The organism is Dryocola sp. LX212 (genome assembly GCA_041504365.1).
Lineage (GTDB): Bacteria > Pseudomonadota > Gammaproteobacteria > Enterobacterales > Enterobacteriaceae > Dryocola.
This window is the reverse complement of sequence record CP167917.1, coordinates 806,020-863,690: the sequence shown is the minus strand read 5'-3', so window position 1 is coordinate 863,690 and position 57,671 is coordinate 806,020. Positions and strand designations below refer to the sequence as shown.

The window sequence follows — 57,671 nt, the reverse complement described above, 5'->3', positions numbered from 1 at the left end:
GAGATCCCGATCTGGCGGGTTAGCCCTTCTTTTTTTGCTTCCAGTAAAGCCTGCATGAATTCTGCTACCGGCACGGCATTTTCGGGTGAAGGCCAATGGATTAAAGTCAGGTCGACGTAATCAGTGCGCAGCTTGCTAAGACTCTCTTTCAGGCTCGCTATCAGATTTTCTTTGCCCAGGTTTGCCATCCAGATCTTCGTGGTGATAAACAGATCGCTGCGCGCTACACCGCTTTCTTCAATAGCCTTTCCTACAGCCGCTTCGTTATCATAAATCTGAGCGGTGTCGATCGTGCGATAGCCAAGTTCCAGCGCCGTTTTAACCGATGCGATTACCACGTCGTCTTTTAAGCGAAACGTACCTAAACCAAATGCAGGGATGGTCATGACTTACCTCGTTAATATGTGTTTGTAATACGAGGATTATGCAGGCAGAAATTATGCTGAAAAAGAGAGGTAAATGCAGAAGATATTTGCTTGAAAAGCAACAATCTCTGAATTTCAGACAAGAAAAAAGCCCTGAGTCTAAGACTCAGGGCTTAATAAGTGGCGGAACGGACGGGACTCGAACCCGCGACCCCCTGCGTGACAGGCAGGTATTCTAACCGACTGAACTACCGCTCCACCGAATTTCTTACAACCACCAGGTGTCACTCTGGCTTTTACTGCTTTGAATTTGGAGCCTGGCAGTTGATGAACTTCGTTCACCCTACGGGCTGTTGCTTTGCAACGTTCAGGCTGCGCCTGTCCTACTCTCTGAGAGTAGAGAACTGCCTCGTACTACCAAGTTACAACTTTAAATAAGAGCCTGGCAGTTCCCTACTCTCGCATGGGGAGACCCCACACTACCATCGGCGCTACGGCGTTTCACTTCTGAGTTCGGCATGGGGTCAGGTGGGACCACCGCACTAGTGCCGCCAGGCATATTCTGTATGCTGACCGTTATACTTCCGTATAACCATCAACTTAAATCTGGAACATTCAGCTGAAAATCAAATCTCTCTCACCAAAACACCTTCGGTGTTGTAAGGTTAAGCCTCACGGATCATTAGTACTGGTTAGCTCAACGTATCGCTACGCTTACACACCCAGCCTATCAACGTCGTAGTCTTCAACGTTCCTTCAGGACTCTCAAGGAGTCAGGGAGAATTCATCTCGGGGCAAGTTTCGCGCTTAGATGCTTTCAGCGCTTATCTTTTCCGCATTTAGCTACCGGGCAATGCCATTGGCATGACAACCCGAACACCAGTGATGCGTCCACTCCGGTCCTCTCGTACTAGGAGCAGCCCCCTCAATTCTCCAGCGCCCACGGCAGATAGGGACCGAACTGTCTCACGACGTTCTAAACCCAGCTCGCGTACCACTTTAAATGGCGAACAGCCATACCCTTGGGACCTACTTCAGCCCCAGGATGTGATGAGCCGACATCGAGGTGCCAAACACCGCCGTCGATATGAACTCTTGGGCGGTATCAGCCTGTTATCCCCGGAGTACCTTTTATCCGTTGAGCGATGGCCCTTCCATTCAGAACCACCGGATCACTAAGACCTGCTTTCGCACCTGCTCGAGCCGTCACTCTCGCAGTCAAGCTAGCTTATGCCTTTGCACTAACCTCACGATGTCCGACCGTGATTAGCTAACCTTCGTGCTCCTCCGTTACGCTTTAGGAGGAGACCGCCCCAGTCAAACTACCCACCAGACACTGTCCGCAACCCGGATTACGGGTCTACGTTAGAACACCAGCCATTAAAGGGTGGTATTTCAAGGTTGGCTCCACAAGAACTGGCGTCCTCGCTTCAAAGCCTCCCACCTATCCTACACATCAAGGACCAGTGTTCAGTGTCAAGCTATAGTAAAGGTTCACGGGGTCTTTCCGTCTTGCCGCGGGTACACTGCATCTTCACAGCGAGTTCAATTTCACTGAGTCTCGGGTGGAGACAGCCTGGCCATCATTACGCCATTCGTGCAGGTCGGAACTTACCCGACAAGGAATTTCGCTACCTTAGGACCGTTATAGTTACGGCCGCCGTTTACCGGGGCTTCGATCAAGAGCTTCAGCTTGCGCTTAACCCCATCAATTAACCTTCCGGCACCGGGCAGGCGTCACACCGTATACGTCCACTTTCGTGTTTGCACAGTGCTGTGTTTTTAATAAACAGTTGCAGCCAGCTGGTATCTTCGACTGCCTTCAGCTCCAGGAGCAAGTCCCTTCACCTACCAGCAGCGTGCCTTCTCCCGAAGTTACGGCACCATTTTGCCTAGTTCCTTCACCCGAGTTCTCTCAAGCGCCTTGGTATTCTCTACCTGACCACCTGTGTCGGTTTGGGGTACGATTTGATGTTACCTGATGCTTAGAGGCTTTTCCTGGAAGTGCGGCATTTGTTACTTCAGCACCGTAGTGCCTCGTCATCACACCTCAGCGTTAGATAAGAGTCCGGATTTACCTAAACTCTCCGCCTACATGCTTAAACCGGGACAACCGTCGCCCGGCTAACATAGCCCTCTCCGTCCCCCTTCGCAGTAACACCGAGTACAGGAATATTAACCTGTTTCCCATCGACTACGCCTTTCGGCCTCGCCTTAGGGGTCGACTCACCCTGCCCCGATTAACGTTGGACAGGAACCCTTGGTCTTCCGGCGAGCGGGTTTTTCACCCGCTTTATCGTTACTTATGTCAGCATTCGCACTTCTGATACCTCCAGCAGACCTCACAGTCCACCTTCGACGGCTTACAGAACGCTCCCCTACCCAACAACGCATAAGCGTCGCTGCCGCAGCTTCGGTGCATGGTTTAGCCCCGTTACATCTTCCGCGCAGGCCGACTCGACCAGTGAGCTATTACGCTTTCTTTAAATGATGGCTGCTTCTAAGCCAACATCCTGGCTGTCTGTGCCTTCCCACATCGTTTCCCACTTAACCATGACTTTGGGACCTTAGCTGGCGGTCTGGGTTGTTTCCCTCTTCACGACGGACGTTAGCACCCGCCGTGTGTCTCCCGTGATAACATTCTTCGGTATTCGTAGTTTGCATCGGGTTGGTAAGCCGGGATGGCCCCCTAGCCGAAACAGTGCTCTACCCCCGAAGATGAGTTCACGAGGCGCTACCTAAATAGCTTTCGGGGAGAACCAGCTATCTCCCGGTTTGATTGGCCTTTCACCCCCAGCCACAAGTCATCCGCTAATTTTTCAACATTAGTCGGTTCGGTCCTCCAGTTAGTGTTACCCAACCTTCAACCTGCCCATGGCTAGATCACCGGGTTTCGGGTCTATACCCTGCAACTTAACGCCCAGTTAAGACTCGGTTTCCCTGCGGCTCCCCTATACGGTTAACCTTGCTACAGAATATAAGTCGCTGACCCATTATACAAAAGGTACGCAGTCACCCCATCCCAAAACGCTTCACTGCTTGATTTTTGAGTTGAACGTCGCTTTCGCTCCGTTAACCGTCCATCAGTGCTGATGTGAAGCTTTTGTGCATCACACAAAGCGAAACGCTTTGGTGATGGGGCTCCCACTGCTTGTACGTACACGGTTTCAGGTTCTGTTTCACTCCCCTCGCCGGGGTTCTTTTCGCCTTTCCCTCACGGTACTGGTTCACTATCGGTCAGTCAGGAGTATTTAGCCTTGGAGGATGGTCCCCCCATATTCAGACAGGATACCACGTGTCCCGCCCTACTCTTCGAACTCACAGTATGTGCATTTTAGTGTACGGGAGTATCACCCTGTACCCTGCGACTTTCCAGACGCTTCCACTAACACACAAACTGATTCAGGTTCTGGGCTGTTCCCCGTTCGCTCGCCGCTACTGGGGGAATCTCGGTTGATTTCTTTTCCTCGGGGTACTTAGATGTTTCAGTTCCCCCGGTTCGCTTCGTTAAGCTATGTATTCACTTAACGATAGTGTGTCGAAACACACTGGGTTTCCCCATTCGGAAATCGCCGGTTATAACGGTTCATATCACCTTACCGACGCTTATCGCAGATTAGCACGTCCTTCATCGCCTCTGACTGCCAGGGCATCCACCGTGTACGCTTAGTCGCTTAACCTCACAACCCGAAGGTGTCTCGTAAGACACAATCGTATGTTGTGAAAATTTGAGAGACTCGAACATATCGTATTCCCATTCCTTATTACGGAGGAATGAGACGACATGTCGTTTCAATTTTCAGCTTGTTCCGGATTATTAAAGAGCAAATACTTCGCAGTACACTGTTAAACAGAGCACTTGGAAGTATTGTATGAGCGTGAAATGATGGTGGAGCTAAGCGGGATCGAACCGCTGACCTCCTGCGTGCAAGGCAGGCGCTCTCCCAGCTGAGCTATAGCCCCATCGATTTCGTAAAACCTTTGATTTACCGAAAATTATTCGCTAGTCAAGGCGCAGCGTCACGAAGCATATTTAAATATGCGAGTGATGCTGTAACGCAGGATAGCGGAGAATTTGGTAGGCCTGAGTGGACTTGAACCACCGACCTCACCCTTATCAGGGGTGCGCTCTAACCACCTGAGCTACAAGCCTATAAGGTTTTACTGCTCGTTTTCTATCAGACAATCTGTGTGAGCACTACGCAAGTTCGTATCTTTCAGGTAAGGAGGTGATCCAACCGCAGGTTCCCCTACGGTTACCTTGTTACGACTTCACCCCAGTCATGAATCACAAAGTGGTAAGCGCCCTCCCGAAGGTTAAGCTACCTACTTCTTTTGCAACCCACTCCCATGGTGTGACGGGCGGTGTGTACAAGGCCCGGGAACGTATTCACCGTAGCATTCTGATCTACGATTACTAGCGATTCCGACTTCACGGAGTCGAGTTGCAGACTCCGATCCGGACTACGACGCACTTTATGAGGTCCGCTTGCTCTCGCGAGGTCGCTTCTCTTTGTATGCGCCATTGTAGCACGTGTGTAGCCCTACTCGTAAGGGCCATGATGACTTGACGTCATCCCCACCTTCCTCCAGTTTATCACTGGCAGTCTCCTTTGAGTTCCCGGCCTAACCGCTGGCAACAAAGGATAAGGGTTGCGCTCGTTGCGGGACTTAACCCAACATTTCACAACACGAGCTGACGACAGCCATGCAGCACCTGTCTCAGAGTTCCCGAAGGCACCAATCCATCTCTGGAAAGTTCTCTGGATGTCAAGAGTAGGTAAGGTTCTTCGCGTTGCATCGAATTAAACCACATGCTCCACCGCTTGTGCGGGCCCCCGTCAATTCATTTGAGTTTTAACCTTGCGGCCGTACTCCCCAGGCGGTCGACTTAACGCGTTAGCTCCGGAAGCCACTCCTCAAGGGAACAACCTCCAAGTCGACATCGTTTACGGCGTGGACTACCAGGGTATCTAATCCTGTTTGCTCCCCACGCTTTCGCACCTGAGCGTCAGTCTTTGTCCAGGGGGCCGCCTTCGCCACCGGTATTCCTCCAGATCTCTACGCATTTCACCGCTACACCTGGAATTCTACCCCCTCTACAAGACTCAAGCTTGCCAGTTTCAAATGCAGTTCCCAGGTTGAGCCCGGGGATTTCACATCTGACTTAGCAAACCGCCTGCGTGCGCTTTACGCCCAGTAATTCCGATTAACGCTTGCACCCTCCGTATTACCGCGGCTGCTGGCACGGAGTTAGCCGGTGCTTCTTCTGCGAGTAACGTCAATCACAAAGCGTATTAAGCTTTATGCCTTCCTCCTCGCTGAAAGTACTTTACAACCCGAAGGCCTTCTTCATACACGCGGCATGGCTGCATCAGGCTTGCGCCCATTGTGCAATATTCCCCACTGCTGCCTCCCGTAGGAGTCTGGACCGTGTCTCAGTTCCAGTGTGGCTGGTCATCCTCTCAGACCAGCTAGGGATCGTCGCCTAGGTGAGCCATTACCCCACCTACTAGCTAATCCCATCTGGGCACATCTGATGGCAAGAGGCCCGAAGGTCCCCCTCTTTGGTCTTGCGACGTTATGCGGTATTAGCTACCGTTTCCAGTAGTTATCCCCCTCCATCAGGCAGTTTCCCAGACATTACTCACCCGTCCGCCGCTCGTCACCCAGGAGCAAGCTCCCTGTGCTACCGCTCGACTTGCATGTGTTAGGCCTGCCGCCAGCGTTCAATCTGAGCCATGATCAAACTCTTCAATTAAAAGCTTGATTTGCTTCAACTCGTGAAGCGGTGCTCAAAAATTAACTTTCGTAATAATTCAACTAAATGAATTACTGCTTGGTCACTCTTCAAGACTTGATATTTTTTTGCATCCGAAGATGCTGAGATATCAATCCTGCGAGTGCCCACACAGATTGTCTGATAAATTGTTAAAGAGCAGTGAGTTACGCGCTTTCGCTTGCTAACTCGAGGTGGCGTATATTACGCCTTCCTCTTTCAGAGTCAAGCGTTTATTTTCGCTTTCGTCTGACTGACGGGCCGGTTTGTAAGCCGTTGTGCCGTGTCAGTGGAGGCGCAGTATAGGGATTTTTCGGAGGCTGACAACCCCTATTTTCAAAATAATATTCAACCGGGTGTTTTTTAATCGTAACGTTGATTTTTAGCGCGATTTGATGGCTTTTGGCAGGTCAGCAAGGCTATTAATAATTAAATCCGCTGCTGCTTCACCTTCTTCTGTGACGGGTTTACCGGTACGCACCAGCACTTTAGTGCCTACCAGGGCTGCTGCGGCCGCCTGCATATCTTCCAGTTTGTCGCCAACCATATAAGAAGAAGCCATATCGATGTTCAGGTACTCGCTTGCGGTCAGTAACATGCCCGGCTGCGGCTTGCGGCAGTCACAGCTCTGACGGAACTCTTCAACTACGGCTTCCGGATGGTGGGGACAATAGTAGATGCCATCGAGATCAACACCTCGATCGGCCAGAGACCAGTCCATCCACTCGGTCAGGTTTTCGAAATCATCTTCTGTGAACATACCGCGTGCGATGCCGGACTGGTTAGTAACCAGCACCAGCGCGTAGCCCATCTCTTTTAATTCACGCATCGCATCAATGACGCCATCGATGAATTCAAACTGGTCAACTTCATGCACGTAGCCGTGATCGACATTAATAGTGCCATCACGGTCGAGAAAAATAGCGGGAACGGACTGTGCCACGGGGTAACTCCTGAAACTGAATAATTGCACCTAGTATCGCATGATTTCGGTATCCGGGAACAAGAGAGCATCACGCCCCGATTGATTTAGACGTCTGGATGCCTTAACATCCATATCGATGACGGTCATCGCCCGCCATCGGCAGAAGAAAATGCCACGGCTAACTCATATACGATAATAAATAACCTAATGATTAAACTTTCAAACATCACCAAAGTGTTCCAGCAGGGAAATCGCAGCATACAGGCGTTGAACAACGTCAGCCTGCACGTCCCTGCCGGGCAAATTTATGGCGTGATCGGCGCATCCGGCGCAGGTAAAAGTACCCTGATCCGTTGTGTGAACCTGCTTGAACGTCCAACCGAAGGTTCCGTTCTTGTTGATGGTCAGGAGTTGACCGCGCTGTCTGAAGGTCAATTGACCAAAGCGCGTCGCCAGATTGGCATGATTTTCCAGCACTTTAATTTACTGTCATCACGCACCGTGTTCGGCAACGTGGCTTTGCCGCTGGAGCTGGACAATATGCCGCGTGAAGAGATTAAGCGTCGCGTCAGCGAACTGCTGGATCTTGTCGGCTTAAGTGAAAAGCATGACGTTTACCCCGCCAATCTTTCTGGTGGCCAGAAGCAGCGAGTTGCCATCGCCCGTGCGCTGGCGAGCAATCCTAAGGTTTTGCTGTGTGATGAAGCCACCAGCGCGCTGGATCCGGCAACCACCCGCTCCATTCTTGAATTACTGAAAGATATTAATCGTCGTCTTGGATTAACGATTCTGTTAATCACACATGAAATGGACGTCGTGAAGCGCATCTGTGACTGCGTGGCGGTCATCAGCGACGGCGAACTGATTGAGCAGGATACGGTGAGCGAAGTCTTCTCTCATCCAAAGACTCCGCTTGCCCAACAGTTTATCCAGTCCACGTTGCATCTGGATATCCCGGAAGACTACGCCAAACGTCTAAGCGCAGAAAAGCGCGATGACGTTGTGCCTTTACTGCGTATGGAGTTTACAGGTCAGTCAGTAGATGCTCCTCTGCTTTCAGAGACAGCCCGCACTTTTAATGTAAACAGCAACATCATCAGCGCGCAGATGGATTACGCTGGCGGCGTGAAGTTCGGCATCATGCTTTGCGAAATGCACGGTGCGCAAAATGACACGGAAGCCGCTATTGCCTGGCTGAAAGAACAACATGTAAAAGTAGAGGTGCTGGGTTATGTCTGAGCCAATGATGTGGTTGCTGCTTAAGGGCGTTTATGAAACGCTGGCGATGACGTTTGTATCCGGTTTCTTCGGCTTTGTGATTGGTCTGCCGGTTGGCGTACTGCTGTATATCACTCGCCCGGGCCAGATTAGCGCGAATGCGAAACTGTATCGCAGCATGTCGGCGCTGGTGAACATCTTCCGTTCGATCCCTTTCATTATCTTACTGGTATGGATGATTCCGTTTACCCGCGCTATCGTCGGAACCTCCATCGGACTACAGGCAGCTATCGTACCTTTAACTGTAGGTGCAGCTCCGTTCATTGCTCGTATGGTGGAAAACGCGCTGCTGGAGATCCCATCAGGCCTGATCGAAGCCTCCCGCGCAATGGGTGCTACGCCAATGCAGATCATCCGTAAGGTTCTGCTGCCTGAAGCAATGCCGGGACTGGTGAACGCCGCTACTATTACGCTGATCACGCTGGTTGGCTATTCCGCAATGGGCGGTGCCGTTGGCGCAGGCGGTTTGGGTCAGATTGGTTATCAGTACGGTTATATCGGTTATAACGCCACCGTAATGAATACGGTATTAGTGTTATTGGTTGTATTGGTGTATTTAATTCAGCTATCTGGCGATCGTATCGTCCGGGTCGTAACTCATAAATAAGACGTTCAACACAACATCGTTTTTTACTCAAGTAAGGAAGGGATATGTCTTTTAAACTTAAAACCTTTGCAGCTGTTGGTGCTTTGATTGGTTCGTTGGCTCTGGTGGGTTGTGGTCAGGACGAAAAAGATCCGAACCATATTAAAGTGGGCGTTATCGTAGGTGCAGAACAACAGGTTGCTGAAGTTGCGCAGAAGGTCGCTAAAGAGAAGTATGGCCTGGACGTTGAGCTGGTCACCTTTAACGACTACGTGCTGCCAAACGAAGCGCTGAGCAAAGGCGATATCGACGCGAATGCCTTCCAGCACAAACCTTATCTGGATCAACAGATTAAAGATCGCGGCTATAAGCTGGTTTCCGTTGGCAGCACCTTCGTTTACCCAATTGCTGGCTATTCCAAGAAAATCAAATCTCTGGATGAGCTGCAGCCTGGTGCGCAGATTGCCCTGCCAAACGATCCAACTAACCTTGGCCGTTCTCTGCTGCTGCTGCAAAAACAAGGTCTGATCAAGCTGAAGGATGGTGTTGGTCTGCTGCCAACCGTTCTGGATGTGACCGAGAACCCTAAAAATCTGAAGCTGGTTGAGCTGGAAGCACCGCAGCTGCCACGTTCACTGGATGATGCGCAGATTGCATTGGCCGTTATCAATACCACCTATGCAAGCCAGATTGGCCTGACGCCTGCGAAAGACGGCATCTTCGTAGAAGACAAAGACTCTCCGTACGTTAACCTGATCGTTGCTCGCGAAGACAATAAAGACGCGGAAAACGTGAAGAAGTTCGTGCAGGCATACCAGTCTGACGAAGTGTACGAAGCGGCAAACAAAGTCTTCAACGGCGGCGCGGTGAAAGGCTGGTAAGTTTCCTTTCTGCCCTTTTTGCGTAAATAATCTAAGACGGGCTCATGCCCGTCTTGTTATTTGTGCAAGAGATTGCTTCAATAATCCCGGTTTTTATTCATTGAGGAAAAATTATGCGTGCTTTACCGATCTGTTTAGTAGCAGTGCTGCTGAGCGGCTGTTCTGTGTTAGACAGATCCCCCGTTGACCCCGTCCAAAGCACTGCAACCCCAGCCAAAGCAGAACCTGCTAAACCTAAGGCCACGCGCCCGGCTCCGGTAAAAATCTATACCAATGCAGAAGACCTGGTCGGCAAACCATTCCGTGACCTGGGTGAAGTAAGCGGTGACTCCTGTCAGGCAACCAACCAAGACTCACCACCGAATATGCCAACTGCGCGTAAACGCCTGCAGATTAACGCCTCTAAAATGAAGGCTAACGCAGTTCTGCTACACAGCTGTGAAGTGACCAGCGGCACCCCAGGCTGCTACCGCCAGGCCGTTTGCGTCGGCTCTGCCCTGAACGTTTCGGCTAAATGACAGCATTTAGCTTTGAGCAAATTGGCGTCATCCGCTCGCCTTATAAAGAGAAGTTTGCCGTTCCGCGCCAGCCCGGTCTGGTAGCGGATGGCGGCGGCGAGCTGCATCTCCTGCCGCCGTACAACCAGGCAGATGCCGTGCGCGGTCTGGAAGGTTTTAGCCACCTGTGGCTGCTGTTCGTTTTCCACCAGACGATGGAAGGCAGCTGGCGTCCTACCGTGCGCCCTCCCCGTCTGGGCGGCAACGCGCGCATGGGCGTATTTGCCACCCGCTCCACCTTCCGTCCAAACCCAATCGGCATGTCGCTGGTCGAGTTAAAGGGCGTTCGCTGCCATAAAGATCAGGTTATCCTGCAGCTTGGCAGCCTGGATTTAGTCGACGGTACGCCGGTTGTCGACATCAAGCCTTATCTTCCCTTCGCAGAAGCGCTACCGGATGCCGTTGCGGGCTATGCTCAAAGCGCCCCGGACGCAGATATGCCGGTTTATTTCACGGCTGAAGTCGAACACCTGCTGGCTAAGCACAATCAACGCTATCCCAATATTGCGCGTTTTATCTCCCAGGTACTGGCGCAGGACCCACGCCCGGCTTATCGTAAAGGTGAGGAAGTGGGGAAAACTTATGCCGTTGCGCTGCTGGACTTCAACGTTCGCTGGCGCATCACGGAGCAGGGTTCTGAAGTGTTTGCCGTTGAAGCACGCTAATTTATCGCCCTTCTCTTTTGACATCCCTGCCACACTGGTAAACTAAACCACTTTTTTTGAAGCAGGCTGCTCGTGCAGCCGGTTATCCGCCGTTCAAATGGAACCGTAACAACATGCGTACTAGCCAATATCTGCTCTCCACGTTAAAGGAGACACCTGCCGACGCCGAAGTCATCAGCCATCAGTTGATGCTGCGCGCCGGGATGATCCGCAAACTGGCCTCCGGTTTATACACCTGGCTGCCGACAGGTTTGCGCGTTCTGAAGAAAGTCGAGAACATCGTGCGTGAAGAGATGAACAACGCCGGTGCCATCGAGCTATGTATGCCCGTTGTTCAGCCCGCAGATTTATGGCAGGAGAGCGGACGCTGGGAGCAGTACGGCCCCGAACTGCTGCGCTTTGTCGATCGCGGCGACCGTCCGTTTGTCCTCGGCCCAACTCACGAAGAGGTGATCACCGACCTGATCCGTAACGAACTGAGCTCCTACAAACAGCTGCCGCTGAACTTCTTCCAGATCCAGACCAAATTCCGCGACGAAGTTCGCCCACGCTTTGGCGTGATGCGATCCCGTGAATTCCTGATGAAAGATGCGTACTCTTTCCATACCACTCAGGAATCACTGCAGGAAACTTACGACGCGATGTACCAGGCCTACAGCAAAATCTTCACCCGTATGGGTCTGGATTTCCGTGCTGTTGAAGCCGACACCGGATCTATCGGCGGCAGCGCTTCCCATGAGTTCCAGGTTCTGGCGCAGAGCGGTGAAGATGACGTTATCTTCTCTACCGAATCCGATTTCGCTGCAAACATCGAGTTTGCGGAAGCAGTTGCTCCGGCAGCGGGTCGTGCGGCTCCTACAGCGGAAATGACGCAGATCGATACCCCGAATGCTAAAACCATCGCTGAGCTGGTCGAGCAGTTCAACCTGCCGGTTGAGAAAACAGTCAAGACGCTGATGGTGAAAGCTACTGAAGGTAGCGCCTACCCGCTGGTTGCTCTGTTGGTTCGTGGCGATCACGAACTGAACGAAGTGAAAGCAGAAAAACTGCCCCAAGTTGCCAGCCCGTTGACCTTTGCTACCGAAGCAGAAATTCGTGCCGTAGCCAATGCAGGCCCTGGTTCTCTTGGCCCGGTAGGCCTGACTATTCCAGTTATAGTTGACCGCACCGTTGCTGCAATGAGCGATTTCGCCGCAGGCGCAAACATCGACGGCAAGCACTTCATGGGCATTAACTGGGAACGCGACGTCGCCCTGCCAGAAGTCGCGGATATCCGTAACGTGGTGGAAGGCGATCCAAGCCCGGACGGTAAGGGCACGCTGCTCATTAAGCGCGGTATCGAAGTGGGTCACATCTTCCAGCTCGGCACCAAGTACTCTGAGGCCATGAAAGCTTCGGTACAGGGCGAAGATGGTCGTAACCAGACGCTGACCATGGGCTGCTACGGTATTGGGGTAACCCGCGTTGTGGCTGCGGCTATTGAGCAGAACAACGACGAGCGCGGCATTCTGTGGCCGGACGCCATTGCACCATTCCAGGTGGCGATTCTGCCAATGAACATGCACAAATCTTTCCGTGTGAAAGAGCTGGCGGAAGAGCTTTACGCGACTCTGCGAGCCAAAGGCATTGACGTGCTGATGGACGATCGCAAAGAGCGTCCCGGTGTGATGTTTGCGGATATGGAGCTAATTGGCGTTCCGCATACCGTGGTTATCGGCGACCGTAATCTCGACAGCGAAGAAGTGGAATACAAAAACCGCCGCGTAGGCGAGAAGCAGATGATTAAAACCAGCGAAATCATTGATTTCCTGCTGGGCCAGATCCAGCGCTAACTCTCTCTTCTCAAACAAAAGGCCCTGCTATGCAGGGCCTTATTCAGCGGTGGATGGCGCTTAGGCTTATCCGTCCTACCACATCAGGCTTTCTCTCTTTGCCATCAATTTGAGCAATCTTTCCCGGCTTCAAACTTCGCGGACTTATCGGCCACCAGCGTTTTTTGCAGTTCGCCGCTGTCCGGGTTGGACTCAAGCGTGAAGTGGGCCTCAACGTTTAGCAGCACTGGCTGCATATCTTTGCCACGGGCGGCAGCATAACCACGTTCAAGTTCAGCGTTGCTGGTTACCGCAAACGTACGACCGGTTGCGCAATCCTGGAAAATAGCGGCGTCTGCCATGTACTTGTACATCCCTTTCATAGCCATTGGCGTGGCTGGTAACGCATCACGCGTTGGCTGCAGCGTGTAGTTAAGCTGGGATTCTATCGGATTGCCTTCACGGTCCAGCATCTCCAGCGCGTCACCTTTCGGGCGGAAATAGAGTTTCTCGCCGTCACTTTCGGTCAGCACAAGTTTATCCGCCGTACGCGCCCAGCTTCCGTAAGAAGCGAATACCGTGGGAGATGTCGCGCCATGATAGCGCTGGTTCATGACCCAGGTGCCGTCCTTCTCGAGGAACAACGAAGTTTCTATTCCTTCGCAGTCTGCACAGGGGAGTAAGCCTTTATAGCTCTGCTGCATTGGCTTGAGTTCAGCGGTCTGAGTTGGCTGCAGCGTCTGGACTTCGGCGCGATTGTTACAGCCAAAAAGCGCAAACAGGCTAAAGGCAGCCACTGCGGACAGGAGTAATTTTTTCTTCATCGTCTGTTCCTTATGCTGATGACCTGACGTCCCCTGTCATTCTGGGCGTCGGACTTTACCGCGTAATGATTTTGTCGTCGACTTTTGCGACTTTGAGGCCAGCCTGCGCTCTTTTGATGCCCGCGTAGGCCGGGTCGCCCTGCGGCTCTTCTGCTCTGCGGTTAATTCTTTTATTAAAGAGACCAGGCGGGCTACGGCTGCCTCACGGTTCATTTCCTGGCTGCGGTATTCCTGGGCTTTTATCACCACCACGCCGTCCGGCGTAATCAAATGGTGGTTGGCCGCAAGCAGCCGCTCTTTATAATACTCAGGAAGGCTGGAGGTGCGAATGTCAAAACGCAGGTGAATCGCCGTCGAGGTTTTATTCACGTGCTGACCACCTGCTCCCTGCGCTCGAATCGCCGTGATCGTCACTTCCTGATCGGGGATGTCTACCGACCTTGAAATAGCGATCATTAGTGACGAAGCCAGGGAGTGAAGTGAATTTCGACGTTATTCTCTGCGTCCGACAGCCAGATAGCACCGTCCTGAATCGTTGCCTGCAGATTCATACTGCGGGTGCCGAATGCGCTCAGCTGTGCCAGCTGTTCGTCGTCCAGATACCAGATGCTGAGATTTTTAAACTGGCTCAGCTTGTTCTGATTTTGCTGCCACCAGATCTCCGCTGCACGACTATTGTAGGTAAAAAGCGCCACCTCAGCCGATTGGCTACAGGCTTTTTTTACACGGCGTTCGTCAGGCAGGCCGAGCTCAATCCACAGATCGATACCCATGTGATCATTGCGCTGCCAGATTTCCGGCTCTTCTTCCGCGCTTAACCCACGGGAGAAGACCAGACGCTCGTCGGCGTATTTTATCCACGCCAGCAGGCGCAGCATCATGCGTTCCTGGGTTTCAGAAGGATGGCGCGCCAGCGTCAGGTTGCTATCCATGAACTTATTGCGATCGAGGTCGGCCACGTTGACCAACGCTTTATAAATTGTCGCTTTTAACGCCATCATACTTCTCCACACTGATTTGGCGCTCATTGTAACGAAAAGCTCGCTAAAACGCTGTTATCTATTAGCGCCGCCGCAGATAGGCGCAACTGATATCGGTTTCATGGCTGTGGTATAGTCACCTTGCTAAACAGAGTTTATCCTCGTAGGCTTAAGTTGCATCCACGAGTAAGTCTGAAGTCGAGACTCTGACAGGAGGGCATGTGGAAAAGTATTGTGAACTCGTTCGACAACGCTACGCGGAGATCGCGAGCGGTGATTTAGGTTATATTCCGGATGCGCTAGGTTGCGTCCTGAAGGTGCTGAATGAAGTGGCCTGTAATGAAGCACAGCCAGAATCAATCAGGGAACAGGCGGCTTATGCCGCCGCGAACTTACTGGTGAGCGATTATGTCAATGAATGATGCCTATCAACCCATCAATTGTGATGACTATGACAATCTCGAGCTCGCCTGCCAGCAAAATTTGTTACTGACGCTGGAGTTAAAAAGCGGGGAAGTACTGAAAGCGAAAGCAAGCGACCTGGTGTCTCGTAAAAACGTCGAATATCTCATTATCGATGATGCGGGTAGCACGCTTGAGGTTCGCCTCGATAAGATTGCCAGCTTCAGTAATCCTCAGATTGGTACTGTTGTGGTGAGCGAAGAGTAAAATATTCATTGCTAAAATATGAAGCGGGCAGCCTGATGGCTGCCCGTTTTTTTATGGCTGCATGGAAGAATAGTACGCGGCAAGATTGCTGATATCCTCATCGGATAAACCGCTGACGTAGGCCTTCATGATTTCCGCCTGCCCGCCGCTGCGCTCGCCTTTTTTGTACGCCTGAAGCGAGTGCTCGAGATACTTTTCATTTTGTCCGGCCAGGTTTGGATACATTGGCACAGAGACTTTACCGGTTGCGCCATGACACGCGACGCACATCGCTGCTTTCTGCTCGCCGGCCTGGGCATCACCGTTCGCCAGAGCAGGCAAGCTGCACATCATCAGCCCGACCAGCACTACTGCTCTTTTCATTGCTGCCTCTCCTTTTGCCAGTCTATATGCCAGCATGAATGATTTGTTGCCTGCCCCTCACGGGTGACAAATATACCCGGGGCGGTAATTAGCCGTTCGCCGTAAAAGATCAGCGGCGTGGTGTCCCGCTGCCAGGAGGGAATGTGCAGCTCCTGCCAGATTTTCTTCAGTGTTCTGCCCCGCTCGCGCCCGACGATATGCAGATTGCCGCTCGCCTTAAATCTCACGCTAACAGGCTCATCAGCAAGCGGAGCGCGAACAGCCTGCCCTGTCTCACCAATATTTAGCATACCGAGACCTGCAGGAAGCACCAACGGTGCAAACGGAGCTTTCCAGTTCAATACCGTGTCCCCCTGCCCGTCGACCAGCGGCACCCAGTATAGCGCTCCCTGAAAACGACGCACCTCGTGCTCGCCCAGCTTTACGCGAGGGTTGGCATCTTCGCGGCTTAACGCTATCTCGTCCCACACTCGTTGTAACGCAGCACGAGAAGGCATTGCTGCCCGATGAAACGCAAACCAGCGGCGAATTAGCGCCGCGCGTCGGATGTCGCTAAGGCTGGCGAGTGGCGCAATTAATAATGCGCCGTCTGGCTGCAGCAGGGACGAGAGCTGCTCCGCAAGCAGCTCATCAAGCAGCGCTTCCTGCTCCCCGCAAAGTTCAGCGCTGCGCACAACGCTGCGGGAGAAGTGCGGCCAGCGCTGCTGGAGTATCGACAGGACGCGCAAACGCAGGAAATTCCTGTCATAGGCATCATCCTGATTGCTTTCATCTTCGATCCACGTCAGCTGATGAGCATTTGCCCATGTTTCCAGCTCCTCCCTGCGCTGTCCGAGCAGGGGGCGCAGCAAACTGGTGCCTGAAAAGTCGAGTTTCGCAGGCATGGCCGCAAGCCCGGCCGGACCACTACCGCGCTTAAGCGCCAGCAGGAAAGTTTCGCACTGATCGTCCAGGTGCTGCGCTGTCAGCAAAACTTCACCCGGCAGTAAAGCGCCCGACAGCGCATGATAGCGTGCCGCACGAGCCTGAGCTTCTGTCCCCTGCCCGTCATCCGCCAATTGCACATGAGCTACCTCCAGCGGGACATCCCAGTTCGCGCACAGCTGCTGGCAATGCTGTACCCATTCGTCCGCGTTCGGGCTGAGCCCATGATGGACATGCATAGCGCGCAGAGTGAGTTCAGGAGCGAGGGTGCCGCGAAGCGTGACCAACTGATGCAGCAGAACAGTGGAATCCAGCCCACCGCTAAATGCCACCAGCAGGTTGCGATGCGGATGAAGTGATGAAAGTAACGGACGCAGATCCATAGTCAGCAATTTACGTAAGGGTTTGCCCGGCACGTTACCGGGCAACGGCGAGAGAGGCAAGCGTTACTGCTGGTAAAGTTCCAGCGGCAGGCCGTCAGGGTCGGCAAAGAAAGTGAAACGTTTGTCGGTGAACGGATCGATACGAATCTCTTCGCAGGCCACACCATGCTTTTCGAGATGCTCAACGGCCCGATCCAGATCGTCAACGCTGAACGCAAGATGGCGTAAGCCACAGGCTTCCGGACGGCTCGGACGTGCCGGGGGAAACGGGAAAGAGAACAGCTCAATGACATACTGGCCGTTCAGCGCCAGGTCACCCTTCCAGGAATCTCTTGCTTCCCGGTAGGCTTCTGCCTCAAGCGTAAAACCCAGGATATCGCAGTAAAAATGCTTACTGACCTGATAATCCGAGGCGATAATAGCAATGTGATGAACCTGTTTTAAACCCAGCATAGGTGCTCCTTTGTCTTTTTGGGCACGTTAACCACCGCGCCCTGGCAAAGCAAGAGACTACGAGTTTTTTAAGACTCGTACCCTGTAGATGCCATCCTCCCCCAGCTTTGCGCCGTGGATGTCGGTTTCGAAACCAGGGTAATGTTCGCCAACGGAGCAAAGCATCAGCAGGAAATCGAGCACCGCGCGGCTCTCGCTGGTGATCATCTCCCCCGGCATAACGACCGGCACGCCCGGCGGATACGGCAGGATCATGTTGGCGGACACCCGGTTAATCAGCTGTTCGATTTCCACGGTTTCCACATTGCCTTTAACCTGCTGCTGGTAGGCCTCGTGCGGCGTCAGCTTCATCTCTGGCAATACGTCAAACGCCCGCAGCATCAGATCCGGCAGATTATGCTGCTTGATGAGCTTATGGATCCCCTGCGCCAGATCCTGAATACGCATGTTGCGATAAAAATCAGGATCCACCGCATAAAGATCCGGCAGCATGTTTTTGACCCGCAGATTGAGATCGTAGGATCGTTTGAATTCCGTCAGGCCACGCAGCAGGCTGAGCGCTTTGGTTTTATCGATCCCAATGCTGAACAGAAACAGCAGATTATACGGCCCGGTTTTCTCGACCACCACGCCACGCTCGTCCAGGAACTTCGCCACCAGCGCGGCGGGGATCCCTTCGTCAGCCATTTCACCCAGCTCGCTCATGCCCGGCGTCAGAATCGTGACTTTAATCGGGTCGAGATACATATGGTCAGCATCAGCATCTTTGAAACCATGCCAGTCTTCTTCGCCCGGAGAGATGGGCCAGCAGGCCGCTTCGTCCACGTGTTCCGGCTGCCAGATATCAAAGAACCAGTCTTCGGATTCCTCGCGTAACCGCTGCACTTCACGGCGGAAATGCAGCGCGCGCTCTACGGAGCGGTTAATAAGACGCTTACCCGGGTTGCCACGCAGCATGGCGGCGGCGGTTTCAATCGATGCGACTATCGGATAGCTCGGCGATGTTGTGGTGTGCATCATGTACGCTTCGTTAAACGTATCCTCGTCGTAATCCCCTTTGATATGGATAAGCGAGGCCTGCGATAGCGCCGCCAGAAGTTTATGGGTGGACTGGGTTTCGTAGATCACTTTTCCCGGCACGCGCTCGCCGCTCATGCCGCTTTTGCCCTGATAGATCGGGTGGAAGTTGGTGTACGGCACCCAGGCGGAGTCGAAGTGGATGGAGGGAACGTCAAGAGCATGCTTGATAAATTCAGTGTTGTAGAGCAGGCCATCGTAGGTGGAATTAGTGATTACCGCATGAACGGGCCACTGGGCCTCCGGCGTGGCGGCCACCTTCGCTTCTATACTTTCACGAAGGAATTCGCGCTTCGGTATACCGCCTAAAATCCCCAGCGCGTTGCGCGTCGGCTTTAGCCAGATGGGTATCAGATCCGTCATCATCAGCAGATGCGTGAGGGATTTATGGCAGTTACGATCGATTAATACGGTGCTCCCGGACGGAGCGGCATACATACCGACAATCTTGTTTGAGGTAGAAGTCCCGTTCGTCACCATGTAGCTCTGCTCCGCGCCAAAGGTGCGGGCAATATACTCTTCAGCCTCGAGGTGCGGGCCGGTGTGGTCCAGCAGCGATCCCAGCTCGGTGACCGAGATCGACACGTCTGCTTTGAGCGTATTACCGCCGAAGAAATCATAGAACAGGCAGCCAACCGGGCTTTTCTGGTAGGCCGTTCCCGCCATGTGGCCGGGTGTACAGAAAGTGTATTTACCCTCTTTCACGTAGGTGAATAAGGCTTTGGTCAGCGGCGGAGTGATGTTGTCGAGATACTCGTTGGTGTACTGCTTAATGCGCTGAGCAATATCTTCCGCCGCGCTCAGGGCGTATTCGAAGAACCACAGCGCCATGCGCATTTCGTTGACGCTGACGTCCAGCGACGAATGGGTGTTGATAAAGGCGTACAGCGGCAGGTATTCGTTCAGCAGGTTGATGTCGCTGCACAGGTCGAGACTGTATTCGTCCCAGTCAAAAATCACGCCGCAGATGCGAGGATTATGTTCAATGAGCTTAAGCAGGTCGGTGCTGTTGGTGGGGTAAATGGGCTGAAAGCCTTGTTTCTCAAGTTCCTGGTGCAGCTCTTTGATCGGCTCGTCCTTATAAAAAACGCCCTGCGGCCCCATGATGGCAATGATATTCACAGCTTACCTCCTGGAAAAAGTCTCCGGTAAGCATAGCGCAATGCGTTTTTCATTGTTTCTTAAAACGAAAAAAGGGCCGGAAAATCCGGCCCTTAAGGTCAATCTGGACAGGAAGATCAGGCGTAGCCGTAGCTCATCAGGCGCTGGTAACGACGGTTTAGCAGCTCGTCTTTGTTCAGCACGTCAAGATCCGCCAGGTCGGCCAGCAGCTGTGCTTTCAGAGACGCGGCCATAGCCTGCGGGTTACGATGCGCGCCGCCCAGGGGTTCAGGGATAACGGTATCGACCAGCTTCAGCTCTTTCAGGCGTGGGGCAATGATACCCATCGCTTCTGCGGCCAGCGGTGCTTTATCGGCACTTTTCCACAGAATAGAGGCGCAGCCTTCCGGGGAGATAACGGAATAGGTGCTGTACTGCAGCATATTCACTTTATCGCCCACGCCAATCGCCAGCGCACCACCGGAACCGCCTTCGCCAATCACCGTACAGATGACCGGCACCTTCAGGCGGGACATTTCTCGCAGATTGCGTGCGATAGCTTCGGACTGTCCACGCTCTTCCGCACCCACGCCAGGGTATGCCCCTGGGGTGTCGATGAAGGTGATGATGGGCATATTAAAACGCTCAGCCATCTCCATAAGGCGCAGTGCTTTACGGTAGCCTTCTGGTGCGGGCATCCCGAAGTTGCGGCGAATTTTTTCTTTCGTTTCACGCCCTTTCTGGTGGCCGATGATCATCACCGGACGGCCATCAAGACGCGCGATGCCGCCGACGATAGCTTTATCATCGGCATAAGCACGGTCACCTGCCAGTTCATCAAACTCATCAAAAGCCAGACGAAGATAGTCGAGGGTGTACGGGCGCTGTGGATGGCGCGCCAGCTGAGCAATCTGCCATGCTCCTAAATCGGCGAAGATCTTACGGGTGAGCTCTACGCTTTTTTCACGCAGGCGCTGCACTTCTTCGTCCAGGTTAATATCCAATTTTTCATCCTGACGGCTAACGGCGGTCAGGGAATCGATTTTCGCTTCCAGCTCTGCAATCGGCTGTTCGAAATCAAGGAAATTCAGACTCATAGTATTCCTGTATTAGTCAAACTCCAGTTCCACCTGCTCCGAACCTACCAGCGTTCTGAGATCGTTGAGTAAACGATCGCTGGGGGAAACACGCCACGCCGCGCCAAAACGCAAACGTGCTCGTGCATCCGCCCTCTGATAGTAGAGATGTACTGGAATTGTCCCCGAACGGTGAGGTTCCAGAGACTGACGGAGACGGTTTAAAAGCTGGTCATCAATTTGCCTGTCCGTCAGCGAGATAGCAAGCCCGCGCGCATACTTTTCACGGGCCTCGTCAATGTCCATCAATTCACGAGCGGTCATTTTAAGGCCGCCGCTGAAGTCATCAAAGCTGACCTGTCCGCTGACGATCAGGATACGGTCTTTTTCCAGCAGATGCTGGTACTTTTCTAACGCATCTGTGAATAACATCACTTCCAGACGACCAGAACGGTCGTCGAGAGTACAGATGCCAATGCGATTGCCTCTTTTGGTCACCATGACCCTGGAGGCAATCACCAGACCCGCAGCCGTGGTCATTTTACCACGTTCTGTCGGGTGCATCTCTTTCAGGCGCATGCCACCGACATAGCGCTCAATTTCTTTCAGGTACTGGTTGATGGGGTGCCCGGTCAGATACAGACCAAGGGTTTCCCTTTCACCGTCCAGCACCGTGTGTTCCGGCCACGGGATGACGCTGGCATAAGACTGCTCAACGACCTCCGGCTCATCGGCCAGCACGCCGAACATATCCGCCTGACCGATAGCCTCTGCTTTCGCATGCTGGTCGGCGGCCTTCAGCGCATCGCCCAGCGCGTTCATCAGCGCGGCGCGGTGAGGTCCCAGGCGGTCAAACGCCCCGGACATGATCAGTTTTTCCAGCACGCGGCGGTTGAGCTTTTTGGTATCCGTACGAGCGCAAAGATCGAACAGTTCCCGGAAGTAGCCGCCTTCGTTACGTGCTTCAATAATCGCTTCGATAGGGCCTTCGCCGACGCCTTTAATAGCGCCGATACCGTAAACGATCTCACCCTCATCGTTGACGTGGAAATGGTACTGCCCGGAGTTAATATCCGGCGGCAGGATTTTCAGCCCCATGCGCCAGCATTCGTCCACCAGGCCCACGACCTTCTCGGTGTTGTCCATATCGGCGGTCATTACCGCCGCCATAAACTCAGCCGGGTAGTGCGCTTTCAGCCATAACGTCTGGTACGAAACAAGCGCGTAGGCGGCGGAGTGAGATTTGTTAAAGCCGTAACCCGCGAATTTTTCGACCAGATCGAAGATTTTAATCGCCAGCTCGCCGTCGATGCCGTTCTCTTTCGCACCGTCTTCAAAGCTGGAACGCTGCTTGGCCATCTCTTCGGGTTTCTTTTTACCCATTGCGCGACGCAGCATATCCGCGCCGCCAAGGGTATAACCCGAAAGCACCTGGGCAATCTGCATGACCTGTTCCTGATACAGGATGATGCCGTAGGTCGGCTCCAGCACCGGCTTCAGGCTTTCATGCTGCCATTGAATATCAGGATAGGAGATGGCTTCGCGACCGTGCTTACGGTCGATAAAGTTATCAACCATGCCGGACTGCAGCGGGCCCGGACGGAACAGGGCCACCAGGGCGATCATATCTTCGAAGCAGTCGGGCTGCAGGCGCTTAATCAAATCTTTCATGCCGCGGGATTCAAGCTGGAAGACCGCGGTGGTCTCCGAGCGTTGAAGCATATCGAAGCTTTTCTTATCTTCTAGCGGGATGGCGGCGATATCAATCGGCTCCAGCCCCTGCTTTTCCCGGCGCGGGTTAATCATCTTCAGCGCCCAGTCGATGATGGTAAGCGTACGCAAGCCGAGGAAGTCGAACTTCACCAGACCCGCGTATTCCACATCGTTTTTATCGAACTGGGTGACCGGGTTTTGCCCCTGGTCGTCGCAGTAGAGCGGCGCGAAATCGGTAATTTTAGTTGGGGCAATAACCACACCACCGGCATGCTTACCGGCGTTACGCGTGACGCCTTCCAGCTTGCGCGCCATATCAATCAGCGCTTTAACTTCTTCATCCGCTTCGTAAATTTGCGGCAGCTGCGGTTCGGCTTCAAAGGCCTTAGCAAGCGTCATGCCCGGATCGGGTGGGATCAGTTTAGAGATACGATCGACAAAACCGTACGGGTGGCCCAGTACTCGTCCCACGTCGCGGATAACCGCTTTCGCCGCCATCGTACCGAAGGTGATAATCTGCGATACCGCATCACGACCGTACATTTCGGCTACGTGATCGATAACGCGGTCACGCTTCTCCATGCAAAAGTCGATATCGAAGTCGGGCATCGAGACGCGCTCCGGGTTCAGGAAGCGTTCGAACAGCAGGTCAAACTCCAGCGGATCCAGATCGGTAATTTTCAGCGCATAGGCGACAAGCGACCCCGCACCGGAACCACGGCCTGGACCTACGGGCACGCCGTTATCCTTCGACCACTGGATGAACTCCATAACGATCAGGAAGTAGCCAGGGAAGCCCATCTGGTTGATAACCTGAAGTTCAATATCCAAACGCTCGTCATAAGGCGGGCGTTTTTCAGCGCGCACTTCCGGGTCCGGGAACAGGAATTCAAGGCGCTCTTCAAGACCTTCTTTCGATTTCACAACAAGGAAATCTTCGGTGGTCATCTCGCCAGTGGGGAACTGCGGCAGGAAGTATTCGCCGAGCCTGACGGTAACGTTGCAGCGGCGGGCAATCTCCACGCTGTTCTCTAACGCTTCCGGGATGTCCGAGAACAGCTCGCACATCTCATCTTCGCTGCGCATATATTGCTGCGTGGAGTAGTTGCGCGGACGTTTCGGGTCGTCGAGGGTGAAGCCGTCGTGGATCGCCACGCGGATCTCGTGGGCGTCGAAGTCGGTCGCATCGATAAACCGCACGTCGTTTGTTGCCACTACCGGCAGGCCGCGCTCTTCGGCAAGCGCGACGGCAGCATGCAGATAGTTCTCTTCATCGGCACGGCCGGTACGGATCAGCTCGAGGTAGAAGCGATCGGCAAAATACTGCTGGTAAAACGCCAGGCACTGATCGACCTGGGCATGATTGCCACGCAACAAGTTTTTGCCAATATCCCCCATCCGCCCGCCGGAAATCAGGATCAGCCCTTCATTCAGTTCGGCAAGCCAGCCTCGGTCGATAATCGGGCCAGCCGCACCGTATCCGCGCTGGTAGGCCTTTGAAATCAACAGGGTCAGGTTTTGATAGCCAACGTTGTTGGCCGCAAGCACGGTCAGGTGGCTGAGCTCATCGCCCAGCAGTTCGTTGGCGACGTTAAAATCCGCGCCAATAATCGGCTTGATCCCCGCACCGTGGGCCCCGCCATAGAACTTAACCAGCCCACAAAGGTTGGTAAAATCGGTGATCGCCAGCGCAGGCATGTTCAGCGCCGCGGCCTTTTTGACCAGCGGCCCGATTTTTGCCAGCCCGTCGATCATGGAATAGTCACTGTGCACCCGCAGGTGTACGAAACGTGGTTCAGCCATTTCTCTTTCCGATTAAGTGTGTGCCAGAAACCCGCAGGTCAGGATGCAAGCCCAAGAGCGCGTTTGACCGGGGCGAAGCTGCGGCGATGATGCTCGGTGGCACCATGCTCTGCAAGCTTTTCGAGATGGAAAGCGGTTGGGTAGCCTTTGTGCTGCGCAAACCCGTACTGCGGGAAGCTAAGATCCAGCGTCGCCATTTCACGATCTCGCGTGACTTTGGCAAGAATAGAAGCGGCGCTGATTTCTGCCACGCGGCTGTCGCCTTTGACCACCGCCAGAGAAGGCATCGGTAACGCAGGGCAGCGGTTACCGTCGATCAGCACGTACTCAGGCACAACGGCCAGACCGGCGACCGCGCGCTGCATTGCCAGCATCGTGGCATGCAAAATATTCAGCTTATCAATCTCTTCCGGCTCTGCACGGCCCAGGCTCCAGCACAATGCCTTTTCGATGATCTCGTCATAAAGGGCGTTGCGACGCTTTTCGGAAAGTTTCTTGGAGTCTGCCAGACCGACAATAGGTTTTGCCGGGTCGAGGATGACGGCTGCCGTAACGACAGCACCGACCAGCGGGCCACGGCCCACTTCATCCACACCCGCAACCAGCTGCGTGTGCGGATAGATAAATTCTATCATTTTGCTAACTCCAGCACGGCGTCTGCCGCCTGTTCGTCTGCGTTACAGCGAATTTGTTCGTGCAGATGGCGGAAGGTATCGTGCATCTGGTGGCTCTGCACCCCATCTTCCAGTAGCGGCTCAAGCACGGCGGCAAGCCCGACAGGCTCACACGCCTCCTGGAGCAGCTCTTTTACCAGCTCACGCCCGGCCAACAGATTTGGCAGCGAAACGTACTCGGTTTTCACCAGCCGCTTTGCCAGCCAGAAGGTAAACGGCTTCATGCGATAGCCAACGACCATCGGGCATTTCGCGAGCATACACTCCAGCGCCGCCGTACCTGAGGCAAGCAGCGCAGCATCACTGGCAACCATCGCCTCGCGGCCCATGCCGTCTAACAGATGGGCATGCAGCTCCGGGGCTATTTCAGCCTTGATGCGTTCGAACTGCTCGCGGCGTTTGGCATTAACCAGCGGAACCACGATTTCAAGATCCGGGAAGCGCTTGCGCAGCAGCTGCGCCGTACGCAGAAAATCAGCACTTAGCATTTCGACTTCCGCCCCGCGGCTGCCCGGCAACAGGGCCAGGCACTTCACGTCAGGGGAGATACCCAGCGTTGCGCGCGCCACATTTTTATCCGGATCCAGCGGCATTGCATCCGCCATGGTATGGCCGATAAAGCGGCAGGGAACGTTGAATCTGTCGTAAAACGCTTTTTCGAAAGGCAGAAAAGCAAGCACCAGGTCGGTGGCTCTGCCAATTTTGAAAACGCGTTTTTGACGCCAGGCCCAGACTGACGGGCTAACGTAATGAATCGTGCGAATGCCCTGCTTCTTGAGATTGCCTTCCAGCGTGATGTTGAAATCAGGTGCATCGATGCCGACGAAGACATCGGGTGCAAGCTCGGTGAAGCGGCGGGTAAGATCGGCGCGGATTGTTAACAGACGACGCAGGCGACCGAGCACTTCAACAATGCCCATTACCGCCAGCTCTTCCATCTCATACCACGCTTCGCAGCCTTCTGCCTGCATGCGCGGCCCGGCGACACCCACAAAGCGGGCATCCGGGTGGCGAGCTTTCAGCGCGCGAATCAGACCTGCACCAAGAATATCACCGGAGGTTTCTCCGGCGACCAGGGCAATCGTGAGGGGACGGCCAGGCTTCATTTAGCGAATCAGACCGCGCGTAGAGCGGGCAAAAAATTCAACAAATGCATTTACTTCCGGATGCTGCTTAGCAAGCTCAGCGATTTCCGGCTTAGCTTCGTCGAGGGTTTTGCCGCTGCGATACAACAGTTTGTAAGCGTTGCGAATAGCATGCAGCGCTTCTTTACTGAAGCCGCGACGCTTCAATCCTTCGAAATTGACACCAAACGGCGTGGCGTGATTTCCCTGCGCGATAACATACGGTGGAACATCCTGTGCTACACCGGAGCAGCCGCCAACCATCACGTGTGCACCGATAATGCAGAACTGGTGAACTGCGGTCATGCCACCGATGATCGCGAAATCATCGACGGAAACATGGCCGGCAAGCGTTGCGTTATTCGCGAGGATACAGCGATTACCTACGGTGCAGTCATGCGCCACGTGGGCGTTGATCATCAGCAGGTTATCGCTGCCCACCTTCGTCAATCCGCCGCCCTGCTCTGTACCACGATGGATGGTGACGCTTTCGCGGATGCGGTTGCGATCGCCAATTTCCACACGGGTCGGCTCACCCGCATATTTAAGGTCCTGGTTAACTTCACCAATGGAGGCGAACTGATAAATCTCGTTGTCACGGCCAATAGTCGTATGACCATTCACCACGACGTGAGACTTCAGTACCGTACCCTCACCGATCTCAACATGCGGGCCAACCACACAAAACGGGCCAATGTGAACGTTGGCACCAATGACGGCACCCTCTTCCACAATGGAGGATGGATGAATAAAGGCGGTTTTATCAATCACGTATTAGCTCTCCCGGCTGCGGGCACACATCATGGTTGCTTCGCAGACAATTTTACCGTCAACGGTTGCCACGCCTTTAAAGCGCGTCAGACCACGGCGGGTTTTCTCGAAAGTTACTTCCATGATCATCTGATCACCAGGCACAACCGGGCGCTTAAAGCGCGCTTCATCGATGCCTGCAAAGTAATACAGTTCGCCAGGTTCCAGTTTACCAACACTTTTAAACGCCAGAATGCCTGTGGCTTGCGCCATTGCTTCCAGAATCAAAACGCCCGGGAAAATGGGTTTGCCAGGGAAATGGCCCTGGAAAAATGGCTCGTTAACGGAGACATTTTTTACTGCGCGCAGAAAACGACCTTCTTCAAAATCCAGCACGCGATCAACCAGTAAGAACGGATAACGGTGCGGCAGAAGTTCTAAAATCTCTTCAATGTGCAGAGTATGAGTGTCGGTAGTCAAAATACTCTTCCTGTCCAAATATACTAAATGACAATAATAACACGGCCTGCGGCTATCGGAGATAGCTTGCAGGCCGCAAATCAAAATACAACGTATCTGGGGCTGGCGACGATCAGTCTTGTTGATTGACCTTACGCTCGATGGTTTTTAAGCGTTTGCTCATCTCATCGATATTCATCACCAGCGCAGCGGTTTTACGCCACGCTTTATTCGGCTGCAGCGGGATGCCCGAAGAATAGACACCAGGCTCCGTGATTGGGCGCATAACCATACCCATACCGGTTACGGTGACCTTGTCGCAGATCTCCATATGCCCGTTGATGACGCTGGCCCCGCCAATCATACAGTAGCGTCCAATTTTGAGGCTGCCTGCCATGATGACACCGCCCGCGACGGCAGTATTGTCGCCAATCACAACGTTATGTGCAATCTGGCACTGGTTATCAATGATAACACCATTACCGATAATCGTATCATCCAGCGCGCCACGGTCGATGGTGGTACAGGCACCGATCTCAACGCGATCGCCAATAATCACCCTGCCTAACTGAGGGATCTTCACCCAGTTGCCGCGATCGTTCGCGTAACCAAAACCGTCAGCACCGATTACCGTGCTTGACTGGATTAGGCACTGCTCGCCAATCTGAATTTCATGGTAAACGGAAACGTTCGCCCAAAGGCGAGTACCGGCCCCAATGTTGCTGTTTTTGCCGACGAAGCATCCGGGACCGATAATCACGTTATCGCCCAGCACCACGCCGGACTCGATGACGGCATTTGCGCCAATCGATACGTTGCTGCCCAACGTCGCAGTCGCATCTACCACCGCGCTCGGTGCGATGTTTTGTGCCGGCTGCGGCGTGGAATCTAAAATTTGTGCCATACGGGCATAGGTCAGGTAGGGATTCTTCACTACCAGTGCCGCACCTTTCGCAAAAGGTAAATCGGCTTCAGTCATTACGACGGCAGAAGCCTGGCAAGAAGCCAGTTGCTCATGATAACGCGGGTTAACGATGAACGTGATGTGGCCTGCCTGGGCAGTTTGCATAGATGCAACGCCGGTGATGACGAGATCGCCATCACCGTGCAATTCTGCATCCAACTGCTGGGCTAATTCAGCCAGTCGAATTGAAGACATTACTTATTTAACCTGTTTCAGTACATCTGCAGTGATGTCTTTCACGTCGCTACCAGCATAAGCAACGGTGCTGGTATCCAGCACAACATCGTAGCCTTTGTCGTCAGCAACTTTCTTCACTGCGCTCTGGATACGAGTCACCAGTTTACCGCGCTCTTCACCAGAACGACGCTGACGATCCTGCTCAAAAGCCTGTGCTTTTGTGGAGAACGCCTGGCGCTGAGCCATTACGTCTTTTTCCAGTTTGCTACGATCGCTGGCTTTCATGGTGGAGCCATCGCGCTGTAGACGTTGCATTTTGGTTTGCAGGCTACTTTCCATACCCTGAAGCTCAGAGGCACGGCCTTTAAACTCGTTTTCCAGAGTTTTGGAGACACCGGTGTTTTGTGCAACCTGTTGGAACAGGTTGCCCATGTTTACAACAGCGATACTTTCAGCAGCCTGAACGCTGGCTGAGGCCGCCATAGCGAGGCCAAGACCTGCAGCAAATAACCACTTTTTCACAATAAACTCCTTACCATCCCATATGTGTCATAAGACACTGTTTTTTGCGTGTACCAGCCGGGTAAACCGACCGGTATCAGCGCGTCACTGCGTATCGCATTCCTTCGCGCCGAACAATTACCAGGTTTTACCAATGTTAAACTGGAACTGTTCCGCTTTGTCGCCATCGTATTTCTTGAACGGCTGGGCATAAGAGAAGACCAGCGGTCCTAATGGTGACATCCATTGCAATGCTAAACCTGCGGACATACGAATGTTGCTTGGGTCACCGTAATCCGGTACGCCAGCCGCTTTCGTCTCCGCGGTATTTTCCCAGTTGGTATCCCACACTGTACCCGCATCCACGAAGAGGGACGTGCGAACCGAGTTGGCGTACTTCTCGCTCAGGAATGGCGTTGGGGTAATCAGCTCAAGGCTTGCCACACCCATGGCGTTACCGCCAACTGCATCGTCAGAATTACAGAGATTGCCCGTTCCGCAGTTGTCCTGGTTTGGTCCGTAGTAAACAGCTTTCGGACCGATGTTGTTGGACTGGAAGCCACGAACCGTGCTGGAACCACCGGCATAGAAGTTTTCATAGAACGGCAACTCTTTACCGCCAAGCCCATCCCCGTAACCCCAGCGGGTACGACCCAATACGACCCAGGTATGGTCTTCATCAATTGGGAAGTAGCTCGCCGTGTCCAGCGTCACTTTATAGAACTCGTTATCGGAGCCCGGTAACGTAACTTTACCGTTCAGGTTGACGCGCGAACCCTGGGTCGGGAAGAATCCACGGTCCAGTTTGTTGTACGTCCAACCATAGTTCAGGGTGAAGTCATCTGCCGCAAAACTGTTGTCGTCAGACGTCTTATCCGTGTTCTGGCCCACTGAACCGAGATAACGCCACATCGCCACCTGTGGCTGCATGTTGGACAGGTCGTTATGCACGTAGCCCATGCCCAGTCGCAAGGTATTGTATTCGTTGACCGGGAAGCCCAGCGTGCCGTCTGCACCATAACTCTTGTTGGTATAGTCAGACAGGTCCGCATCATCCGCTTTAAAGTCGTTGTAGAACACGCGCCCACCGAGACTTACGCCATCAACGGTGAAGTACGGGTCCGTCACGGACAATTCAGCATAGGTCTGGTAGTCGTTTTTGGTGCCGTTAATACCAACAGAGTAGCCGGTACCTAACCAGTTATCCTGCTGTACACCCACCTGGAAGCTTACGCCGCTTTCAGTACCGTAACCGATACCGAAGTTAAAGCTACCGGTATTACGTTCTTTAACCTTGTAAACAACGTCCACCTGGTCCGGGCTACCGGATACGCGCTGGGTGTCGACATCGACGGTTTCGAAGTAGCCGAGACGGTTAAGACGCTCTTTACCGGCATCAACCATATCGCTGCCCAGCCAGGCCCCTTCCATCTGACGCATTTCTCGACGCAGAACGGAGTCTTTACTGGTGTCATTACCTTCGAAGCGGATTTTACGTACATAGTAACGGTTTCCGGAATCAACGCTGACGTGCAGCTTAACGGTCTTATCTGCATCGTTGATTTCAGGCTGAGTCTGCACGCGTGGATAGGCATAGCCATAACGACCCAACAGTTTCTTGATGTCGTCTTCCATCTTGGTAACTTTGGTGCCGTTATACAGCTCACCCGGTTTGATCCTGGTCAGGCTCTCGATTTCCGCTGAGTGCCCTGCAAGATTACCGTTCACCGAAACGCCGGCAATTTTGTATTGCTCGCCTTCGGTGATGTTAACCGTCACGTAGATACTTTTCTTGTCCGGCGTCAGGCTGACCTGCGTGGAGTCGATGTTAAAGCGTGCGTAACCGCGATCCAGGTAGTAGCTACGCAGGGTTTCGAGGTCACCCGCCAGCTTTTGCTTCTGGTATTTACGGTCGCCCACCACGTTCCACCACGGCACTTCATCACGCAGCTGGAAGTGGGAGATCAGTTCATCGGTGGAGAATGCATGGTTGCCAACGATGTTGATCTGCTGAATTTTGGCGGAGACGCCTTCCTGGAAAACCAGTTTCAGATCGACACGGTTACGCGGCAGCGGCGTAACAACGGCTTTCACGCTGGCACTGTACTTACCAACGCTGTAATAGAAATCTTCCAGCCCTTTCTCGATATCAGCAAGGGTGGTTCTGTCCAGTGATTCACCGACACGCACGCCAGAAGCCTCAAGGTTCTGCTTAAGCATGTCGTCCTTCACGGACTTGTTTCCGGAGAAGGTAATACTCGCAATTGTTGGACGCTCTTTTACCTGAACGACCAGCGTTTCACCGTCACGCAACACGCGAACATCTTCGAAGTTCCCGGTGGCAAACAGTGAGCGGATAGTATTACTGATATCCTCGTCAGAGACAGTGTCGCCTACGCGAACCGGCATGCTGAGGAGGGCCGCACCGACGGCGACTCGCTGCAGGCCTTCGAAATGAATGTCCTTCACTACGAACCCGTCTGCACCGTATACGGTGGCGCTGCTAAACAGCAGCGACGCTATGAGCAACTTTTTCATCGCCATCGTTGTTATGCGTTCTTCCTAACCTAATTCTCTCTAAATCCGAGAGAAATCATTGAAAAGTGCAAGCCCCATCAACAGCACCAGCAAAATAGAGCCAATGCGGTAACTAAAGTCTTGAACTCGCTCGGAAACCGGCCCACCCTTCAGTTTTTCAATCGCCAAAAAGAGCAGATGCCCGCCGTCCAGAACGGGGAGCGGAAACAGATTGATGATGCCCAGATTGACGCTGATCAGCGCCAGGAACATCAGGTAGTAAATCAACCCGAATTCCGCCGACATACCTGCCCCTTGAGCTATGGAGATTGGCCCACTGAGGTTATTCAGTTTTACGTCACCGGTTATTAATTTCCCCAACATGTTGACCGTCAGCTTCATCAGGTTCCACGTTTTATTCGTGGCTTCTGCTACTGCAACAAACGGCCCATACTGGCGCACTGTCTTATACTCAGCTGGTAGCGGGATAACCTTTGGAACCACACCCGCAAACCCTTCAGCCTTCGCTTTCCCCGGTTTTGTATCCGGTATCAGCGTTAAAGACAAGGACTGCCCCTGTCTTTCTACTTCAACAGCCAGAGATGTGGCTGGGTTATCACGAACCAGAGTGACAAACTGAGTCCACTGGTTGATAGGCGCCCCGTTGACTTTAACGATCCTGTCACCGGCTTGCAAACCCGCCTTACTGGCTGCTGATTCAGGTTGTACTTCTTCCAGCACGGTTTCGACCTGTGGACCTTTCGGCCTGATACCTATCGAAACAATGGGATCTTCTTTATCGGGCTCAAACTGCCACTGACGTAGATCGAGCATTTTCTCACTGCTCAGATTCGTCCCGAAAGGTGCCAGCGTAACGCGTGAGCTTTCGTCACCAATTTTGGCGACGAGAGCGAGACGAACTGCATCCCAATCAGGCGTTTCGATGCCATCTATCGCTTTAAGTTCCATGCCTGGTGCAATTTGTGCTGTCGCCGCTATCGAGTTGGGCGTTATTTCGCCAACAACCGGACGAATACCAGGGACGCCGATGATAAACACCAGCCACCAGGCAAACACGGCAAAGATAAAGTTGGCAATAGGACCGGCGGCAATAATGGCCGCGCGCTGAGAGACAGTTTTATTGTTAAAGGCATAATGACGCAGTTCCGGGCTAACGGACTCAACGCGCTCATCAAGCATTTTGACATAGCCGCCCAGCGGGATCAGCGCGATGACAAATTCTGTGCCGTGGCGATCGGTACGGTGCCACAGCGCCTTACCAAAGCCGATGGAAAAACGCTCAACGCGTACACCACAGCGGCGGGCAACCCAGAAATGGCCAAACTCGTGCACGGTAATCAAAATGCCCAGTGCAACGATAAATGCTGCCAGATTCCAGAGTATGCTCAGCATAAAACCTTCCGTTAAATCGTCCTGAAAACTAACAAAAGCAGACAGGCAAACACCGGCACTGCCGCTGTCAGACTGTCGATGCGATCCAGAATACCACCATGTCCGGGGATCATGTGGCCGCTATCTTTAATCCCAGCTTCACGCTTAAACATACTTTCCGTTAAATCACCCAGCACCGAAGCCAGTGCGGCAACAATCGAACACACCAGTAGAATGACCGGCGCGACGTCCAGATTCGCCCAAAGGCTAAACAGCACGGAGATAACGGCTGAGGTAAACAGGCCGCCAACAAAACCTTGCCAGGTCTTACCCGGAGAAACCTTCGGCGCAAGTTTATGCTTGCCAAACATTTTACCAAACAGGTAAGCGCCGGAATCAGCTCCCCATACGAGGATCATGACGTACAGCAACCACATGGCACCCGTGTAGTGGTTAACGTCGTAGTGCCAGTTGCGCAGCACGATCATACCCCAGAAGAAAGGTACGATGGTTAACAAGCCAAAAACAAGCCGCAACGGTTTAGAATTGCGCCACATAGCGGCAGACTCCGGATAAAACAGCACTAACAGCAGCGCCACTATCCACCAGGCAAGGGAGGCCCAGAGCGAGTACTCAATGACCGGGATGTGAACCGTGCGGTGATATTCCGGCAGGGCGAAAAGCATCGCTGCCAGCAACAAGCCACATAGCACCGCCAGCCAGACCCGCTGTGAACGCGCTTTAAAACCGGCCAGCTGCCCCCATTCCCAGGCGGCCAGCATACAGACAACCAGCGTGGCGATAGCAAAACCGACCGGCGGCAGCAAAAACAGCGCGGCTATTACCACGGGTATTAAGATCAACGCGGAAATCAGGCGATACTTCAGCAAAAGTGACCCCCAACAGGCTTATTCGCCACCAGGTGCTGTGCCCCCAAAACGACGCTCTCGATTCGCAAAAGCATTTAGCGCACCTTCAAAGTCTTGTTCATCGAAATCAGGCCAAAGAACATCCGTAAAGTAAAGCTCTGCATAGGCGATCTGCCAAATCAGAAAATTACTGATGCGATGTTCTCCACCTGTCCTAATCACTAAATCTACAGGGGCCAACTCATTCATGCAGATTTGCTGGCTCAGCATCTCTTCATCAATTTCATCCGGGCGCAATACACCTTTGCGCACCTGTTCAGCCAGATGCCGGACGCCCTGAATAATATCCCAACGGCCACCATAATTCGCGGCAATATTGAGCGTTAAACCAGTATTATCACCGGTCATTGTTTCGGCTTTTCTGATACGTTCCTGCAGACGAGCGTTAAACCGGCTGGTATCACCGATAATCCGCAGACGGACGTTGTGACGATGCAAGCTTTTGACTTCACTGTCTAAAGCCCAGACGAACAACTCCATCAGTGCGGTCACTTCCTGCGCCGGACGATTCCAGTTTTCACTGCTGAAGGCATAAAGCGTGAGCGCCTCAATACCGTTATTTGCCGCAAAACTAACGGCACGGCGGACGGATTTCGCTCCCGCTTTATGACCAAAGACTCTCATTTTCCCTTGTCGTTTAGCCCAACGACCATTGCCATCCATAATAATGGCAACATGGCGTGCGCCATGCGCGGATTCGGTTTCGCTTAATTGTTGGTTTGCAGACAACATAACGCGTAATAATTCCCTGAAAAGAATTTAGCGGTACTTGAGAATGACTTCAGCCTTCGCACAAAAAAGCCGTGCTTTGACACGGCTTACCACCCTTCTCTCTGCCTTAAGCGAGGGAAAGGTGGCGCAGACTATATCACTGAAGCACAACGCTAACAAATAGCGGCAGCCCAGCCGATTGAATAATCACCGGTAAGCGGCGCGCGTCACCAGACTTCTGGCAATCTCTCGTGCTGTTGCATCCACCGCCTGCACCTCGCCGACACTCTGTGGCTCTGTCAGATCGACCTGTTCCAGCACCGCCCGGTTAAGCGCAGCTATATCCGTGAAACGCAAGCGATCGTGCAGGAACGCCTCCACCACTATCTCATTTGCTGCGTTCAGTACGGTCGTTGCTGCCTGCCCCTGTTCGAAGGCTTCGATGGCCAACCTCAGACAAGGATAGCGGTGATAATCTGGCTCCATAAAGGTAAAGGTGCCAATTTTACAGAAATCCAGCGGCGCAACGCCTGAAACAACACGCTCCGGGAACGCCATCGCATGGGCGATTGGGGTTCGCATATCCGGCGCACCGAGCTGTGCCAGCACGCTCCCATCACGGTAGCGCACCATAGAGTGGATCACCGACTGCGGATGGATCAGCACTTCCATTTGTTCCGCGCTAGCGTTAAACAGCCAGCGTGCTTCAATGTACTCAAGACCCTTGTTCATCATGGTGGCTGAGTCGACGGAAATTTTACGCCCCATCGACCAGTTCGGATGGCTGCATGCCTGGTCCGGCGACATCGTCGCCAGCTCGCCTAACGGCGTTTCACGAAATGGGCCACCTGACCCGGTGAGGATAATTGACGATACGCCATTATCTTCCAGCTCAGCGTATCCCAGGTTCTGCTGGATTGTTTCCGGCATACTCTGAAAAATCGCGTTATGTTCGCTGTCGATGGGTAATAATTGTGCGCCGCTACGCTGCACAGCGTCCATAAACAGGCGGCCGCAGGTAACCAGCGACTCTTTGTTGGCCAGTAAAACCTGTTTGCCCGCAGCAATCGCTGCGAGCGTAGGCAGCAACCCTGCCGCGCCAACAATGGCCGCCATCACCTGATCGACCTCATCAAGCGCGGCCATATCACAGGCTGCCTTCTGCCCTGAGAGCACTTCCGTCCTGCATCCCTGCTGCTGCAAAATGCGTTTTAGCTCACCAGCAGAAGTTTCATCGTCCATTACCGCCCAGCTCGGTCGGAACTCCAGGCACTGCTCAGCCATGCGCGCAACGTTCTTCCCGGCCACCAGAGCCTTGACGGAGAACTGTTGAGGATTATGACGAACGACGCTTAGGGTACTGGTGCCGATAGAACCGGTGGAACCGAGGATAGTCAGCTGCTTCATGAGGGACTCTGAGTTGTAATGGGAATGGCCGGGCAGATAAATCTACACCTGTTCGCGGAAAGCAAAACGCCGTAAACAAAACCCGTGACGTTTATCACGGCCTGTGTACGGCGTTGTCATCAAAAGAGAGTTTAGAACTGCATCAGCTCGGCTTCTTTCTCAGCCAGTGTCGCATCCACTTTCTTGATGGCAGCGTCAGTCAGTTTCTGAACGTCGTCCTGAGAGCGGCGATCGTCATCTTCGCTGATCTCTTTCTCTTTCAACAGAGCTTTAACTTTATCGTTCGCATCACGGCGGACGTTACGTACCGCAACGCGAGCGCCTTCGGCTTCGCCACGCACAATTTTGATCAGATCTTTACGACGCTCTTCGGTCAACGCTGGCAGCGGTACGCGGATGTCAGTACCGGCAGAGCTTGGGTTCAGACCGAGGTCGGAAGCCATAATGGCTTTCTCAACGGCCGCGCTCAGAGAGCGGTCAAAAACGTTGATTTTCAAAGTACGGGAATCTTCAACGGTCACGCTTGCCAGCTGGCGCAGCGGCGTTGGCGTACCGTAGTACTCGACGACAATGCCGTCCAGCAGAGAGGGGGAGGCACGGCCAGTACGGATTTTACCGATCTGGTTTTTGAAGGCTTCTACGCATTTTTCCATACGTACTTCAGCGTCTTTTCTGATATCGCTAATCACGTTACGAATCCTTGAAAGCAGGTATTTGGGCAGGCCACACGGAGCTCGCGTTGTTTTGCTGCTAAGTATAGCCCTGTTTATTCATGGCGCCCTTTCAGGGCTGCCGGGTCTGTGAAGACAGGTGTAAAGGTGAATCTTACCCTGAATAGGCCAGCACTGAAATTATTCAGTGATCAGAGTGCCTTCTTTTTCACCCATTACCACGCGGCGCAGTGCGCCAGGCTTGTTCATGTTGAAAACACGAATGGGTAATTTGTGGTCACGCGCAAGCGTAAAGGCGGCCAGATCCATCACTTTCAGCTCTTTATCCAGTACTTCCGTATAGGTCAGCTGCTCACAAAGAGTGGCGGTTGGATCTTTAACCGGGTCGGCGGTAAACACACCGTCAACTTTGGTGGCTTTCAGCACCACGTCCGCTTCGATTTCGATACCACGCAGGCATGCGGCGGAGTCAGTGGTGAAGAACGGGTTGCCCGTACCAGCAGCCAGGATAACCACGCGGTTATTGCGCAGCAGGCTGATCGCTTCGGCCCAGCTGTAGTTGTCACACACGCCATTCAACGGAATGGCGGACATCAGGCGGGCGTTCACATAGGCGCGATGGAGCGCGTCACGCATCGCCAGGCCGTTCATCACGGTAGCCAGCATGCCCATGTGGTCGCCCACAACACGGTTCATGCCGGCTTTCGCCAGGCCCGCGCCGCGGAATAAGTTGCCACCACCAATTACCACCCCGACCTGAATACCCAGTTCAACCAGCTCTTTAATTTCCTGAGCCATACGGTCCAGTATGCTCGCATCAATACCGAAACCTTCGGTGCCCTGCAGGGCCTCGCCACTCAATTTAAGTAGGATGCGTTTATAGACGGGTTTTGCATTGGTAGCCATGTTTCTTTCCTGAGAACAGTCAACGAATGGGGATGGATAAATCTGGCGACATTGTGTCGCATATCAGCAAGAACTGTATCAGATCAAACTGATATTTAAGGCTGGATAAAAAGGAACCGCCAACTGGCGGCTCCTTTTTTAACATTAAGACTGCTTAGACATTGCAGCAACTTCTGCTGCGAAGTCAGTCTCAACTTTCTGGATGCCTTCACCCACTTCAAAGCGGATGAAGTTAGTCACGTCGGCATTGTGCTCTTTCAGGAACTGACCAACAGTTTTGCTTGGGTCAATAACGAAAGGCTGGCCAGTCAGAGAAACTTCGCCGGTGAATTTCTTCATGCGGCCTTCAACCATTTTCTCTGCGATTTCTTTTGGCTTGCCAGACTGCATCGCGATATCCAGCTGAACCTGGTATTCTTTCTCAACAACTTCAGCAGAGACGTCTTCAGGCTTAACGAATTCAGGCTTGCTTGCTGCAACGTGCATTGCAATCTGCTTAACCAGCTCTTCGTCAGCGCCTTTAGCGGCAATCAGAACACCGATGCGAGCGCCGTGCAGGTAAGAACCCAGCACTTCGCCTTCAAGGGAAGCAACGCGACGGATGTTGATGTTCTCACCGATTTTAGCAACCAGGGCAACGCGTTCTTCTTCGAACTGCGCTTTCAGAACTTCAACGTCAGTGATTTTGCCAGCCAGAGCGGCATCCAGCACTTTGTCAGCGAACGCCTGGAAACCACCATCTTTAGCAACGAAGTCAGTCTGGCAGTTAACTTCCAGAATCACACCGTAGTTGCCTTCGATTTTGGTTTTGATCACGCCATCAGCAGCTACGTTGCCTGCTTTCTTAGCAGCTTTGATCGCGCCAGATTTGCGCATATTTTCGATTGCCAGCTCGATGTCGCCGTTAGCTTCAGTCAGTGCTTTTTTGCAATCCATCATGCCTGCGCCAGTACGCTCACGCAGTTCTTTTACCAGAGCAGCGGTAATTTCAGCCATTCTTTAATCCTCGGTTATCTCGTGAAGAGAGATAAGCCCTGGTTCACGTGTGGCGAACCCTGGCTCAAAATAAAAAGGGGGCCTGAGACAGGCCCCCTAACCAAACTATGCAATACCTGGTTAATAAGGGCTCAGCAGAGCGACCTTATTATTCAGCTTCTACGAAGCTTTCTTCTGCCTGAGCAGCCAGATCCTGAGAACGGCCTTCACGCACGGTAGCTGCAACAGCACCCAGGTACAGGGTAACAGCGCGGATTGCGTCGTCGTTACCTGGGATTACGAAATCAACGCCATCTGGATCGGAGTTGGTATCAACGATAGAGAATACTGGGATACCCAGGTTGTTCGCTTCTTTGATAGCAATGTGTTCGTGATCGGCATCGATAACGAACAGAGCATCCGGCAGGCCGCCCATGTCTTTGATACCGCCCAGGCTGTTTTCCAGCTTGTCCAGTTCACGGGTGCGCATCAGCGCTTCTTTCTTGGTCAGTTTTTCGAAGGTACCGTCCTGGGACTGAGTTTCCAGATCTTTCAGACGTTTGATGGACTGACGAACGGTTTTCCAGTTAGTCAGCATACCGCCCAACCAGCGATGGTTCACGAAGAACTGATCGCAGCTCAGAGCAGCTTCTTTTACTGGTTCGCTTGCAGCGCGCTTAGTACCAACGAAAAGGATTTTGCCTTTACGAGAAGAAATCTTGCTCAGCTCAGCCAGGGCTTCGTTGAACATTGGAACAGTTTTCTCAAGGTTGATGATGTGAACTTTGTTACGAGCGCCGAAGATGAAAGGCTTCATTTTCGGGTTCCAGTAACGGGTCTGGTGACCAAAGTGAACACCAGCCTTGAGCATGTCGCGCATGGAAACAGTTGCCATGATTAAAACCTCTATAAGTAAATTGGGGTTAAGCCTCCACGTATCCCATATTACCGACCCCTGAGGGCACCCCGGAATATGTGTCGATACGTGTGTGTTATTTACACAAAGTGAGAGTGTTGGCCGTACACCGAAAATCGGAGTACAAGTCCGGCGCGCTTTATACCATAAAAGCTGGACGGACTCCAATAGTTGTTCGCGAATGCAGCGACTTCCCATTCTCAATTTGGCAGGGTTAGTACGCCCTGATAACATTGACGTACACCTGCTCAATTATTGTCGAAAAAGTCGACCCCTGCGGACCGAATCAATGGCTATCTCAATTAAAACATCTGAAGAAATCGAAAAAATGCGCGTTGCGGGCGCACTGGCTGCTGAAGTGCTGGAAATGATCGAAGAGCACGTTAAGCCTGGCGTCACCACTGGTGAACTCGACCGTATCTGTAGCGATTACATCATCAATAAGCAGCAGGCCGTTTCTGCCTGTCTGAACTATCACGGCTTCCCAAAATCCGTCTGCATCTCCATTAACGAAGTGGTCTGCCACGGTATTCCGGACGACGCGAAGGTGCTGCGCGATGGCGATATCGTCAATATCGACGTCACCGTTATCAAAGACGAATACCACGGCGATACGTCCAAAATGTTTATCGTCGGCAAGCCGACTATTCTGGGCGAGCGCCTGTGCCGCATCACCCAGGAAAGCCTCTATCTGGCGCTGCGTATGGTGAAGCCGGGCATCCGCCTGCGCACCCTGGGCGCGGCAATACAGAAATTTGTTGAAGCGGAAGGTTTCTCTGTGGTGCGCGAATACTGCGGTCACGGCATTGGTCGCGTCTTCCACGAAGAGCCACAGGTTCTGCATTACGATGCGGATGATGGCGGCGTGGTGCTGCAGGCCGGCATGACGTTCACCATTGAACCTATGGTCAACGCGGGCGACTACCGTATTCGCACTATGAAAGACGGTTGGACGGTGAAAACCAAAGATCGCAGCTTGTCTGCACAATACGAGCATACTATTGTGGTGACGGATAACGGCTGCGAAATTCTGACGTTACGCAAGGATGACACCATCCCGAACGTCCTTTCGCACAGCGAATGATTTGTCTATAAGACAGCAATCGAAGCCGGCCCTGCGCCGGCTTTTTTTATGGGTGGCTAATAATGAGTCCAACTTTACCCGAGCAGTTTGCCAACACCACGGAACCTCAGATTTCCGGGCAGCCGGACTACCCCAACAGCTGGTCAGACGCCGAGCTGACCTGTCCACAGATCAAAGCCCACTTAGATATTTTCCAGCGCTGGCTGGGAGAGGCCTTTGACAACGGGATTTCCGCTGAGCGACTAATGGACGCCCGTACCGAATTTATCGATCAGCTCCTGCAACGCCTGTGGCTCTCATACGATTTTGGCGAGCTGCCGGATGCAGCGCTTGTGGCGGTAGGTGGCTACGGTCGCGGCGAGCTGCATCCTCTTTCTGATATCGATTTATTAATTCTGAGCCGCAAACGTTTGACCGACGCCCAGGCGCAGAAAATCGGCGAGCTGCTCACTCTGCTGTGGGACGTGAAGCTGGAAGTTGGCCACAGCGTGCGTACGCTGGAAGAATGCCTGCTTGAAGGGCTGTCAGATTTAACCGTAGCCACCAACCTTATTGAATCGCGCCTGCTGATTGGCGACGTCGCCCTGTTTCTCGAGCTGCAAAAACACATTTTCAGCGACGGCTTCTGGCCGTCGGCGAAATTCTTTGCCGCTAAAATCGACGAGCAGAACGAACGCCACCAGCGCTACCACGGCACCAGCTACAACCTGGAACCGGACATCAAAAGCAGCCCCGGCGGCCTGCGCGACATCCATACCTTACAGTGGGTCGCCCGCAGGCACTTCGGCGCGACTTCCCTGAGCGAAATGGTCGGCTTCGGCTTCTTAACCGAGGCCGAACGCAACGAGCTGGACGAATGCCAGCACCTGCTATGGCGCATCCGCTTTGCCCTGCATCTGATCGTTACTCGCTACGATAACCGACTGCTGTTCGACAGGCAGCTCAGCGTCGCCCAGCGCCTTAACTACAGCGGCGAAGGTAACGAGCCGGTTGAGAACATGATGAAGGACTTCTATCGCGTCACCCGGCGCGTGGGGGAACTGAACCAGATGCTGCTCCAGCTTTTCGACGAAGCCATTCTTGCGCTGGATGCGAGTGAAAAGCCCCGTCCTCTGGACGATGATTTTCAGCTGCGCGGCACGCTAATCGACCTGCGTGACGAAACGCTGTTTATGCGCGAGCCACAGGCGATTTTGCGGATGTTCTACACCATGGTGCGTAACCGGGACATTACCGGTATTTATTCCACAACTCTGCGCCATCTGCGCCACGCGCGGCGCCACCTGTTACAACCGCTTTGCTATATTCCGGAAGCACGTGAGCTCTTCCTGGTCATCCTTCGCCATCCGGGAGCGGTAAGCCGTGCGCTGCTTCCCATGCACCGGCACAGCGTGCTGTGGGCGTATATGCCGCAATGGTCGCATATCGTCGGGCAAATGCAGTTTGACCTGTTCCATGCTTATACGGTGGATGAACACACCATCCGCGTGCTGCAAAAGCTGGAAAGCTTCGATAAAGAAGAGACGCGCCAGAAACACCCGCTTTGCGTTGACCTCTGGCCTCGGCTGGCTCACCCGGAGCTACTGCTGATTGCCGCCCTCTTCCACGATATTGCCAAAGGGCGTGGCGGAGATCATTCCATGCTGGGCGCGCAGGACGTATTAAAGTTTGCCGAGCTGCACGGCCTGAACTCAAGGGAAACGCAGCTTGTTTCCTGGCTGGTTCGTCAGCATCTGCTGATGTCCGTTACGGCCCAGCGCCGTGATATTCAGGATCCGGAGGTCATCAAGCAGTTTGCCGAAGAAGTGCAAACCGAGAACCGCCTGCGTTATCTGGTCTGCCTAACGGTTGCGGATATCTGCGCAACTAACGAAACCCTGTGGAACAGCTGGAAGCAAAGCCTGCTGCGCGAACTCTATTTCGCCACCGAAAAACAGCTCCGCCGGGGAATGCAGAACAGCCCGGATATGCGCGAGCGCGTGCGCCACCATCAGCTTCAGGCGCTGGCACTGCTGCGCATGGATAATATCGACGAAGAAGCGCTGCATCATATCTGGCGGCGCTGCAGGGCAAACTACTTCGTGCGCCACACGCCAAACCAGCTGGCCTGGCATGCCCGGCATTTGCTGAAACACGACCTTAACGAGCCGATGATTCTGTTAAGCCCGCAGGCGACACGCGGCGGTACGGAAATTTTCATCTGGAGCCCGGACCGTCCCTATCTCTTCGCGGCAGTTTGCGCGGAGCTGGACAGGCGTAACCTGAGCGTTCACGACGCGCAGATCTTCACCACGCGCGACGGCATGGCGATGGATACTTTTATCGTACTGGAACCGGACGGCAGTCCGTTATCGGGAGATCGCCACGAGCTCATTCGCCATAGTCTGGAGCAGGCCATTACCCAGACCAGCTGGCAGCCGCCGCAGCCGCGTCGCCAGTCGGCCAAACTTCGCCACTTTACGGTCGATACCGAAGTGAACTTCCTGCCGACGCATACCGACAGAAGAACCTTTCTTGAGCTGATTGCGCTAGATCAGCCTGGCCTGCTGGCGCGGGTGGGTGAAGTGTTCGCCGACCTGAATATTTCGCTGCACGGGGCGAGAATTACAACAATTGGCGAGCGAGTAGAAGATTTATTTATAATCGCCACCGCAGATCGGCGTGCCCTTAATAATGAGCTGCAACAAGAGGTGCAACAACGGTTGACAGCGGCCCTTAATCCAAACGATAAATGACAGTCTTTTAAATTTTACCCTTTAGCATTCGAGTTGTAGGTAGGCGGCAAGGGAGCTCATCCCCAGTCACTTATATAAATAAGTGACTGGGGTGAGGGAGTGCAGCCAACACCCCTACGGTTCGAAGGATGAAGGGTAATGTCAAAATCAGGAAATTTATTTATGCAGCAGTTACAGAACGTCATTGAAACCGCTTTCGAGCGTCGCGCCGAAATCACTCCGGCAAACGTAGACACCGTCACACGTGTTGCGGTAAACCAGGTTATCTCCCTGCTCGACAGCGGCGCGCTTCGCGTTGCGGAAAAAATCGACGGCCAGTGGGTAACTCATCAGTGGCTGAAAAAGGCTGTTCTGCTCTCTTTCCGCATTAATGACAATCAGGTCATGGAAGGCGCAGAAAGCCGCTATTTCGACAAGGTGCCGATGAAATTCGCCACCTATGACGAAGCCCGCTTTCAGAAAGAAGGCTTCCGCGTTGTGCCACCGGCAGCGGTTCGTCAGGGTGCGTTCATCGCCCGCAACACCGTGCTAATGCCTTCTTACGTGAACATCGGAGCCTACGTGGACGAAGGCTCCATGGTTGACACCTGGGCCACCGTCGGCTCCTGTGCGCAGATCGGTAAAAACGTTCACCTGTCCGGCGGCGTGGGCATCGGTGGCGTTCTGGAGCCATTACAGGCGAACCCGACTATCATTGAAGATAACTGCTTCATCGGCGCGCGTTCAGAAGTTGTGGAAGGCGTTATCGTAGAAGAAGGTTCCGTTATCTCTATGGGCGTCTACATCGGCCAGAGCACCCGTATTTACGACCGCGAAACTGGCGAAGTCCATTATGGCCGCGTACCAGCAGGCTCTGTTGTCGTTTCCGGAAACCTGCCGTCGAAAGATGGCAAATACAGCCTCTACTGTGCCGTTATCGTGAAAAAAGTGGACGCCAAAACCCGCGGAAAAGTGGGCATTAACGAACTGCTGCGCACCATCGACTAAATAAAAATGTTTAAAAGGCGGGGCAACCCGCCTTTTTTGCATCCGGGAGTGGCGGGAAAGGAATTTTCCGTTGATTATCTATAGGTTAATGATATCGAAAAGGTAACGCTATGTACGATAACCTGAAAAGTCTGGGTATTACCAATCCTGATGAAATCGATCGTTACAGCCTCCGGCAGGAAGCCAACAACGATATCCTGAAAATCTATTTCCAGAAGGATAAGGGCGAGTTCTTTGCCAAAAGCGTGAAGTTTAAATACCCGCGCCAGCGCAAAACCGTCGTCGCCGATGGCGTAGGACAGGGTTACAAAGAAGTGCAGGAGATTAGCCCCAACCTGCGCTACGTGATTGATGAGTTAGATCAGCTCTGCAAACGAGATCGCACCGAAGTGGACCTGAAGCGTAAGATCCTCGACGATCTGCGTCATCTGGAATCGGTCGTGACAAATAAGATCAGCGAAATTGAATCCGATCTGGAAAAGCTAACCCGCAATAAATAAAGACGCCGTGCCTGATGACGCTTCGCTTATCAGACCTATATCACCTGGTCTCCAGGTCTGATAAACGGTAGCGTCATCTTCCTTTTATCTCTGCTCATCTAACTGCAGCGCCACATAAAGCAGCAGACGATCGTCAAAGTTTCCCAAATCCAATCCTGTTAGCTCCGAAATGCGATTCAGCCGATACTCCAGGGTGTTGCGATGGATAAACAGCGCTTTGGAAGTTGCCAGCGGCTGGACGTTGTGACGGAACCAGGCGGTAAGCGTCCTGCGTAACAATCCATTGTTATCCATTGCTTTAAGACGTATCAGAGGACGCTCCAGCTCATTGGCCTGCCACCCGCCGCGCAGGCTGTCGAGCAGCACCGGCAGCATTAAATCCTGATAGAAGTAGCTGCGGCTTTCCGGCATACGCTGTTTGCCAACCATCATGGTGGTGCGAGCAGTGCGGTAAGATCGCGCGATGCTACCCGGGCCGGTAAAGAAGTTGCCAAGCGCCACGCGAAAGCGCAGCTGACCGTTCTCTTTCAGGCGGCTGATAAGCTGTTCAACACGTTTGCGATGGTCTTCAGCGTCCCAGCGGCCAAACGGGTTGAGCGCGGGCTTCAGCACCACCATTTCGGTCAGCGAAACGATGGCGATCAGATTGTTGCGCTCCGGCGTCGTCAGGGCATTCTGCAGCTGCTGAAGCTCCTCCATGGCGCTGTCCACGCCGAGCTGGCCACTGTCTACTTCGACCACCGCCACCACGCGGGGCTGGTTGAGGTCGATACCCAGCCGCTGCGCCCATTCCGTCAGCGCCGGGGTGTGCTCCTCCGCCTGAATCAGGTTCATAACCAGCTCTTCACGCAGGCGGCTGTCCTGGGCAAGCAAGTGCATCAGGCGGGACTGCTCAAGCATCATTTCGGCGGTCATACAGACCAGCTCACCGTATTTACGCAGCGACTCCGGCTCTCCCGTCAGGCCAATGACCCCGACGATTTCACCTTCAATCCGCAGCGGCAAATTGATCCCCTGTCGCACGCCATGCAGATGGCGGGCAACCGCATCATCAATATCCACTACGCGGCCCTGTGAGAGCACCAGTAGCGCCCCTTCGTGCAGCTCTCCGATACGCTCTTTATCGCCGCTGCCAATGATTCGACCTCGGGCATCCATAACGTTGATATTGGTATCAATGATGGTCATGGTGCGCGCCACAATATCCTGCGCCATTTTGGTATCAAGATGCCAGCCGGCCATTGTTTACTCCCGTCATCGTGCGAATGGCCCAGCATAGGCGAGATGAAAGCCCCCCGCATTGTGCAAATGCCTAAAGCAGCCGATGAGTATGTGGAGTTGTGGAAAGGCTCACAAAAAAACAGGGGCCGCAATTGCGGCCCCTGGCTACATGGACTAACTCAGTCCGAAAAGGATTACTGCATCAGCAGATAAATGGTGGAGTCACCACGCTGAATGTTTAGCGCCATCACTGACGGTTTGGCATCCAGAATCTTACGCAGCTCGGCGATGTTGTTCACCGCCTGCTGGTTGATACCGATAATAATATCGCCTTTCTTCAGGCCGATACGGGCAGCCGGGGTGTTTCCCTTCACGGAGTTCACAATGACGCCCTTCTCGTCTTTACCGCTGCGGTTGCTCATTTCAGCCCCCTCAATGCCGGTAAAGATAGTAGCGGAATCCACAAGGGTCTGGCTGCTTTGCTGCAGCTGCAGGCTGACGGAAACTGGTTTGCCATCGCGCAGCAGGCCGAGGGTAATTTTGCTGCCAACCGGCATGGAGCCCACTTCCGCACGCAGTGCCGCGAAGCTGCTGATCGGCTTACCGTTCATAGAGACCACAACGTCACCAGCTTTGACGCCTGCTTTTGCTGCGGAAGAGTTAGCCATAACCTGGCTTACGAACGCACCGCGCTGTGCATCAACCTTCATGGCTTTCGCCAGCTCAGAGTTCAGTTCGGTACCCATGATGCCCAGCTCGCCGCGACGGACCTGACCAAACTCAACGATCTGCGATGTCAGGTTTTTCACCATGTTGCTTGGGATCGCGAAACCGATACCGATGTTGCCGCCGTCCGGCGCCAGGATCGCGGTGTTAATACCGATAAGCTCGCCATTGAGATTAACCAGCGCGCCGCCGGAGTTACCGCGGTTGATCGCTGCATCCGTCTGGATGAAGTTTTCGTAATTTTCGATATTCAGGCCGCTACGGCCCAGAGCAGAAACGATGCCGGAAGTCACGGTTTCGCCCAGACCATACGGGTTACCGATTGCCACGGTATAGTCACCTACACGCAGCGCGTCGGAATCCGCCATTTTAATCGCCGTCAGGTTCTTCGGATCCTGCAACTGCACAAGCGCAATATCTGAACGAGGATCTTTGCCTACAACCTTGGCGTCAAATTTACGGCCGTCGCTCAGGGAAACCTGAATTTTGGTGGCGTTATCCACCACATGGTTGTTGGTCACGACATAGCCTTTGGTTGCGTCAATGATGACGCCCGACCCCAGGGCCGCGAATTTATGCTGCTGGGAGTTGCCGTCACCGCCCGCACCCGGTCCAGCCTGGCAGAACGGAGAGCTCTGGAACGGAGACCCTTCCTGGCAGAACGGCGAGTTGTCGCCGAAGAACTGCTGGAAGTTGCGGCCCATGCGCGGCGTGTTTACCGTGGTGCTGCCCTCAACGTTAATGCTCACCACTGAGGGCATCACCTTTTCAAGCATTGGAGCAAGGCTCGGCAGCGGCTGAGCGGCAGAAGCAGAAGAAGCCGTTTCGGCGGCGAAGGCGGACATTGGTCCCAGCGCCAGACCCAGACTTAAAGCCAGCGCACTCATTGCTAAAGTAGTTTTTTTCATGTTGTTCAGTCTCAATTTATAAGTCACGCATAATTACTGTGTAGGCCAATATAGAGTGGCATTGTTAGCGCTTAGTTCCACCCATAACCCTCTGGAAAAGTAAAAAATTATTGGGCGTCTTTACAAAACTAAACGGCTTGTTACTCCACTGCCATCAATCGGCGATACTCGTCCCAGGCATATAAATCGGTCATGCCGCTGATATAGTCCTGAATAAGGCGGCAGCGATAGTAGAACTCCCATACCGCATATTCAGCGCACGAGGGCGCTAAATCACTTACCGCTTCAACATAGGCCAGCCGGTGTTTGGTGGACAGTTTGTGGAAAAGCCGCGTCTCGATTGGCATACGGCGCAGGCTCTCTTTTTCCACCAGTTCGGCAAAATCCTCAGCTGCTATATTGAGCAGCGGACTGTAAATTTCAAGTAAGCCACTGATGACGCGATAGCCCTGTAACTCAAGCTGTTCCACTTCATGATGGTTGAAAACATGCTGTACTGCCACCTGCTTATAGAGTTCCAGCAGGCGTGCGAAGGGGCTGTCGTCCTCCAGCAGGGCGTGATTGAACTCGCCGTTGAAAATCTCCGGCAGATTATCGATAAAGCGCTGCGCGGCGTACGGCACCAGCTGATTTAACGTATTGACCCGCAGGTACATAAAGAACTGATCTTCGGTGTTACGGCTCATCTGATTAGTGCTGGATTTGCGCCACGCCTCGTTAACGACCTCCTCAAAAAGATCGCCGGACTGATGTTCGCCCCAGGCGTCACGTAGATGCTGGTAAAGCAGCTCCACGCTGAAGATCCTCTTTTCCACCGCGTCTTCCAGGTCGGCCACGCAGTAGGAGATATCGTCCGCCGCCTCCATAATCCAGGTCAGCGGGAAGCGGCTGAACTCGCCAAGTTCCAGCTCGGCCCGCAGTCGCCTGATATAAGCCTCTTCAGAAAGGTAAAAACCCGGTTTTTTCATCAGATAGGCATGGCTTTCCGGCGGTTTACCCACCAGCCAGGCCGGGCGGGTGTATTTGAGAATACAGCCAACCTGCGCCCAGGTGAGGTTCATGCGCAGCAGGCTGTGCACCAGACGAATGCCCTGGGCATTGCCCTCAAACTGGCAGAGATCCTGCCGCACGTTGCGACGCAGCTCGTTCAGTTTTTCCTCCCCTTCCCGCAGGCGCAGCGCATCGACCCTGCAGCGGTCATCGCTGCGCGGCTGGCTGCCCGCATCCGCAGGAAACAGGCGCTGGCGGAACCAGTCGTTAATCGCCGATTCACCAAAATGGCCGAAGGGCGGATTGCCGATATCGTGCATCAGGCAGGCCATCTCAACGATGCTTTCAAACGGCCCGGTCAGTTCATCCAGCCCGTATTTTTCAAGGCTTTGCTGCTCTTTAAGACGGCTCAGGACCTCTTTGGCGATATAGCGCCCCACCTGCTGCACCTCCAGCGAATGGGTCAGGCGGGTGCGTACCGCAGCATTGCGCTCCAGCGGGAATACCTGGGTTTTCTGCTGCAGGCGCCGGATGGCCGGAGAGTTGACGATGCGGCCACGGTCGCTTTCAAATATGCGCAGGATCTCATGTTCGTTCTTTACGCCCTCGGGCGAGCGGAAGCGACGGTGCCAGTTAATTTTCCTGCGGAAATCGATTTCACTCATGTCTTCTCCCTCGCCTGCTTAAATCGCAAATTAATTCCTGCCTGTCTGCCATGATAGACTATGCCCCTGAACTAACACATTAGCGAGTATCTCTATGAAAGCAGGCATTATTGGTGCAATGGAAGAAGAAGTTACGCTGCTGCGTGACAAAATCGAAAACCGTCAGACGCTGAAGCTTGCAGGGTGTGAAATTTACACCGGCACTCTGGATGGTGTAGAAGTGGCGTTGCTGAAATCCGGCATCGGTAAAGTCGCGGCTGCTCTGGGCGCAACCTTACTGCTCGAGCATTTCAAGCCTGACGTGGTGATCAACACCGGCTCCGCAGGTGGCCTGGCGCCAACGCTGAAAGTAGGCGATATCGTTGTCTCTGACGAAGTGCGCTATCACGATGCGGACGTCACCGCTTTTGGCTATGAATATGGCCAGCTGCCCGGCTGCCCGGCGGGCTTTGCCGCTGACGCGAAGCTGATTGCCGCGGCTGAAGCCTGCATCAGCGAGCTGAACCTGAACGCGGTACGCGGCCTGGTGGTGAGCGGCGATGCGTTCATCAACGGCTCTGTTGCGCTGGCTAAAATCCGCCACAACTTCCCGCAGGCCGTTGCCGTGGAAATGGAAGCAACCGCCGTGGCCCACGTTTGCCACAACTTCGGGACACCGTTCGTTGTTGTTCGCGCCATCTCCGACGTAGCCGACCAGCAGTCCCATCTTAGCTTTGACGAGTTCCTGGCCGTTGCCGCTAAGCAGTCTACCCTGATGGTGGAAAACCTGGTGCAGAAGCTGGCTCGTGCATAACAGGACGTTCTGGCGCGCGGTAAGCGCGCTTGTGTTCTCCCTCCCGGCGCTGCTCTTTGCCGCGCCGCGGGTGATCTCCCTGTCGCCGAGTAACACCGAGCTGGCCTATGCCGCAGGGATTACGCCGGTGGCCGCCAGCGCCTGGTCGGACTATCCGCCAGAGGCGAAAAAGCTTGAACAGGTGGCGAACTGGCAGGGGATGAACCTGGAACGCATCGTGGCGCTTAAACCTGATGTGGTGCTGGCCTGGCGTGCCGGAAACGCGGAGCGCCAGGTCAACCAGCTGGCCTCGCTGGGCATCAGGATTGTCTGGCTGGATCCCACCACCGTGGACGGCGTAATTTCAGCGCTCCGCGAGCTGGGCCAATACAGCCCTACGCCCGCAAAGGCCACGGAATCAGCCGATAAACTGGCAGCAGAGTTTGCGCAGCTAAAATCGCAGTATGCCCGCAGCGCGAAGAAAAAAGTGTTCCTCCAGTTTGGGCAACATCCTCTCTTTACCACCGGAACAGGTTCCCTGCAGAACGAAATTGTGGAGGTCTGCGGCGGACAAAATATTTTTGCCGACAGCCGCGTTCCCTGGCCCCAGGTCAGCCGCGAGAAGGTACTGGCACGTAAACCTCAGGCTATTATTATCGCGGGCGATACGGCCCAGGTCCCGGCGGTTCAGCAGTTCTGGCAAAGCCAGCTAAAAATTCCGGTTATTGCCATCAATGATGACTGGTTTAGCCGCTCGGGCCCGCGTATTATCCTCGCCGCAAAACAGCTCTGTCAGGAGCTGGCGCAACAATAACGTCTTGATTTGAGGGTAATCAATGCTGGTCTACTGGCTGGATATTATCGGCACCGCGGTGTTTGCCATCTCCGGAGTGCTGCTGGCAGGGAAACTACGAATGGATCCGTTCGGCGTGCTGGTGCTTGGCGTAGTGACAGCCGTTGGCGGCGGGACGATCCGCGATATGGCGCTGGATAATGGCCCGGTATTTTGGGTGAAGGATCCTACCGATCTCGTGGTGGCAATGGTGACCTGTCTGCTGACAATCCTGCTGATACGCCAGCCGCGCCGGCTGCCTAAGTGGATACTGCCTGTGCTCGATGCCGTCGGCCTTGCCGTGTTTGTCGGCATCGGCGTGAACAAAGCGTTTCTGGCGGGGACCAGCCCTTTGATTGCCATATGCATGGGCGTACTGACCGGCGTGGGCGGCGGGATTATACGCGATGTGCTGGCGCGCGAAATCCCCATGATCCTGCGTACCGAGATTTATGCCACCGCCTGCATTATCGGCGGGATCGTTCACGCCACTGCCTTTTATACCTTCAGGATACCGCTGGAACAGGCAAGCATGATTGGGATGACGGTTACGCTGGTGATACGCCTGGCGGCTATTCGCTGGCACCTGAAACTGCCAACCTTTGCCCTGGAAGACAAATCGTAGGCATAAAAAAACCGGGTTAACCAACCCGGTTTTCTTTTCCCGCAGCGGTTATACGCTGAAAGAAGAACCGCACCCGCAGGTGCTTTTGGCGTTCGGGTTGCTCACGATGAAGCGAGAACCTTCCAGACCTTCGGTGTAATCCACCGCACCGCCCACCAGATATTGCAGGCTCATCGGATCGACCACCAGCGCAACGCCCTGCTTCTCGATGGTCATGTCGCCATCGTTGATCTGGTCATCAAAGGTAAAACCGTACTGGAAGCCGCTGCACCCACCACCGGTGATGTAGACGCGCAGTTTCAGATTCGGGTTCTCTTCGTCTGCGATCAGGCTCTTAACTTTACTGGCTGCGGCTTCGGTAAACTGCAGGGGCAGCGCTACGTCATCACTCATTTTTTGCTCCCAACGAAATAAGAAATCGGGCAAAGATTAACCCGATCTTTAGGGCCATTATCTAATACCCTGGTAAATCGTTCAAGTATTCTCCCCGCTCGGCGTTACCTGGGCCTTAGCCTGCTGTTCAGCCTGTTGTTTTGCCTGCTGTTCGGCCTCCTGTTTCGCGAGCGTTCGCTCAAGAATTGAAGAGTAAAGCGGTTTGCCTCCGAGGAACTGGGCTAACAGTGTCGCGCCAAGACAGGTAATGATCATTGGCAAAATGAGCTGATAATTGTCCGTCATTTCCAGCACCAGCACGATGCCGGTCAGCGGCGCGCGCACCGAGGCGGCAAACAGCGCCCCCATGCCCGCTATCGCAAAGGTGCCTACTTCAAGATGATAGGCAGGGAACCATGCCGTACAGGCCAGGCCAAACGCCGTGCCGAGCAACGTGCCGAGCGCCAGCATCGGGGCGAAAATCCCTCCCGGTGCGCCCGAAGAGAAACACAGCAGCGTGGTGAGTACGCGGGCAATAAAAATAAACAGCAGCATGCCCACGGTGTAGTTACCGGCAGCCGCGATTGGAATGAGATTAAAACCGCCGCCTGCCGCCGCGGGCTGAATCAGCCCCAGCACACCGCAGACGCCGCCCAGCAGGCCGCCAATCAGCACCCATTTTTTAATGTCGCCGCCGTGTATACGCTGGAACAGATCCTGAGTGCGGAAAATCAGCCTGTTAAACAACACGCCAACCACGCCGAATACCATACCCAGCATCAGATACAGCCAGAGCGTATTAACGGGAGCATTTGAAAGCTTGCCCACTTCTATGACGGCGCTTTCACCGTTGAAGATGCGGAACACCACGCTAGACATGATAACGCCGATAAACACGGCCTTGATGGAAATAAGGTTGTAGCGAAACTGCGGGCGCATCTCTTCGATGATAAACAAAATTCCCGCCAGCGGCGCGTTAAAGGCCGCCGACAGGCCCGCTGCCGCACCGGTAGCCAATAAAGAGTGACGAGCTTCGGCACCGCGCAGCCGGAAAATATCCAGCACCATGCGGCCAATGTTTCCGCCCAGCTGTACCGTCGGGCCTTCGCGGCCCAGCACCATCCCTGCGCCGAGCGTCCCCATGCCGCCGATAAACTTCACCGGAATAACGCGCCACCAGCGAACCGGACGAAGTTCTTCCAGCGCGCCTTCAATTTCAGGGATACCGGAGCCTCCCGCTTCCGGCGCAAAACGCCTGACGAGGTAGTAACCCACCATCGCCAGCAGCATCGAGCTGATAAACGCCAGCGGCCAGACAATCAGCGAGTAGTCCGCCACGTGAGCGAGCATCGCCAGGCGATTTTGCTGCACCCAGGTCACTGATTTTTCAAACGCCACGCCGACCAGACCGGCCAGTGTTCCAACGATCGCTGCCATGAAAAGAATTGCCACCGGGGTTTTATCCCGGCGGATCAGGCGACGCACCATGTCGCCCCTACGTAAGCGCACGACTTCCTGTGCTTCAAAAGAGGGGTGGGAAGGGTTCATTGGAGTCATCATTAATAAGTATTATAAATTGAGCGGGCATTCTACCCGCTCTGCGCTTTCGGGCAAAACTTTCATAACCACGAAGGTTTCCCTTAGAATAGCGTGTTGTCCCTATTTCCACGAATCAGGAGCCGATTCATGAGTAAGTCAGAAAACCTGTACGATGCCGCCCGCAAAGTCATTCCCGGCGGGGTGAACTCGCCGGTTCGTGCTTTTACCGGAGTCGGCGGTGTCCCGCTGTTTGTTGAACGTGCCGACGGGGCCTACCTGTACGATGCGGACGGCAAAGCCTATATCGATTACGTCGGCTCCTGGGGTCCGATGGTGCTGGGGCATAACCACCCGGCTATCCGCAACGCGGTTATTGAAGCGGTTGAGCGCGGCCTGAGCTTCGGTGCGCCGACCGAAATGGAAGTGAAAATGGCGGAGCTGGTGTGTGAGCTGGTGCCGACCATGGACATGGTCCGCATGGTGAACTCCGGAACCGAAGCCACCATGAGCGCCATTCGCCTGGCGCGCGGCTTTACCGGCCGCGATAAAATCATCAAGTTTGAAGGCTGCTACCACGGGCACGCCGACCACCTGCTGGTGAAAGCGGGCTCCGGCGCGCTGACCCTGGGCCAGCCGAATTCACCGGGCGTACCGGCTGATTTCGCCAAACATACCCTGACCTGTACCTACAACGATCTCGCCTCCGTTCGCGAAGCATTTGAGCTGTATCCGCAGGATGTGGCCTGCATCATCGTTGAGCCGGTTGCGGGCAACATGAACTGCATCCCACCAAACGCGGACTTCCTGCCGGGCCTGCGCGCCCTGTGCGACGAGTTCGGCGCGCTGCTGATCATCGACGAAGTAATGACCGGCTTCCGCGTCGCGCTGGCTGGCGCGCAGTCTTACTACGGCGTGGAGCCCGACCTGACCTGCCTGGGTAAAATCATCGGCGGCGGAATGCCGGTGGGTGCCTTCGGCGGTCGTCGCGATGTTATGGAAGCGCTGGCGCCAACCGGGCCGGTTTACCAGGCGGGAACGCTGTCCGGTAACCCAATCGCCATGGCGGCGGGCTATGCCTGTCTGACCGAGGTTTCCCCCCCGGGCATCCACCAGACGCTGACCGAACTGACCGAAATGCTGGCCAGCGGCCTGTTAAAAGCTGCAAAAGCAGAAAACATCCCGCTGGTTGTTAACAACGTAGGCGGCATGTTCGGCCTGTTCTTTACCGATGCGCCAACCGTGACCAACTATCAGGACGTGATGGGCTGCGACGTGGAACGCTTTAAGAAGTTCTTCCATCTGATGCTGGAAGAAGGCGTGTACCTGGCACCGTCCGCGTTTGAAGCGGGCTTTATGTCGGTTGCGCACTCGAAGGAAGATATTCAGAAGACCATCGACGCCGCACGTCGGGTGTTTGCGAAGCTGTAACCCGTAATCTTATCCCTCCTACGAAACTATTCTCCGTAGGAGGGATAAGCGAAGCGTCATCTACCGAATCAGCGGCTCTGCTTACGCAGCAGATAAACAAAGTAAGGCGCGCCGATAAAGGTCGCCAGCAGCCCGGCAGGGATTTGATCCGGGAACAGCACCATCCTTCCGCACCAGTCTGCCGCCACCATCAGCATGCCACCAATGAATGCAGCCATCATCAGCTGCGGCATCGCACGCCTGAAGCCCAGCATCCTGGCAATATGCGGTGCCATTAAGCCAACAAAACTTAACGGCCCAACAGTAAGCGTAGCGGCAGCGGTCAGCGTTGCGGCCAGCAGCAGCAGGGCAAAGCGGGACGGGGTCAGCGACATACCCACCGCACGGGCGGTTGCTCCACCCAGCGGCAGAATCATCAGCCAGCGACGGCACAGCGGCGTAAGCGCAAACAGCACTACCATCAGAATCAGCGTTTTGACGGCCTGCTCGCCCGTGACGTTATAGGTCGAACCAGAAATCCAGGTAAGGATCCCCGCCATCCTCGGGTCGCCGCTTGCCATCAGCAGCATCAGCAGCATGGTAAACGCGGTACTGAGCGCCATCCCCGCCAGCAGCATGCGCTGCGGTGAAAAGCCCCCTCTTCCGGCTGCGATCATGATCACCAGCAGTGTGATTGCCGCACCCAGGCTGCCCGCCGGGAACAGCCAGCCGAAAGCATTACCGGGTACGATAAACAGCATCACGACCACGCCAAACGCCGCGCCGGAGCTTATCCCCAGCACTTCGGGGCTGGCCATCGCATTCCCCGTCAGGCGCTGTATCACGCAGCCCGCTACCGCCAGCATCATCCCGGCGGTCAGCGCCGCCAGCATACGCGGCCAGCGCCACGGCAGCAGGTCGTGGAACATTTCGCCGTTCACCCAGTTCCAGCCGTGGGCATCGCGCCCCAGCGTAAGCGCGGTGACGATAACCAGCGCCAGCAGGCCGCCCGCAACCAGAATCCACCAGCCAACATGCTGGCGTTCCGCCGGGACGTTATCCCCCGCATTCAAAGCAGGCGTGCCGACGGTACGCAGGCGCGGCAGCAGCCACAGCAACAGTGGAGCGCCAATCAGAGCGGTAACCGTGCCGGTAGAGATTTCACGCCACGCGCCGGTCAGCCAGATGACAGCCTGATCCGAAAGCCAGAGGATCAGCGCGCCAATCAGCGGGGCCAGGAAAAGCCGGGCCACCAGGCGTCGGGCGCCGAGCATCTTCGCCAGCAAAGGGGCAAACAGGCCGATAAAGCCAATGATGCCTACCGCGTTAACCAGTAAGGCACTCATGGCGATGGCGAGAGTTAACGTCGCAAGGCGGACCAGCGAGAGCGCCAGGCCCAGATTACGGGCAACGCCGTCATCCAGCCCCATCAGCGTAAGCGGACGCAGCAGCAGGAGCGTCAGCAGCATTCCGCCCACCAGGCGCGGCCACAGGCCGTTAACGATGCTCCAGTCCGTCTGGTTCAGCGCCCCGGTGCTCCACAGGAACATATTTTGCAGCTGGTCATGGTGGAAAATTGCCAGCAGCTGGTTCACCGCGCCGCAGTAAAGGCTGACGACCAGCCCCGCCAGGATCAACGTGACCGGTGAGAGGCGCTTGCCCCACGCCACGCCAAAGACCAGCAGGCCGACCACGCCCGCGCCAATCAGCGCAGCAAACTGTTGCGTTTCGAAACCGCCCGGCAAGGCCCAGAGGGTTGCGACGGTAACGCCGAGCTGCGCGCCGCTCGCCACGCCAAGGGTCGTCGGTTCGGCAAGGGGGTTACGTAATACCTGCTGGAACAGCACGCCCACCAGCCCCAGCCCGGCCCCGACCAGCAGCGAAATCGCCAGGCGAGGCAGGGAGCTGTAATGGAACAGCATCTGGCTGATATCGTCGATATTCGGCTGCCACCAGGCTTTTGACCATTGCGCCGAAGGGAGCTGTACGTTCAGGTTATGCAGCGTCAGCCAGAGGGCCGCGATAAACAGCAACGCAAGCAGCACGACCGGAAACAGGACATGATGACGCCTCACGCTTCGCTCCCTACGGCTTTTGCCAGCATCGTTGTGAAGTTCATGGCGGAGAGGGTTGCGCCGTACAGCCACACGGCAGGCACGCGCTGGAAACGCTGCTGACGCACGAACGGCATCGCTTTCCACAGCGGGGTCGCCATGACTTTTTCCATTTCGGCATCGTTGTTGTGATCGAAGCAGATAACGTCCGCATCTTTGATGGCGGCAAGCCGCTCAAGGCCGACCACCGCCGTACCCCAGAAGTTGGTTTCGCCATGCCAGGCATTTTTCACCCCCAGCAGATCCATGACCTCCTGGAACAGGCTGTTTTCGCCGACCACCAGCGCATGGCGGGGGTCGAGCAGCGTCATCAACAGCACCGGCGTATCGCCCCGTGCGGCAAAGCGCGGCTTCATATCGGCAATAAAACGGTCAAACTTCGCCAGATGCTCGGCTGCGGCCTGCGGTCTGCCCAGCGTCACACCGAGCTCAACCAGCGATTTGCGGGCTACGCTCAGGGGCTTGCCCGTTCCATCATTGAAGTTAAACCCCATTCCCGGCGCGATGCGGGCCATTTTATCGGGCGACGGACCGTAGCCTGCGGAATAGATTATCAGCGACGGTTTCAGCTGGGTAAGCAGTTCGAGATTCGGTTCCGTGCGCAGCCCGACGTCAATGACCCTTTCGGGCAGTTTCGGTTCGCCTACCCAGGCGTGATAATTTAGTTTGTCCGCCATCGCCATAGGTGTGACGCCTAACGCAAGCAGGAGCTCAACGGGCAGCCATTCAAGGGCCACAACGCGGCTGACATCAACCGGGGCCGCCTGGGCGAAACCGGCCTTCAGCAGGAGCGGCGACAGCGCCAGCGCAGTCAACAGCTGACGACGGCTCACAGGGGGATTGAGATATTCAGGCATCAGTAAACGAAGCTCACCGGTGCAGCCCCTGCCGGGTGTGGCAGGATGCCC

General features: G+C 54.3%; 50 protein-coding genes, 3 tRNA genes and 3 rRNA genes (2 of these 56 only partly in view). 16 read left to right on the top strand and 40 right to left on the bottom strand.

What is annotated here, in order from left to right; genetic code table 11:
* From dkgB to gmhB, 8 genes are all read right to left on the bottom strand, one after another.
* Positions 1-386 carry the 5' end (the start) of a 2,5-didehydrogluconate reductase DkgB gene (gene dkgB, locus ACA108_04125; GenBank protein XEX96737.1) on the bottom strand. 418 nt of this gene lie to the left of the window's left edge, so 386 of the gene's 804 nt are visible here — the first part of the coding sequence; its start codon is at positions 384-386; its stop codon lies beyond the left edge, outside the window.
* Positions 387-546: 160 nt separating this feature from the next.
* A tRNA-Asp gene (locus ACA108_04120) sits at positions 547-623 on the bottom strand.
* 182 nt (positions 624-805) lie between these two features.
* A 5S ribosomal RNA gene (gene rrf / locus ACA108_04115) occupies positions 806-921 on the bottom strand.
* A gap of 105 nt (positions 922-1,026) precedes the next feature.
* Positions 1,027-4,045, bottom strand: a 23S ribosomal RNA gene (locus tag ACA108_04110).
* A 207-nt stretch (positions 4,046-4,252) separates the two neighbouring features.
* Positions 4,253-4,328, bottom strand: a tRNA-Ala gene (locus ACA108_04105).
* Positions 4,329-4,441: 113 nt separating this feature from the next.
* Positions 4,442-4,518 (bottom strand) — tRNA-Ile (locus ACA108_04100).
* Between the two features lie 69 nt (positions 4,519-4,587).
* Positions 4,588-6,126 (bottom strand): 16S ribosomal RNA (locus ACA108_04095).
* The 16S, 23S and 5S rRNA genes sit together here with 3 tRNA genes alongside, the layout of an rRNA operon.
* A 400-nt stretch (positions 6,127-6,526) precedes the next feature.
* Positions 6,527-7,087, bottom strand: a complete 561-nt coding sequence (gene gmhB, locus ACA108_04090; protein ID XEX96736.1) for a D-glycero-beta-D-manno-heptose 1,7-bisphosphate 7-phosphatase — start codon at positions 7,085-7,087, stop codon at positions 6,527-6,529.
* Positions 7,088-7,276: 189 nt separating this feature from the next.
* On the opposite strand from gmhB, the gene metN reads away from it, so the two are divergent.
* The 6 genes from metN to proS all read left to right on the top strand — a co-directional run bounded on the left by metN (position 7,277) and on the right by proS (position 12,868).
* Positions 7,277-8,308: a methionine ABC transporter ATP-binding protein MetN gene (metN, locus tag ACA108_04085; protein ID XEX96735.1), complete on the top strand. Its 1,032-nt coding sequence runs from the start codon at positions 7,277-7,279 to the stop codon at positions 8,306-8,308.
* The gene (locus tag ACA108_04080) at positions 8,301-8,954 is read left to right on the top strand and encodes a methionine ABC transporter permease MetI (protein ID XEX96734.1); all 654 of its coding nucleotides are present in this window, start codon (positions 8,301-8,303) and stop codon (positions 8,952-8,954) included. Before metN ends, ACA108_04080 begins: the two co-directional genes overlap by 8 nt.
* 44 nt (positions 8,955-8,998) lie before the next feature.
* Positions 8,999-9,814, top strand: a complete 816-nt coding sequence (gene metQ / locus ACA108_04075) for a methionine ABC transporter substrate-binding lipoprotein MetQ (protein XEX96733.1) — start codon at positions 8,999-9,001, stop codon at positions 9,812-9,814.
* A gap of 113 nt (positions 9,815-9,927) precedes the next feature.
* Positions 9,928-10,332 (top strand): Rcs stress response system protein RcsF, encoded by a 405-nt coding sequence (rcsF, locus tag ACA108_04070; GenBank protein XEX96732.1) that lies wholly within the window; start codon positions 9,928-9,930, stop codon positions 10,330-10,332.
* Entirely contained in the window at positions 10,329-11,036 is a 708-nt protein-coding gene (tsaA, locus tag ACA108_04065; GenBank protein ID XEX96731.1) for a tRNA (N6-threonylcarbamoyladenosine(37)-N6)-methyltransferase TrmO, read from the top strand. The genes rcsF and tsaA overlap by 4 nt, the downstream gene beginning before the upstream one ends.
* 113 nt (positions 11,037-11,149) lie before the next feature.
* The gene (gene proS / locus ACA108_04060; protein XEX96730.1) at positions 11,150-12,868 is read left to right on the top strand and encodes a proline--tRNA ligase; all 1,719 of its coding nucleotides are present in this window, start codon (positions 11,150-11,152) and stop codon (positions 12,866-12,868) included.
* Positions 12,869-12,972: 104 nt separating this feature from the next.
* Here the strand turns inward: proS and nlpE are convergent, their stop codons facing one another.
* The 3 genes from nlpE to ACA108_04045 are packed head-to-tail and all read right to left on the bottom strand — an operon-like array spanning position 12,973 to position 14,669.
* The gene (nlpE, locus tag ACA108_04055) at positions 12,973-13,671 is read right to left on the bottom strand and encodes an envelope stress response activation lipoprotein NlpE (GenBank protein ID XEX96729.1); all 699 of its coding nucleotides are present in this window, start codon (positions 13,669-13,671) and stop codon (positions 12,973-12,975) included.
* A 36-nt stretch (positions 13,672-13,707) separates the two neighbouring features.
* Positions 13,708-14,127, bottom strand: a complete 420-nt coding sequence (gene arfB / locus ACA108_04050) for an alternative ribosome rescue aminoacyl-tRNA hydrolase ArfB (GenBank protein XEX96728.1) — start codon at positions 14,125-14,127, stop codon at positions 13,708-13,710.
* Entirely contained in the window at positions 14,127-14,669 is a 543-nt protein-coding gene (locus tag ACA108_04045) for a YaeQ family protein (GenBank protein ID XEX98013.1), read from the bottom strand. Before ACA108_04045 ends, arfB begins: the two co-directional genes overlap by 1 nt.
* 203 nt (positions 14,670-14,872) lie before the next feature.
* Here ACA108_04045 and ACA108_04040 point away from each other — a divergent pair, with 203 nt between their 5' ends.
* Both ACA108_04040 and rof read left to right on the top strand, forming a co-directional pair.
* Complete coding sequence (locus ACA108_04040) at positions 14,873-15,073, top strand: YaeP family protein (GenBank protein ID XEX96727.1); 201 nt, start codon at positions 14,873-14,875, stop codon at positions 15,071-15,073.
* Positions 15,060-15,320, top strand: a complete 261-nt coding sequence (rof, locus tag ACA108_04035; protein ID XEX96726.1) for a Rho-binding antiterminator — start codon at positions 15,060-15,062, stop codon at positions 15,318-15,320. Before ACA108_04040 ends, rof begins: the two co-directional genes overlap by 14 nt.
* Before the next feature lie 51 nt (positions 15,321-15,371).
* Here rof and ACA108_04030 read toward each other — a convergent pair whose 3' ends face one another.
* The 21 genes from ACA108_04030 to rpsB form a co-directional block, all read right to left on the bottom strand.
* Positions 15,372-15,683 carry a cytochrome c gene (locus ACA108_04030; GenBank protein ID XEX96725.1) on the bottom strand — a complete coding sequence of 104 codons (312 nt, stop codon included), beginning with the start codon at positions 15,681-15,683 and terminating at the stop codon, positions 15,372-15,374.
* The gene (gene tilS / locus ACA108_04025) at positions 15,680-16,990 is read right to left on the bottom strand and encodes a tRNA lysidine(34) synthetase TilS (protein XEX98012.1); all 1,311 of its coding nucleotides are present in this window, start codon (positions 16,988-16,990) and stop codon (positions 15,680-15,682) included. Before tilS ends, ACA108_04030 begins: the two co-directional genes overlap by 4 nt.
* A gap of 63 nt (positions 16,991-17,053) precedes the next feature.
* Complete coding sequence (locus ACA108_04020) at positions 17,054-17,443, bottom strand: VOC family protein (protein ID XEX96724.1); 390 nt, start codon at positions 17,441-17,443, stop codon at positions 17,054-17,056.
* Positions 17,444-17,500: 57 nt separating this feature from the next.
* On the bottom strand, positions 17,501-19,642 hold the full coding sequence (locus ACA108_04015) for a lysine decarboxylase LdcC (protein XEX96723.1): 2,142 nt from the start codon (positions 19,640-19,642) through the stop codon (positions 17,501-17,503).
* A 116-nt stretch (positions 19,643-19,758) separates the two neighbouring features.
* Positions 19,759-20,718 (bottom strand): acetyl-CoA carboxylase carboxyl transferase subunit alpha, encoded by a 960-nt coding sequence (accA, locus tag ACA108_04010; GenBank protein XEX96722.1) that lies wholly within the window; start codon positions 20,716-20,718, stop codon positions 19,759-19,761.
* A 12-nt stretch (positions 20,719-20,730) separates the two neighbouring features.
* Complete coding sequence (dnaE, locus tag ACA108_04005; GenBank protein XEX96721.1) at positions 20,731-24,213, bottom strand: DNA polymerase III subunit alpha; 3,483 nt, start codon at positions 24,211-24,213, stop codon at positions 20,731-20,733.
* Positions 24,214-24,251: 38 nt separating this feature from the next.
* A complete protein-coding gene (gene rnhB / locus ACA108_04000) occupies positions 24,252-24,848 on the bottom strand; it encodes a ribonuclease HII (GenBank protein XEX96720.1) in 597 nt (198 codons plus the stop codon).
* Positions 24,845-25,993, bottom strand: a complete 1,149-nt coding sequence (lpxB, locus tag ACA108_03995) for a lipid-A-disaccharide synthase (protein XEX96719.1) — start codon at positions 25,991-25,993, stop codon at positions 24,845-24,847. The genes rnhB and lpxB overlap by 4 nt, the downstream gene beginning before the upstream one ends.
* Positions 25,994-26,782, bottom strand: coding sequence for an acyl-ACP--UDP-N-acetylglucosamine O-acyltransferase (gene lpxA, locus ACA108_03990; GenBank protein XEX96718.1), 789 nt, complete (start codon positions 26,780-26,782; stop codon positions 25,994-25,996).
* A gap of 3 nt (positions 26,783-26,785) precedes the next feature.
* The gene (gene fabZ / locus ACA108_03985) at positions 26,786-27,241 is read right to left on the bottom strand and encodes a 3-hydroxyacyl-ACP dehydratase FabZ (protein ID XEX96717.1); all 456 of its coding nucleotides are present in this window, start codon (positions 27,239-27,241) and stop codon (positions 26,786-26,788) included.
* Between the two features lie 112 nt (positions 27,242-27,353).
* Positions 27,354-28,379, bottom strand: coding sequence for a UDP-3-O-(3-hydroxymyristoyl)glucosamine N-acyltransferase (gene lpxD, locus ACA108_03980; protein XEX96716.1), 1,026 nt, complete (start codon positions 28,377-28,379; stop codon positions 27,354-27,356).
* 3 nt (positions 28,380-28,382) lie between these two features.
* Positions 28,383-28,883 (bottom strand): molecular chaperone Skp, encoded by a 501-nt coding sequence (gene skp, locus ACA108_03975; protein XEX96715.1) that lies wholly within the window; start codon positions 28,881-28,883, stop codon positions 28,383-28,385.
* Between the two features lie 117 nt (positions 28,884-29,000).
* Positions 29,001-31,406, bottom strand: coding sequence for an outer membrane protein assembly factor BamA (gene bamA, locus ACA108_03970; protein ID XEX96714.1), 2,406 nt, complete (start codon positions 31,404-31,406; stop codon positions 29,001-29,003).
* 33 nt (positions 31,407-31,439) lie between these two features.
* On the bottom strand, positions 31,440-32,792 hold the full coding sequence (rseP, locus tag ACA108_03965; protein ID XEX96713.1) for a sigma E protease regulator RseP: 1,353 nt from the start codon (positions 32,790-32,792) through the stop codon (positions 31,440-31,442).
* 11 nt (positions 32,793-32,803) lie between these two features.
* Positions 32,804-33,661 (bottom strand): phosphatidate cytidylyltransferase, encoded by an 858-nt coding sequence (cdsA, locus tag ACA108_03960; GenBank protein XEX96712.1) that lies wholly within the window; start codon positions 33,659-33,661, stop codon positions 32,804-32,806.
* A gap of 18 nt (positions 33,662-33,679) precedes the next feature.
* The gene (ispU, locus tag ACA108_03955) at positions 33,680-34,432 is read right to left on the bottom strand and encodes a (2E,6E)-farnesyl-diphosphate-specific ditrans,polycis-undecaprenyl-diphosphate synthase (protein ID XEX96711.1); all 753 of its coding nucleotides are present in this window, start codon (positions 34,430-34,432) and stop codon (positions 33,680-33,682) included.
* A 186-nt stretch (positions 34,433-34,618) separates the two neighbouring features.
* Positions 34,619-35,818 carry a 1-deoxy-D-xylulose-5-phosphate reductoisomerase gene (gene ispC, locus ACA108_03950; GenBank protein XEX96710.1) on the bottom strand — a complete coding sequence of 400 codons (1,200 nt, stop codon included), beginning with the start codon at positions 35,816-35,818 and terminating at the stop codon, positions 34,619-34,621.
* A 131-nt stretch (positions 35,819-35,949) separates the two neighbouring features.
* On the bottom strand, positions 35,950-36,507 hold the full coding sequence (gene frr / locus ACA108_03945; protein XEX96709.1) for a ribosome recycling factor: 558 nt from the start codon (positions 36,505-36,507) through the stop codon (positions 35,950-35,952).
* 162 nt (positions 36,508-36,669) lie between these two features.
* Complete coding sequence (gene pyrH / locus ACA108_03940) at positions 36,670-37,395, bottom strand: UMP kinase (GenBank protein XEX96708.1); 726 nt, start codon at positions 37,393-37,395, stop codon at positions 36,670-36,672.
* Between the two features lie 144 nt (positions 37,396-37,539).
* On the bottom strand, positions 37,540-38,391 hold the full coding sequence (tsf, locus tag ACA108_03935; protein XEX96707.1) for a translation elongation factor Ts: 852 nt from the start codon (positions 38,389-38,391) through the stop codon (positions 37,540-37,542).
* A 148-nt stretch (positions 38,392-38,539) separates the two neighbouring features.
* Entirely contained in the window at positions 38,540-39,265 is a 726-nt protein-coding gene (gene rpsB, locus ACA108_03930) for a 30S ribosomal protein S2 (protein XEX96706.1), read from the bottom strand.
* Positions 39,266-39,575: 310 nt separating this feature from the next.
* On the opposite strand from rpsB, the gene map reads away from it, so the two are divergent.
* From map to ACA108_03910, 4 genes are all read left to right on the top strand, one after another.
* Entirely contained in the window at positions 39,576-40,370 is a 795-nt protein-coding gene (gene map / locus ACA108_03925) for a type I methionyl aminopeptidase (GenBank protein XEX96705.1), read from the top strand.
* A gap of 62 nt (positions 40,371-40,432) precedes the next feature.
* The gene (glnD, locus tag ACA108_03920) at positions 40,433-43,105 is read left to right on the top strand and encodes a bifunctional uridylyltransferase/uridylyl-removing protein GlnD (GenBank protein ID XEX96704.1); all 2,673 of its coding nucleotides are present in this window, start codon (positions 40,433-40,435) and stop codon (positions 43,103-43,105) included.
* Positions 43,106-43,267: 162 nt separating this feature from the next.
* On the top strand, positions 43,268-44,092 hold the full coding sequence (gene dapD, locus ACA108_03915) for a 2,3,4,5-tetrahydropyridine-2,6-dicarboxylate N-succinyltransferase (protein ID XEX96703.1): 825 nt from the start codon (positions 43,268-43,270) through the stop codon (positions 44,090-44,092).
* A gap of 110 nt (positions 44,093-44,202) precedes the next feature.
* The gene (locus tag ACA108_03910; protein ID XEX96702.1) at positions 44,203-44,592 is read left to right on the top strand and encodes a DUF3461 family protein; all 390 of its coding nucleotides are present in this window, start codon (positions 44,203-44,205) and stop codon (positions 44,590-44,592) included.
* Between the two features lie 84 nt (positions 44,593-44,676).
* On the opposite strand, the gene cdaR is transcribed toward ACA108_03910, so the two are convergent.
* From cdaR to dgt, 3 genes are all read right to left on the bottom strand, one after another.
* A complete protein-coding gene (gene cdaR / locus ACA108_03905) occupies positions 44,677-45,834 on the bottom strand; it encodes a DNA-binding transcriptional regulator CdaR (GenBank protein ID XEX96701.1) in 1,158 nt (385 codons plus the stop codon).
* 173 nt (positions 45,835-46,007) lie between these two features.
* The gene (degP, locus tag ACA108_03900) at positions 46,008-47,447 is read right to left on the bottom strand and encodes a serine endoprotease DegP (protein ID XEX96700.1); all 1,440 of its coding nucleotides are present in this window, start codon (positions 47,445-47,447) and stop codon (positions 46,008-46,010) included.
* Positions 47,448-47,587: 140 nt separating this feature from the next.
* Positions 47,588-49,102: a dGTPase gene (dgt, locus tag ACA108_03895; GenBank protein ID XEX96699.1), complete on the bottom strand. Its 1,515-nt coding sequence runs from the start codon at positions 49,100-49,102 to the stop codon at positions 47,588-47,590.
* A 94-nt stretch (positions 49,103-49,196) separates the two neighbouring features.
* On the opposite strand from dgt, the gene mtnN reads away from it, so the two are divergent.
* From mtnN to ACA108_03880, 3 genes are read left to right on the top strand one after another with little or no spacing between them, the layout of a single operon-like run.
* Positions 49,197-49,895 (top strand): 5'-methylthioadenosine/S-adenosylhomocysteine nucleosidase, encoded by a 699-nt coding sequence (mtnN, locus tag ACA108_03890; protein XEX96698.1) that lies wholly within the window; start codon positions 49,197-49,199, stop codon positions 49,893-49,895.
* Positions 49,888-50,688: a vitamin B12 ABC transporter substrate-binding protein BtuF gene (gene btuF, locus ACA108_03885; protein XEX96697.1), complete on the top strand. Its 801-nt coding sequence runs from the start codon at positions 49,888-49,890 to the stop codon at positions 50,686-50,688. The genes mtnN and btuF overlap by 8 nt, the downstream gene beginning before the upstream one ends.
* A gap of 22 nt (positions 50,689-50,710) precedes the next feature.
* The gene (locus tag ACA108_03880; GenBank protein XEX96696.1) at positions 50,711-51,331 is read left to right on the top strand and encodes a TRIC cation channel family protein; all 621 of its coding nucleotides are present in this window, start codon (positions 50,711-50,713) and stop codon (positions 51,329-51,331) included.
* Positions 51,332-51,379: 48 nt separating this feature from the next.
* Here ACA108_03880 and erpA read toward each other — a convergent pair whose 3' ends face one another.
* Entirely contained in the window at positions 51,380-51,724 is a 345-nt protein-coding gene (erpA, locus tag ACA108_03875; protein ID XEX96695.1) for an iron-sulfur cluster insertion protein ErpA, read from the bottom strand.
* A gap of 81 nt (positions 51,725-51,805) precedes the next feature.
* On the bottom strand, positions 51,806-53,251 hold the full coding sequence (gene clcA, locus ACA108_03870; protein XEX96694.1) for a H(+)/Cl(-) exchange transporter ClcA: 1,446 nt from the start codon (positions 53,249-53,251) through the stop codon (positions 51,806-51,808).
* Between the two features lie 138 nt (positions 53,252-53,389).
* On the opposite strand from clcA, the gene hemL reads away from it, so the two are divergent.
* On the top strand, positions 53,390-54,670 hold the full coding sequence (hemL, locus tag ACA108_03865; protein ID XEX96693.1) for a glutamate-1-semialdehyde 2,1-aminomutase: 1,281 nt from the start codon (positions 53,390-53,392) through the stop codon (positions 54,668-54,670).
* A gap of 68 nt (positions 54,671-54,738) precedes the next feature.
* Here hemL and fhuB read toward each other — a convergent pair whose 3' ends face one another.
* The 3 genes in view from fhuB to fhuC are tightly spaced (each overlapping or abutting the next) and all read right to left on the bottom strand, a layout consistent with a single transcriptional unit that may run on beyond the window.
* Positions 54,739-56,724: a Fe(3+)-hydroxamate ABC transporter permease FhuB gene (fhuB, locus tag ACA108_03860; GenBank protein XEX96692.1), complete on the bottom strand. Its 1,986-nt coding sequence runs from the start codon at positions 56,722-56,724 to the stop codon at positions 54,739-54,741.
* Entirely contained in the window at positions 56,721-57,620 is a 900-nt protein-coding gene (gene fhuD, locus ACA108_03855; GenBank protein XEX96691.1) for a Fe(3+)-hydroxamate ABC transporter substrate-binding protein FhuD, read from the bottom strand. Before fhuD ends, fhuB begins: the two co-directional genes overlap by 4 nt.
* Positions 57,620-57,671, bottom strand: the end of a protein-coding gene (gene fhuC / locus ACA108_03850) for a Fe3+-hydroxamate ABC transporter ATP-binding protein FhuC (protein ID XEX96690.1). It continues 746 nt past the right edge of the window; 52 of the gene's 798 nt are visible here — the last part of the coding sequence; the start codon falls outside the window, past its right edge; it ends in the stop codon at positions 57,620-57,622. The genes fhuD and fhuC overlap by 1 nt, the downstream gene beginning before the upstream one ends.

What these genes read in the sequence shown, in the direction of transcription:
- fhuD (XEX96691.1), bottom strand. Translation starts at nt 57,620, where the DNA reads ATGCCTGAATATCTCAATCCCCCTGTGAGCCGTCGTCAGCTGTTGACT.
- rnhB (XEX96720.1), bottom strand. Translation starts at nt 24,848, where the DNA reads ATGATAGAATTTATCTATCCGCACACGCAGCTGGTTGCGGGTGTGGAT.
- accA (XEX96722.1), bottom strand. Translation starts at nt 20,718, where the DNA reads ATGAGTCTGAATTTCCTTGATTTCGAACAGCCGATTGCAGAGCTGGAA.
- dgt (XEX96699.1), bottom strand. Translation starts at nt 49,102, where the DNA reads ATGAGTGAAATCGATTTCCGCAGGAAAATTAACTGGCACCGTCGCTTC.
- rcsF (XEX96732.1), top strand. Translation starts at nt 9,928, where the DNA reads ATGCGTGCTTTACCGATCTGTTTAGTAGCAGTGCTGCTGAGCGGCTGT.
- ACA108_04045 (XEX98013.1), bottom strand. Translation starts at nt 14,669, where the DNA reads ATGGCGTTAAAAGCGACAATTTATAAAGCGTTGGTCAACGTGGCCGAC.
- cdaR (XEX96701.1), bottom strand. Translation starts at nt 45,834, where the DNA reads ATGGCCGGCTGGCATCTTGATACCAAAATGGCGCAGGATATTGTGGCG.
- map (XEX96705.1), top strand. Translation starts at nt 39,576, where the DNA reads ATGGCTATCTCAATTAAAACATCTGAAGAAATCGAAAAAATGCGCGTT.
- degP (XEX96700.1), bottom strand. Translation starts at nt 47,447, where the DNA reads ATGAAAAAAACTACTTTAGCAATGAGTGCGCTGGCTTTAAGTCTGGGT.
- tsf (XEX96707.1), bottom strand. Translation starts at nt 38,391, where the DNA reads ATGGCTGAAATTACCGCTGCTCTGGTAAAAGAACTGCGTGAGCGTACT.
- mtnN (XEX96698.1), top strand. Translation starts at nt 49,197, where the DNA reads ATGAAAGCAGGCATTATTGGTGCAATGGAAGAAGAAGTTACGCTGCTG.
- nlpE (XEX96729.1), bottom strand. Translation starts at nt 13,671, where the DNA reads ATGAAGAAAAAATTACTCCTGTCCGCAGTGGCTGCCTTTAGCCTGTTT.
- proS (XEX96730.1), top strand. Translation starts at nt 11,150, where the DNA reads ATGCGTACTAGCCAATATCTGCTCTCCACGTTAAAGGAGACACCTGCC.
- dapD (XEX96703.1), top strand. Translation starts at nt 43,268, where the DNA reads ATGCAGCAGTTACAGAACGTCATTGAAACCGCTTTCGAGCGTCGCGCC.
- ACA108_03910 (XEX96702.1), top strand. Translation starts at nt 44,203, where the DNA reads ATGTACGATAACCTGAAAAGTCTGGGTATTACCAATCCTGATGAAATC.
- lpxB (XEX96719.1), bottom strand. Translation starts at nt 25,993, where the DNA reads ATGAAGCCTGGCCGTCCCCTCACGATTGCCCTGGTCGCCGGAGAAACC.
- metQ (XEX96733.1), top strand. Translation starts at nt 8,999, where the DNA reads ATGTCTTTTAAACTTAAAACCTTTGCAGCTGTTGGTGCTTTGATTGGT.
- erpA (XEX96695.1), bottom strand. Translation starts at nt 51,724, where the DNA reads ATGAGTGATGACGTAGCGCTGCCCCTGCAGTTTACCGAAGCCGCAGCC.
- dnaE (XEX96721.1), bottom strand. Translation starts at nt 24,213, where the DNA reads ATGGCTGAACCACGTTTCGTACACCTGCGGGTGCACAGTGACTATTCC.
- ACA108_04080 (XEX96734.1), top strand. Translation starts at nt 8,301, where the DNA reads ATGTCTGAGCCAATGATGTGGTTGCTGCTTAAGGGCGTTTATGAAACG.
- ACA108_04030 (XEX96725.1), bottom strand. Translation starts at nt 15,683, where the DNA reads ATGAAAAGAGCAGTAGTGCTGGTCGGGCTGATGATGTGCAGCTTGCCT.
- ispU (XEX96711.1), bottom strand. Translation starts at nt 34,432, where the DNA reads ATGTTGTCTGCAAACCAACAATTAAGCGAAACCGAATCCGCGCATGGC.
- ACA108_04020 (XEX96724.1), bottom strand. Translation starts at nt 17,443, where the DNA reads ATGCTGGGTTTAAAACAGGTTCATCACATTGCTATTATCGCCTCGGAT.
- pyrH (XEX96708.1), bottom strand. Translation starts at nt 37,395, where the DNA reads ATGGCTACCAATGCAAAACCCGTCTATAAACGCATCCTACTTAAATTG.
- arfB (XEX96728.1), bottom strand. Translation starts at nt 14,127, where the DNA reads ATGATCGCTATTTCAAGGTCGGTAGACATCCCCGATCAGGAAGTGACG.
- glnD (XEX96704.1), top strand. Translation starts at nt 40,433, where the DNA reads ATGAGTCCAACTTTACCCGAGCAGTTTGCCAACACCACGGAACCTCAG.
- hemL (XEX96693.1), top strand. Translation starts at nt 53,390, where the DNA reads ATGAGTAAGTCAGAAAACCTGTACGATGCCGCCCGCAAAGTCATTCCC.
- tilS (XEX98012.1), bottom strand. Translation starts at nt 16,990, where the DNA reads ATGGATCTGCGTCCGTTACTTTCATCACTTCATCCGCATCGCAACCTG.
- ispC (XEX96710.1), bottom strand. Translation starts at nt 35,818, where the DNA reads ATGAAGCAGCTGACTATCCTCGGTTCCACCGGTTCTATCGGCACCAGT.
- tsaA (XEX96731.1), top strand. Translation starts at nt 10,329, where the DNA reads ATGACAGCATTTAGCTTTGAGCAAATTGGCGTCATCCGCTCGCCTTAT.
- rseP (XEX96713.1), bottom strand. Translation starts at nt 32,792, where the DNA reads ATGCTGAGCATACTCTGGAATCTGGCAGCATTTATCGTTGCACTGGGC.
- clcA (XEX96694.1), bottom strand. Translation starts at nt 53,251, where the DNA reads ATGAACCCTTCCCACCCCTCTTTTGAAGCACAGGAAGTCGTGCGCTTA.
- bamA (XEX96714.1), bottom strand. Translation starts at nt 31,406, where the DNA reads ATGGCGATGAAAAAGTTGCTCATAGCGTCGCTGCTGTTTAGCAGCGCC.
- lpxD (XEX96716.1), bottom strand. Translation starts at nt 28,379, where the DNA reads ATGTCTTCAATTCGACTGGCTGAATTAGCCCAGCAGTTGGATGCAGAA.
- rpsB (XEX96706.1), bottom strand. Translation starts at nt 39,265, where the DNA reads ATGGCAACTGTTTCCATGCGCGACATGCTCAAGGCTGGTGTTCACTTT.
- rof (XEX96726.1), top strand. Translation starts at nt 15,060, where the DNA reads ATGTCAATGAATGATGCCTATCAACCCATCAATTGTGATGACTATGAC.
- metN (XEX96735.1), top strand. Translation starts at nt 7,277, where the DNA reads ATGATTAAACTTTCAAACATCACCAAAGTGTTCCAGCAGGGAAATCGC.
- ACA108_03880 (XEX96696.1), top strand. Translation starts at nt 50,711, where the DNA reads ATGCTGGTCTACTGGCTGGATATTATCGGCACCGCGGTGTTTGCCATC.